This window comes from Leptolyngbya sp. FACHB-60 (genome assembly GCF_014695775.1).
Lineage (GTDB): Bacteria > Cyanobacteriota > Cyanobacteriia > Phormidesmidales > Phormidesmidaceae > Nodosilinea.
In genome coordinates this window covers 1-56,021 of the sequence record NZ_JACJOX010000023.1, presented here as the reverse complement: position 1 = coordinate 56,021, position 56,021 = coordinate 1, and the positions used below count along the sequence as shown (strand labels likewise).

59 protein-coding genes, 1 tRNA gene and 1 pseudogene (1 of these 61 running past the window's edge) are annotated in these 56,021 nt (G+C 55.3%); 34 read left to right on the top strand and 27 right to left on the bottom strand.

Annotated elements, in window-relative coordinates; all coding sequences use genetic code 11:
• The 5 genes from H6F57_RS09280 to H6F57_RS09260 all read right to left on the bottom strand — a co-directional run.
• Window positions 1-158 carry the beginning of an SDR family oxidoreductase gene (locus H6F57_RS09280; protein ID WP_190625327.1) on the bottom strand. It extends 787 nt beyond the left edge of the window, so only the first 158 of its 945 coding nucleotides appear in the window; the start codon lies at window positions 156-158; the stop codon falls past the left edge of the window.
• A 173-nt stretch (window positions 159-331) separates the two neighbouring features.
• Complete coding sequence (locus tag H6F57_RS09275; protein ID WP_190625326.1) at window positions 332-892, bottom strand: DUF2231 domain-containing protein; 561 nt, start codon at window positions 890-892, stop codon at window positions 332-334.
• 537 nt (window positions 893-1,429) lie between these two features.
• A complete protein-coding gene (locus H6F57_RS09270; protein ID WP_190625325.1) occupies window positions 1,430-3,073 on the bottom strand; it encodes an alpha-amylase family glycosyl hydrolase in 1,644 nt (547 codons plus the stop codon).
• 212 nt (window positions 3,074-3,285) lie between these two features.
• A complete protein-coding gene (locus H6F57_RS09265) occupies window positions 3,286-3,792 on the bottom strand; it encodes a vitamin K epoxide reductase family protein (RefSeq protein ID WP_190625324.1) in 507 nt (168 codons plus the stop codon).
• Between the two features lie 199 nt (window positions 3,793-3,991).
• Window positions 3,992-4,546, bottom strand: a complete 555-nt coding sequence (locus H6F57_RS09260) for a hypothetical protein (protein WP_190625323.1) — start codon at window positions 4,544-4,546, stop codon at window positions 3,992-3,994.
• A gap of 440 nt (window positions 4,547-4,986) precedes the next feature.
• Here H6F57_RS09260 and H6F57_RS09255 point away from each other — a divergent pair, with 440 nt between their 5' ends.
• Window positions 4,987-5,205 (top strand): hypothetical protein, encoded by a 219-nt coding sequence (locus H6F57_RS09255; protein WP_190625322.1) that lies wholly within the window; start codon window positions 4,987-4,989, stop codon window positions 5,203-5,205.
• A gap of 382 nt (window positions 5,206-5,587) precedes the next feature.
• Here H6F57_RS09255 and H6F57_RS09250 read toward each other — a convergent pair whose 3' ends face one another.
• A complete protein-coding gene (locus H6F57_RS09250) occupies window positions 5,588-5,725 on the bottom strand; it encodes a hypothetical protein (RefSeq protein WP_190625321.1) in 138 nt (45 codons plus the stop codon).
• A 496-nt stretch (window positions 5,726-6,221) separates the two neighbouring features.
• Here H6F57_RS09250 and H6F57_RS09245 point away from each other — a divergent pair, with 496 nt between their 5' ends.
• The 3 genes from H6F57_RS09245 (at window position 6,222) to H6F57_RS09235 (ending at window position 8,184) form a co-directional block, all read left to right on the top strand.
• The gene (locus tag H6F57_RS09245; RefSeq protein ID WP_190625320.1) at window positions 6,222-6,959 is read left to right on the top strand and encodes a general stress protein; all 738 of its coding nucleotides are present in this window, start codon (window positions 6,222-6,224) and stop codon (window positions 6,957-6,959) included.
• 97 nt (window positions 6,960-7,056) lie between these two features.
• Window positions 7,057-7,482 (top strand): hypothetical protein, encoded by a 426-nt coding sequence (locus H6F57_RS09240; RefSeq protein ID WP_190625319.1) that lies wholly within the window; start codon window positions 7,057-7,059, stop codon window positions 7,480-7,482.
• A gap of 183 nt (window positions 7,483-7,665) precedes the next feature.
• On the top strand, window positions 7,666-8,184 hold the full coding sequence (locus H6F57_RS09235) for a hypothetical protein (protein WP_190625318.1): 519 nt from the start codon (window positions 7,666-7,668) through the stop codon (window positions 8,182-8,184).
• Window positions 8,185-8,626: 442 nt separating this feature from the next.
• On the opposite strand, the gene H6F57_RS09230 is transcribed toward H6F57_RS09235, so the two are convergent.
• Together H6F57_RS09230 and H6F57_RS09225 are read right to left on the bottom strand one after the other, a co-directional pair.
• Entirely contained in the window at window positions 8,627-9,340 is a 714-nt protein-coding gene (locus H6F57_RS09230) for a response regulator transcription factor (protein ID WP_190625317.1), read from the bottom strand.
• A gap of 284 nt (window positions 9,341-9,624) precedes the next feature.
• Window positions 9,625-9,696: transfer RNA gene (locus H6F57_RS09225), tRNA-Asn, on the bottom strand.
• A gap of 208 nt (window positions 9,697-9,904) precedes the next feature.
• On the opposite strand from H6F57_RS09225, the gene rpmI reads away from it, so the two are divergent.
• The 8 genes from rpmI (at window position 9,905) to H6F57_RS09185 (ending at window position 14,780) form a co-directional block, all read left to right on the top strand.
• On the top strand, window positions 9,905-10,102 hold the full coding sequence (gene rpmI, locus H6F57_RS09220) for a 50S ribosomal protein L35 (protein WP_073609358.1): 198 nt from the start codon (window positions 9,905-9,907) through the stop codon (window positions 10,100-10,102).
• 62 nt (window positions 10,103-10,164) lie between these two features.
• Window positions 10,165-10,515: a 50S ribosomal protein L20 gene (gene rplT, locus H6F57_RS09215; RefSeq protein ID WP_190625316.1), complete on the top strand. Its 351-nt coding sequence runs from the start codon at window positions 10,165-10,167 to the stop codon at window positions 10,513-10,515.
• A gap of 100 nt (window positions 10,516-10,615) precedes the next feature.
• Window positions 10,616-11,332: a transporter substrate-binding domain-containing protein gene (locus H6F57_RS09210; RefSeq protein ID WP_199289543.1), complete on the top strand. Its 717-nt coding sequence runs from the start codon at window positions 10,616-10,618 to the stop codon at window positions 11,330-11,332.
• A 43-nt stretch (window positions 11,333-11,375) separates the two neighbouring features.
• Window positions 11,376-11,915 carry a tetratricopeptide repeat protein gene (locus H6F57_RS09205; RefSeq protein ID WP_190625314.1) on the top strand — a complete coding sequence of 180 codons (540 nt, stop codon included), beginning with the start codon at window positions 11,376-11,378 and terminating at the stop codon, window positions 11,913-11,915.
• 162 nt (window positions 11,916-12,077) lie between these two features.
• Complete coding sequence (locus tag H6F57_RS09200; protein ID WP_190625313.1) at window positions 12,078-12,239, top strand: hypothetical protein; 162 nt, start codon at window positions 12,078-12,080, stop codon at window positions 12,237-12,239.
• Between the two features lie 58 nt (window positions 12,240-12,297).
• Complete coding sequence (locus H6F57_RS09195) at window positions 12,298-13,383, top strand: thiamine phosphate synthase (RefSeq protein WP_190625312.1); 1,086 nt, start codon at window positions 12,298-12,300, stop codon at window positions 13,381-13,383.
• A 124-nt stretch (window positions 13,384-13,507) separates the two neighbouring features.
• Window positions 13,508-13,732 (top strand): sulfur carrier protein ThiS, encoded by a 225-nt coding sequence (gene thiS / locus H6F57_RS09190; protein ID WP_190625311.1) that lies wholly within the window; start codon window positions 13,508-13,510, stop codon window positions 13,730-13,732.
• A gap of 103 nt (window positions 13,733-13,835) precedes the next feature.
• Window positions 13,836-14,780, top strand: a complete 945-nt coding sequence (locus H6F57_RS09185; protein ID WP_190625310.1) for a DUF1517 domain-containing protein — start codon at window positions 13,836-13,838, stop codon at window positions 14,778-14,780.
• Between the two features lie 240 nt (window positions 14,781-15,020).
• Here H6F57_RS09185 and H6F57_RS09180 read toward each other — a convergent pair whose 3' ends face one another.
• Both H6F57_RS09180 and H6F57_RS09175 read right to left on the bottom strand, forming a co-directional pair.
• Window positions 15,021-15,644 carry an exopolysaccharide biosynthesis protein gene (locus tag H6F57_RS09180; protein WP_190625309.1) on the bottom strand — a complete coding sequence of 208 codons (624 nt, stop codon included), beginning with the start codon at window positions 15,642-15,644 and terminating at the stop codon, window positions 15,021-15,023.
• Window positions 15,645-15,667: 23 nt separating this feature from the next.
• On the bottom strand, window positions 15,668-18,484 hold the full coding sequence (locus tag H6F57_RS09175) for an HAD-IC family P-type ATPase (protein ID WP_190625380.1): 2,817 nt from the start codon (window positions 18,482-18,484) through the stop codon (window positions 15,668-15,670).
• Between the two features lie 124 nt (window positions 18,485-18,608).
• Here H6F57_RS09175 and H6F57_RS09170 point away from each other — a divergent pair, with 124 nt between their 5' ends.
• Window positions 18,609-19,700, top strand: coding sequence for an ATP-binding protein (locus H6F57_RS09170; RefSeq protein ID WP_190625308.1), 1,092 nt, complete (start codon window positions 18,609-18,611; stop codon window positions 19,698-19,700).
• Window positions 19,701-19,714: 14 nt separating this feature from the next.
• On the opposite strand, the gene H6F57_RS09165 is transcribed toward H6F57_RS09170, so the two are convergent.
• Together H6F57_RS09165 and H6F57_RS09160 are read right to left on the bottom strand one after the other, a co-directional pair.
• Entirely contained in the window at window positions 19,715-20,137 is a 423-nt protein-coding gene (locus H6F57_RS09165) for a thioesterase family protein (protein WP_190625307.1), read from the bottom strand.
• A gap of 142 nt (window positions 20,138-20,279) precedes the next feature.
• Entirely contained in the window at window positions 20,280-20,741 is a 462-nt protein-coding gene (locus H6F57_RS09160; RefSeq protein ID WP_190625306.1) for a hypothetical protein, read from the bottom strand.
• A 136-nt stretch (window positions 20,742-20,877) separates the two neighbouring features.
• Between H6F57_RS09160 and cbiT the strand changes: the two genes are divergently transcribed.
• Window positions 20,878-21,477 carry a precorrin-6Y C5,15-methyltransferase subunit CbiT gene (cbiT, locus tag H6F57_RS09155; protein ID WP_190625305.1) on the top strand — a complete coding sequence of 200 codons (600 nt, stop codon included), beginning with the start codon at window positions 20,878-20,880 and terminating at the stop codon, window positions 21,475-21,477.
• Window positions 21,478-21,505: 28 nt separating this feature from the next.
• Entirely contained in the window at window positions 21,506-22,405 is a 900-nt protein-coding gene (locus H6F57_RS09150; RefSeq protein ID WP_190625379.1) for an ADP-ribosylglycohydrolase family protein, read from the top strand.
• 95 nt (window positions 22,406-22,500) lie between these two features.
• Here H6F57_RS09150 and H6F57_RS09145 read toward each other — a convergent pair whose 3' ends face one another.
• Entirely contained in the window at window positions 22,501-22,857 is a 357-nt protein-coding gene (locus H6F57_RS09145; protein ID WP_073609269.1) for a hypothetical protein, read from the bottom strand.
• Window positions 22,858-22,987: 130 nt separating this feature from the next.
• Between H6F57_RS09145 and H6F57_RS09140 the strand changes: the two genes are divergently transcribed.
• The 10 genes from H6F57_RS09140 to H6F57_RS09095 all read left to right on the top strand — a co-directional run bounded on the left by H6F57_RS09140 (window position 22,988) and on the right by H6F57_RS09095 (window position 32,917).
• Window positions 22,988-24,022, top strand: a complete 1,035-nt coding sequence (locus H6F57_RS09140) for a beta-fructosidase (protein ID WP_190625304.1) — start codon at window positions 22,988-22,990, stop codon at window positions 24,020-24,022.
• Window positions 24,023-24,157: 135 nt separating this feature from the next.
• Window positions 24,158-25,543 carry a proton extrusion protein PcxA gene (locus H6F57_RS09135; RefSeq protein ID WP_190625303.1) on the top strand — a complete coding sequence of 462 codons (1,386 nt, stop codon included), beginning with the start codon at window positions 24,158-24,160 and terminating at the stop codon, window positions 25,541-25,543.
• 591 nt (window positions 25,544-26,134) lie between these two features.
• The gene (locus H6F57_RS09130; RefSeq protein WP_190625302.1) at window positions 26,135-26,632 is read left to right on the top strand and encodes a DUF2231 domain-containing protein; all 498 of its coding nucleotides are present in this window, start codon (window positions 26,135-26,137) and stop codon (window positions 26,630-26,632) included.
• Window positions 26,629-27,219 (top strand): DUF2231 domain-containing protein, encoded by a 591-nt coding sequence (locus tag H6F57_RS09125; protein ID WP_190625301.1) that lies wholly within the window; start codon window positions 26,629-26,631, stop codon window positions 27,217-27,219. The genes H6F57_RS09130 and H6F57_RS09125 overlap by 4 nt, the downstream gene beginning before the upstream one ends.
• A gap of 15 nt (window positions 27,220-27,234) precedes the next feature.
• Entirely contained in the window at window positions 27,235-28,197 is a 963-nt protein-coding gene (locus H6F57_RS09120; protein WP_190625300.1) for a cytochrome c oxidase subunit II, read from the top strand.
• Complete coding sequence (gene ctaD, locus H6F57_RS09115) at window positions 28,190-29,875, top strand: cytochrome c oxidase subunit I (RefSeq protein WP_190625299.1); 1,686 nt, start codon at window positions 28,190-28,192, stop codon at window positions 29,873-29,875. The genes H6F57_RS09120 and ctaD overlap by 8 nt, the downstream gene beginning before the upstream one ends.
• Window positions 29,862-30,467: a cytochrome c oxidase subunit 3 gene (locus H6F57_RS09110; protein WP_190625298.1), complete on the top strand. Its 606-nt coding sequence runs from the start codon at window positions 29,862-29,864 to the stop codon at window positions 30,465-30,467. The genes ctaD and H6F57_RS09110 overlap by 14 nt, the downstream gene beginning before the upstream one ends.
• 109 nt (window positions 30,468-30,576) lie before the next feature.
• Complete coding sequence (locus H6F57_RS09105) at window positions 30,577-30,993, top strand: XisH family protein (protein WP_190625297.1); 417 nt, start codon at window positions 30,577-30,579, stop codon at window positions 30,991-30,993.
• On the top strand, window positions 30,981-31,316 hold the full coding sequence (locus H6F57_RS09100; RefSeq protein ID WP_190625296.1) for a XisI protein: 336 nt from the start codon (window positions 30,981-30,983) through the stop codon (window positions 31,314-31,316). The genes H6F57_RS09105 and H6F57_RS09100 overlap by 13 nt, the downstream gene beginning before the upstream one ends.
• An 89-nt stretch (window positions 31,317-31,405) precedes the next feature.
• Window positions 31,406-32,917 carry a GMC family oxidoreductase gene (locus H6F57_RS09095; RefSeq protein ID WP_190625295.1) on the top strand — a complete coding sequence of 504 codons (1,512 nt, stop codon included), beginning with the start codon at window positions 31,406-31,408 and terminating at the stop codon, window positions 32,915-32,917.
• A 5-nt stretch (window positions 32,918-32,922) separates the two neighbouring features.
• Here the strand turns inward: H6F57_RS09095 and H6F57_RS09090 are convergent, their stop codons facing one another.
• The 9 genes and pseudogenes from H6F57_RS09090 to H6F57_RS09050 form a co-directional block, all read right to left on the bottom strand.
• Window positions 32,923-33,630 carry a carbonic anhydrase gene (locus tag H6F57_RS09090; RefSeq protein ID WP_190625294.1) on the bottom strand — a complete coding sequence of 236 codons (708 nt, stop codon included), beginning with the start codon at window positions 33,628-33,630 and terminating at the stop codon, window positions 32,923-32,925.
• 11 nt (window positions 33,631-33,641) lie between these two features.
• Entirely contained in the window at window positions 33,642-33,953 is a 312-nt protein-coding gene (locus H6F57_RS09085) for a P-II family nitrogen regulator (protein WP_190625293.1), read from the bottom strand.
• A 4-nt stretch (window positions 33,954-33,957) separates the two neighbouring features.
• Window positions 33,958-34,926 (bottom strand): sodium-dependent bicarbonate transport family permease, encoded by a 969-nt coding sequence (locus H6F57_RS09080; protein ID WP_190625292.1) that lies wholly within the window; start codon window positions 34,924-34,926, stop codon window positions 33,958-33,960.
• Between the two features lie 678 nt (window positions 34,927-35,604).
• On the bottom strand, window positions 35,605-36,057 hold the full coding sequence (locus H6F57_RS09075; protein WP_190625291.1) for an orange carotenoid protein N-terminal domain-containing protein: 453 nt from the start codon (window positions 36,055-36,057) through the stop codon (window positions 35,605-35,607).
• A gap of 207 nt (window positions 36,058-36,264) precedes the next feature.
• Window positions 36,265-36,996, bottom strand: coding sequence for an isochorismatase family cysteine hydrolase (locus H6F57_RS09070; protein WP_190625290.1), 732 nt, complete (start codon window positions 36,994-36,996; stop codon window positions 36,265-36,267).
• Window positions 36,997-37,083: 87 nt separating this feature from the next.
• On the bottom strand, window positions 37,084-37,437 hold the full coding sequence (locus H6F57_RS09065) for a cupin domain-containing protein (RefSeq protein ID WP_190625289.1): 354 nt from the start codon (window positions 37,435-37,437) through the stop codon (window positions 37,084-37,086).
• A gap of 4 nt (window positions 37,438-37,441) precedes the next feature.
• Entirely contained in the window at window positions 37,442-38,956 is a 1,515-nt protein-coding gene (locus H6F57_RS09060; protein WP_190625288.1) for an ABC transporter ATP-binding protein, read from the bottom strand.
• A 25-nt stretch (window positions 38,957-38,981) separates the two neighbouring features.
• A complete protein-coding gene (locus H6F57_RS09055) occupies window positions 38,982-39,737 on the bottom strand; it encodes an isochorismatase family cysteine hydrolase (protein WP_199289541.1) in 756 nt (251 codons plus the stop codon).
• A 156-nt stretch (window positions 39,738-39,893) separates the two neighbouring features.
• Window positions 39,894-40,246 (bottom strand): annotated as a pseudogene (locus tag H6F57_RS09050) (ABC transporter permease); the annotation flags it as partial.
• Window positions 40,247-40,336: 90 nt separating this feature from the next.
• Between H6F57_RS09050 and H6F57_RS09045 the strand changes: the two are divergent.
• Entirely contained in the window at window positions 40,337-40,537 is a 201-nt protein-coding gene (locus H6F57_RS09045; RefSeq protein ID WP_190625287.1) for a hypothetical protein, read from the top strand.
• A 113-nt stretch (window positions 40,538-40,650) separates the two neighbouring features.
• A complete protein-coding gene (gene sipA, locus H6F57_RS09040) occupies window positions 40,651-40,881 on the top strand; it encodes a regulatory protein SipA (protein ID WP_073609289.1) in 231 nt (76 codons plus the stop codon).
• A 35-nt stretch (window positions 40,882-40,916) separates the two neighbouring features.
• On the opposite strand, the gene H6F57_RS09035 is transcribed toward sipA, so the two are convergent.
• Window positions 40,917-41,285, bottom strand: coding sequence for a hypothetical protein (locus H6F57_RS09035; RefSeq protein ID WP_190625286.1), 369 nt, complete (start codon window positions 41,283-41,285; stop codon window positions 40,917-40,919).
• A 275-nt stretch (window positions 41,286-41,560) separates the two neighbouring features.
• The gene (locus tag H6F57_RS09030) at window positions 41,561-41,737 is read right to left on the bottom strand and encodes a hypothetical protein (protein ID WP_190625285.1); all 177 of its coding nucleotides are present in this window, start codon (window positions 41,735-41,737) and stop codon (window positions 41,561-41,563) included.
• A 299-nt stretch (window positions 41,738-42,036) separates the two neighbouring features.
• Between H6F57_RS09030 and H6F57_RS09025 the strand changes: the two genes are divergently transcribed.
• The 4 genes from H6F57_RS09025 to guaD all read left to right on the top strand — a co-directional run bounded on the left by H6F57_RS09025 (window position 42,037) and on the right by guaD (window position 46,616).
• Entirely contained in the window at window positions 42,037-42,507 is a 471-nt protein-coding gene (locus H6F57_RS09025) for a hypothetical protein (protein ID WP_190625284.1), read from the top strand.
• Window positions 42,508-42,675: 168 nt separating this feature from the next.
• A complete protein-coding gene (glgA, locus tag H6F57_RS09020; RefSeq protein WP_190625378.1) occupies window positions 42,676-44,151 on the top strand; it encodes a glycogen synthase GlgA in 1,476 nt (491 codons plus the stop codon).
• 166 nt (window positions 44,152-44,317) lie between these two features.
• Window positions 44,318-45,160, top strand: coding sequence for a tetratricopeptide repeat protein (locus H6F57_RS09015; protein WP_190625283.1), 843 nt, complete (start codon window positions 44,318-44,320; stop codon window positions 45,158-45,160).
• Window positions 45,161-45,260: 100 nt separating this feature from the next.
• Complete coding sequence (gene guaD, locus H6F57_RS09010) at window positions 45,261-46,616, top strand: guanine deaminase (protein WP_190625282.1); 1,356 nt, start codon at window positions 45,261-45,263, stop codon at window positions 46,614-46,616.
• Here the strand turns inward: guaD and kaiC are convergent.
• The 3 genes from kaiC to H6F57_RS08995 all read right to left on the bottom strand — a co-directional run bounded on the left by kaiC (window position 46,595) and on the right by H6F57_RS08995 (window position 49,588).
• On the bottom strand, window positions 46,595-48,151 hold the full coding sequence (kaiC, locus tag H6F57_RS09005) for a circadian clock protein KaiC (RefSeq protein ID WP_190625281.1): 1,557 nt from the start codon (window positions 48,149-48,151) through the stop codon (window positions 46,595-46,597). The genes guaD and kaiC overlap by 22 nt on opposite strands.
• Window positions 48,152-48,319: 168 nt before the next feature.
• A complete protein-coding gene (gene kaiB, locus H6F57_RS09000; RefSeq protein ID WP_073609295.1) occupies window positions 48,320-48,634 on the bottom strand; it encodes a circadian clock protein KaiB in 315 nt (104 codons plus the stop codon).
• Between the two features lie 72 nt (window positions 48,635-48,706).
• Window positions 48,707-49,588, bottom strand: a complete 882-nt coding sequence (locus tag H6F57_RS08995) for a circadian clock protein KaiA (protein ID WP_242024774.1) — start codon at window positions 49,586-49,588, stop codon at window positions 48,707-48,709.
• A 177-nt stretch (window positions 49,589-49,765) separates the two neighbouring features.
• Here H6F57_RS08995 and H6F57_RS08990 point away from each other — a divergent pair, with 177 nt between their 5' ends.
• From H6F57_RS08990 to H6F57_RS08980, 3 genes are all read left to right on the top strand, one after another.
• On the top strand, window positions 49,766-51,736 hold the full coding sequence (locus tag H6F57_RS08990) for a HAMP domain-containing sensor histidine kinase (RefSeq protein ID WP_190625280.1): 1,971 nt from the start codon (window positions 49,766-49,768) through the stop codon (window positions 51,734-51,736).
• A gap of 137 nt (window positions 51,737-51,873) precedes the next feature.
• Window positions 51,874-55,605: an EAL domain-containing protein gene (locus tag H6F57_RS08985; protein WP_190625279.1), complete on the top strand. Its 3,732-nt coding sequence runs from the start codon at window positions 51,874-51,876 to the stop codon at window positions 55,603-55,605.
• 93 nt (window positions 55,606-55,698) lie between these two features.
• Entirely contained in the window at window positions 55,699-55,986 is a 288-nt protein-coding gene (locus tag H6F57_RS08980; protein ID WP_199289540.1) for an IS1 family transposase, read from the top strand.
• Window positions 55,987-56,021 lie beyond the last annotated feature (35 nt).

The window sequence follows — 56,021 nt, the reverse complement described above, 5'->3', positions numbered from 1 at the left end:
CGAATTTCTTCTACCAACGACGCTAATCCGCTCTCGTTGCGTGCTGCCACGACAACTTTAGCGCCCCGCTGGGTCAACTTCAAAGCAGCGTCGCGACCAATACCGCTAGAGGCCCCTACTACAACGACAACCTGCTGGTTAAGTGGTTTAAGCTCCATGCAAAATCTCTATAAATTCCTTAAATTCGGGCCTTAGACTAAATCACGAAGTCAACCACTTCAGTGCCACAAGAGGCAATGCTACGGAGCAAACGGCGACTGTCCCACCCAAGTGGGGCAGTCAGACCAAGCTCGGGATCAAAACGATTTTTCGAATCGCTTTGACGACTTTGCTAGGGCACGTGGGTCTCACCCGGCCCTACAATCCCCACCTTGTGGCGAAACATTAGCTCGCCGCCAAACCAACCGCTGGCCAGCAGCAACACCGCCACTATCCAAGACAAAATTAATCCGGTGGGTAAGATAGCCGTCTCTGCGTTGCCCAACCGCAGCGCAAAGTTGCCAATGCTCAATACCAGCACCGCCACGTTTAGCCCCATGTGCAACCAGCCGGCCTGACGTTTGCGCGCCCTGGGAATGCGGACGAAGTCAAACATCCCAATTACAGCAGCGGCGACCCCAGACAGCAGCCCTACCCCCAACAGCCAAAGCGATCCCTGGGCCCAAAATTCACCTTTGGTTAGCCAATAGCCCAAGTCAGTACCGGCCACGCCGCTGAGAAATGCGATCGGAAAAATTACAATAATCGGATGAATGGGGTGGCCCAAAATAGCTACGGTGCTGGTAATGCCGGTGCCATGATATTCGGTAGCACGGCTATCAATCAGTGGTGGAATATTTGGATAGGGAACAGCACCACGCTGCTGATCTGGTTGAGTTTCTTGTGTTTCCATACTGCCTCTTAGGTAAAAATCTACATCGTCGACAACTCAGCGAGCTAGCAAACCCACACGTCGACAACACTCAGAACTGCTAGCGCGTTAGCCATTTCGCTTTTCATAGGAAAAACGGACAACCTGCGGATTGATCGAATTCAGGGACTACGTTTTCCAGCATTACGGCAATACGCTGCCGCGGCTGATCCAGGACATCCCATTCGTCCGGATCCGCCCCTACACAAGCGCAGTGCTTAGCCTCCAGAATTTTGCGGGTGGGAGCAATTTCTTAGTCGGAGACTGCCAGCTATAGCTATTTTCATTCCGAGCGAGGTCTGACTAGGGCATCTAGCACAAAATGTTGAAGCTGTCGAATAGCCGAAAGGAGAAACCCTGGGCTATCAGGAGTCTAATCACTGGCTCAGACTGTTTCGTCTTCCTTAAGAAGGATCTGTCTATTCCTCAGGGAAGAATTAGCAGCAGCATTATTTCCAAAAGGGTCGAGGGAATTCAGCTGACCCCTCCGGCTACAACAGTTTTTTTGTGAACGGGATCTTAAACCAGTACCTTTGCTTCGTATTCGGGTAAGTCTGTTACCCAAACGCCGTTGTGGACTTCAACATCGTAATTACTGATCCATTCGTGCCAGGTGCTACCTTGAGGGAAGTTTTGAACTTCGTAGTCGGCTAAATATTGATCTGAAAAATTGACGACGACAACAACACGCGATCCCTCGTCATTCCAGCGAACATAGGCTAACACTTTGGAGTCTGGATCCTCGTAGAAAAACTCTACATTTTCGGTGCGCAGGGCGTGGTTGCCTTTACGCAGGTTGATCAGACTTCGATAGTGCTGCATCAACTCATGGTTGCGATCGTTCTTCAAAAGTGACCAATCAATTTTGGCTGGTTCTAAAGTTTTAGTGTTGTAAGCCCCAAACTCTTCTCCCATCCAGATTAGGGGCACGCCCATAGCGGTTATCACCAAAACGGCCCCCAGTTTTGCTCGCTTAAAGGCAGTTTCGTCAAAGATTTCGTGATTGGCCAACTGCACCATTAAGCGATCGTGGTCGTGGTTGCTGAGGTAGTTAATAGCGTTAACCGCCCCCAAATAACCCGATCGCTTGGCATCAATTAGTTCTTTGACAGTTTCTATGTCGGTCTCATCTCCCCACAACAGGGGCAATAGCTGATGCAAAAAACCATCGCGCCAGCAAGCATCGAGAGGGCCTTCAAAATTGGTGGCATCAGGAGACTCGGGAATGAGTTCTCCAATGTTATAAAACGGTTTGGGCTGAGCCTGCTTGCTGGTTTGATCGGTTAGCTGCCCCAGGAACTCAAAGTGGCCCATCTGGCTGACGGCGTCGAATCGAAAGCCGTCGATGTGGTACTCCGTAATCCAGAAGTGCAGGACATCTTTGACGAATTCCTGAGCGGGGCATAGGTTCAGATGTTCGTCGTAATGATCGTAGTCAAACTCTGGTCCCCAATTTTGCTCAGGATCTTTGGGTTCGCTTCGATACCAATAGCTGTAGTCAATTTTTGTCAGCGGAGCCTCAGAACCCGAATGGTTGAGAATAATATCTAAAATGACTCGAATGCCCCGGGCATGGCACTCATCTACCAAATGTTTGAAGTCTTTGCTGGTGCCGTAGGCCGACTCTACGGCAAAATAATGGTGGGTATTGTAACCCCAGCCTTGTTCACCAGGGAATTCTTGAATTGGCATTAGCTCAATGGCATTGATCCCTAATTCACAGAGGTAGTCGAGCTTTTCGGTGATGTGTTTTATCCGTCCACGCGGATTGGGATCATCTTCGCCGCCAGAAAAGTCGCTAACTAAAATTTCGTAGATAATCAGCTCTTCATTTTGTGGTAGCGCTTTGTCGTCGTGACACCAAACATAATCGTCGACTATAGGCTCGCCATCTTTAATATGCAAAATAGCAGTTTGATGGCTTTCATCTACATGCCTAGCTCTCGGGTCAATAACCTCAATCCACTGATCGGGTTCTAAAAAAAAGCTTTTAGATTGAACCTGAAACTTGTAGTCGTAGTGACCATCGTCTAGGTCGACTCGAGCACGAAAATAGCCGTCTTCTCCTTTCTCCATAGGGATGTCTTTCCCATCGGTGAAGGAACCAGTCAAAACTGCGCCCTTGTTATAGGGAGCGAACAGCTTAAACTCGACAGAGGCCATAACCACACCTTTTTTTCTTAATATATCTTAGTGTGATCCTAAGGCTTCTGTTTTTTACCTGTCTCTGGGCAAAAATTAATTAGTCTCTCAATTTTCCTGAGATTAGAATAGGGAACTGGTACCAACTACCGTAGATACGGTGTTAGGCTGGAGCCGTGCTCACACTGTTGGTTAGTATGGCACGGCATGATGAGGCCATTCAACAGATTGAGTTAATCAGTCTTGCCCATTAGGGTTTGAACGGCGGTGGTTATTTCTGGGATTGCGATCGCAAGTGACGCAAACGTTGCCAGCGTCGCTACTTGGCAATATTCACACAGGGCCTCATTCTCTGCCCATTCTTCCCGCGCTAGTTCCGTAGTCAGCAAGGCGTCAAACAAAAGCTTAGCCCCCATCGCCACGGGAATCAGCGGTTGCTCTCGCCCTCGGTTTTCGCCACCCATTGAGGCTAGCCAAGCGGTAATGCCGTAGTTGATCGTCATTAAGGGTCCGTCGGGGCTGTTGAACCGGCTATAGGCGTATTCGGAAGCATCGACCTTGTTGGCATCAAAAAACGAGCCGGGTAGGCTGGGGAGCTCTTTAACTACCCCGGTTTGGTATAGGGTGATGACTTCTCCAATTGCCGCCCCCAGCATGGACAAGCCGATGATCTGACGGCGTCTCTCTAGATCGGGGCTGCTGCCGTTGCGGAGTTCATTGCTCAATTGTGTTGGGTTCATGGGTTTATTAGGGTTTAGGATCTAAAGTTTAGGGTTCGAGTGGAAGGAGAAAGTTTTGACTTTTAAGTGCTCAGTCTTGAGTTTTTGGTTCAAAACCTAGATTCAAAACTCAAAGCTTTGATATTTCCAAGATGAGAAAATTTGGGGTGATATCAAAGTTTAGAGAAGGCAGCTTGATTCCTCAAAGCAACTTTTCAGCTTAAGTTTGAGGCTTAGGATAGACGCCCCAGACTTGGATATTGTGTTTTGTCAGGAGTGGCTCGACCTGGTTGATTTGGTCCTGGGTGCCATCTATTACCACCATGAAATCTTCGTTAAGGAGGCGATCGCAAGCAGTTCCAATCTGATCTTCAGGAAGGCCTAAAGACTTCAATCCCTCTTTTAAGTTCATGGTTGCAACAGCCCCTACCCCTTGTCCGGCCATAACAGTTAGAAAAGCCGTTCCAAGGGCACCGACAGCAATCACAGTCCCCGCGCCTGGTATCGCCAGGCTGCTCAACCCACCCAGCAACCCGCCCCAGAGAGCACCCGTCAAAGCGTCCTCTGACCAGCGCTGGGAGGCATTGATATCTTGACCTTTGATCCGGTGACCCGTGGTTGCCCCTCCTGCTACCACATCTTTTTTTAGCTGCTTGGCTAAAATTGACACCTGATGCATGGCAAAGCCAGTCGATTCTAGGGCCTTAACCGCTTGCTCTGCCTGGTCCTCCTGATCGAAAAAACCGATGCCTCTATGGGTAAGTTGTGCTGCCATTGAGTCTCCTAACCAACCAGGTGCATCACGTTATGTGTCTGCTTAGCTCCATCCTTTGCCTTTTGCTAGCGATCCTCATCAGCCTACAGATACAGTATTTTTTGGTTTATAGAGTGGTTTTTAAAACCTTTGGCGATCGCTCAACTACTGTTGTCTAACTAGTTACCTTAACTCCCCAACTAAGCCCCTTAAACGTTAATTTCAGCCCCTTCTAAGACGGTAAAATCTCTTTTTTCTAACTAAAGGAAGAGCCGCAGTCACGGCCATCTGCCCCACCTGTCAGAGGCCAAGATTAGCTCCGGTGCTTACATTAGAGGTATTACCCTTTACAGATTGCCTTGCTGTGGAGAGCAACTACGATCGCAACGTCAGCCTTCTCGGAACTCAGCCTTCTCGGAACATTTAATCTTAAATCTCCTACGTTTTACCTAGGAATAACCATGCTTACTAATCAACCCTCCTTTCACGATGAGCAAAGTTTGGCAGATGCTGCAGAGGAAATTGGCCACCAGGCTTTACAGCAGGGGTTGATCCATAGCTTTGTCGTACGCCACTTTGCCGACAGCCGCCAATTTTATATTCCCGACGAGCACCACGAGCCGCTCACCCCGGAGCAAGCTTATTTGCAGTTGAAGGCACTGGTGAAATCATCAAATTAACCCTACTAACGGCTTGCCAAAAACTACCTAGATTTAATCTAGGTAGTTTTCAATAAAAAGCACGGCTAGTTTTTCAAGCCGCGCTTTTTTTCATGCCAAATTTTACAATTTATAGCAATTTTACATGGGAAAGGCTGAAGTGAGCCTGAGCTAATGACAATCAAAAGACCAAAGTGACCCAGGGGTTCCAGGCTTTTTCATTGGGAGCATTACATCATTTTTAAAGGCAACTTACAGCCTTTTCCTACCTAAACTTTCCGCGTGGGGGCGATCGCTGCTGCCATAGTATCCAGCATAGATGTCAATACAGATAGCGCTGCTGAATCAGATTTATTCAGCAGCGCTTACTTGTAGTTGTTGTTGTCGACTACACCATTGCCAATTACTCAGCGACTTCAGACTCAGCTTCCTTCTTCTTTTCTTCCTGCTTTTCTTCTCCTTTTTCGATGATTTTGTCAACAAATTCTGTGATGCGCTCTTCGTTCTTCTCGGCGTAAGACTTATGCTGCTTATCAGTCATAGGATTAACCTCAGTAATCAAATCATTCCAGATACAGCTTAGCGGCAGCCCTAAGCACTACCCTCTACTCAATGAGTGATTTACGTTAAGCAATGTTCTATCACAGGGCTTAACGCCTTATCAAAACGGCAGGATGGCCCAAATAGTCAGTCTTATTTGCTTTTGTCAGGTGGCTAGACTCTGCATCCCTTAGGCCGTAAGTTAGTTGACCACAAAGCGTTGAGGCGTTGCTCGAGCCTCTAGGAAGCATTGCTCGGTTAATCTGAGCAACTGAGAAGGTGCAGACTACCTGCGATCGCCAACTTGACCAAGCTTTCGAAGGCAATACCCATGAACGACATCTCACCTATATGATCTCCTCCTTTCTATAATTTTTGATCCCTCTAATGAGCGATGAGGCTAACCGATCGCAACCTTTAAGCTATTGATCAACCAACGCAGCGATCGCCAGCTTTGCAATAGCTGCTGGCTTTGCACAACAAGGAGGAAGCGCAATATGGCTTCACAACACAGACGAGCGGTAGGTATTTTTTCCAATCGCCCTCAGGTAGCATCAGCTCTACAATCCCTCAGCGACTCGGGCTTTGCCATGAGCCATGTGTCGGTAATTGCCAAAGACTCCGAGCGGCAAAGCGCGATCGCAGGGGTTGAAGTAACAGATGAGGCTGGCACCAAGGCTAATAAGGCTGGTACTGTCGGCGCGGTAACAGGTGGCGTGTTAGGGGGAGTCACTGGTCTACTCGTGGGTCTTGGCACCTTGGTGATTCCTGGCATTGGCCCTGCCATCCTGGCGGGAGAAGCTGCCGCACTGGCATCTACGCTGATAGGTGGGGCGGCTGGGGCAGCGGCTGGGGGTTTAGCGGGTGCACTAATTGGTTTAGGCATTCCTGAGCACCGGGCTAAGCACTACCGCGATCGCGTGGCCCAAGGCGAATACCTCGTCATGCTCAAGGATACTGAGCCTGAAATTGCTCGTGCGGAACGCACCCTCAAGGCGGCAGGAATTGAAGACTGGGAAGTTTACGAAACTCCAGCCGATGCAACCTACGTCCGAAGTGGTTCTCCTAACGCCACATTCAACGGGACTGCTGATGTTGCCTCCGGGCGAGATAATACCTACAACCGAGTCGATCATTCGATGGATGAGGCTTATCCCTACGATGATTCTCATCGAGGAAGAGAGATCCCGCGGCCCACTGGATTGCCCCGCGCTTCTAACCCGTTGGAGCCCTAAAACGTTGGAACTTAGCAGCAAGGCCGGGGGCGTGTGCCGGGCGGCCGCACTCGCGGCTAATGCTGTTAAACGCGCTGTAGTTATTGAGGAAAAAACCGTGAATTTTTTGAAATCTATTCGTCTTGGGGTCATTGCCCTGTGTTTGGGAGTCATTTTGCTGACCACGAGTGCCTGTGGTAGCGCTACTCAAACCAGTACTGCCCCTAGACTGTCGCCCAGTACTGCCTACAGCCAGCTCGAACGGGGTGACACTGCTAGCGGCGAAAGCTATGGGCGATGGGTCATGCAGACCGCAAAAGGGTTGGTTAGTGATGCATTTGTGCGTGACAACAACAAGCTAGGCGTTGTAATCTCGCCTGACGTACAGCCCCGAGAGGTTAAAACTTTGGCCCAATCGCTTGTGCAAGGGTTCCATAAAAAGTTCCCTAACCGCGATTTGAGCGTCTTGGTCTACGCACCTGACAAAGAGCTAATTTTGACCGCTAAATACGACGATACGACTCGGCAAGTTGAGTATCAATAGGTCACAACACCCCATAAGGGTTCGACTAGTTTGAGGCACCAGTCTCGAAAACACCACCCCTACGACGCTCTTAATTTTCTTGAGGATAGGGTGCTTTGAAAGCAATAGCTTCCTTCAGGTCTAAAAAGCTGTAGGGATCAATCAACTTAAAGCAAGAAAAACAAAATTTTGGAGAGTTACGCAATGTCTAGCAGCAAAGATTATAAACGTCAGATCATGAACGACCTGGCTGGTGGTAATGTCGAAGGCATTGACGCCAAGGCCACCCAACCTGAGAAAGAGTATGCTAACTTTGACGACTTCGCCAATCGTTCGTCTCGCAATGAGCGCCGCGAGCTGTTTGGGCGCGGGTTTCACCCCGATCGCATCCCCACCAGCGAAATGGAGCCTGAGCTGCGCAAGGCGATTACTCAGATCAAGCCCCAAGAGCGGGATGATGTGGCTCGCGACCTGTTTAAGCATCTCAAAGGGCGTGGTCTCAGCGATCGCGATCTAGAGCAGCAACTGGGGCTATCGACCCACCACGCCAGCCGCATGAATGAAGACGACGTCACTAAGCTGGCCGCTTTCGCTTATCACAACCACCCTGATATCTTTCAGGAAGTGCTGGCTGACCAGCCCACGATTCTCAAGTTTTTGAGCAATCCGATGGTGGGCGCGGCCGTGGGTGCGATCGCCGCCAAGTGGCTAGGCAAGCGCTAAAAGCCTTTCTGCTTCTGGCAATTCTTCACTAGGGTCAATGCTCCGATGGAAGCCCGTCTGCTTAAGCAGATGGGCTATTTTTTTAGGTATTAAACTCAACGCAATGAACCAAGATTTCAATGTATAAGTAAACGCTTTAACCGACAGATTTACCTAAACCCCAAAACAGCATTGCCAAGATCGCAGTAGGGCCGCCTGCCTGAGGGGTCGATTTGCCAACTAGAGCTTAACGCCAGTCAAAAGCCCACTGTAGGGGTAAGTGTTGTTTACCCACAGAACTAGAACGAGTCAACTGGGATAGGCATCATTAAATTCAGCCTAAAAATTAGGAGGTTGCTGGAACCCTATGCTTTTAAGCATGCACTTAATATAGGAGCCTTTCACCCCATTAAGAGCCTGGAGAGTAGACAAGTCCTGGGCGGAGAACCGCGCATCCCAAGCCCTATTCTACGACGACAGCAGGCAGTTCTAGGCAGTAGCCAGCGCCATAAACAGTCTTAATAAACTTAGGATGCCGGGGATCGGGTTCTAACTTGGTGCGCAGGTGCCGCACGTGCACGCGAATAGTTTCAATGTCGTCGTTGGGCTCGTAGCCCCATACCTCTTGCAAAATCTGGCTAGGGGATACAGTCTGACCATGGCGCTGAAGTAAGCAGTGCAGTAGCTCAAATTCCAGATGGGTCAGTTTAACGGTGCCGTCAAACCAAATTGCCTCGTAACGCTCCGGAATCAGGGTTAGGGGACCGTAGTTAAGAATTTCGCTGTGCTTGGCCGCCTGAGGGATGCGATCGGTGCGGCGTAGCAGGGCGCGTACCCGAGCCAGCATTTCGTCTAGCTCAAAGGGTTTGGTGAGGTAGTCATCAGCCCCAGCGTTAAAGCCATCAACCTTATCTTGGGTCTGTGATAGGGCCGTGAGCATTAGCACCGGGATATCGGCGGTGCGGCGATCGCGGCGAAGGCGCTGACACACGGTCAGCCCATCCACCTTGGGCAGCATCAGGTCGAGCATGATCAGGTCTGGCAGCAGCTGCACGGCTAGGGCCTGGCCCTTGATCCCATCCCCAGCCTGATTGACGTCGTAGCCTGCCATTTCCAAATTGACGGAAACAAGCTCCGCGATCGCAGCATCATCATCAATGACAAGAATACGAGGCATTACCAACTAGACCTGACAACCCTAAAACAACACTGACTCAGCTAGAGGCAAGCCACAAAGCTTTGAGTAGCCTAGCATCACAACGTAAAGAGCCGTGTCGGAATAATACAATTCCTTGATAAATTATAAGCAGAACCCTTAATTTTCCTTAAGGAAATTGGGTCGCAGCTCGTTGAGCTTAAGCTTTTCTTTAGATTTTAGCGTGTTCTAACTGCTGCCCGCCAGATCTTTGAAGATTCACTGACACAGACAAATCACTGCCTATACAACTATTAATTGAGAAACTCCCCAGGTAGGATTCGAACCTACGACCAATCGGTTAACAGCCGACCGCTCTACCACTGAGCTACTGAGGATTAATTGCGAACCCGCGAAGCTTATATTAACGATAAGTGTGCAATCTTGACAACCCTCCAGTGAAAATTTCTAGAGTGACCCTGGCTTAGAACGCTCAGCAGTCATCTCAGGCGCTGGCCTGATGTTTCAACGTCATGCCAGATTTTCATGCCGCTATTGCGGGCCACTCATGATATAGTTAAAGACTGTGTCGAAATTGTGGTAACCATGCCCAAGCTTAAGTCTCGCAAAGCTGCCGCTAAGCGCTTTCGTCGCAGTGGCAGCGGCAAAATCATGCGTCGCAAGGCGTTCAAGAATCACATGTTGCAGCACAAAAATGCTGAACGTCGCTCTCGGCTGTCTAAGATTGCCTTAGTGTCGGAAGAAGACGCTCCCAACGTGGAGCTAATGCTGCCCTACCTCTAGGTAAAGGGCTTTGAGTCTGCTAGTGATCATCAAACTTTAATAGTTCCAAGGGTTAAACAGTCATGGCACGTGTCAAGCGCGGCAACGTAGCACGCAAGCGCCGCAACAAAATTCTCAAGCTAGCCAAAGGGTTTAGAGGGTCGCACTCTAAGCTATTTCGCACAGCCAACCAGCAGGTAATGAAGGCGTTGCGGTACGCCTACCGCGATCGCCGCAACCGGAAACGCGATTTTCGCCGCCTGTGGATTACCCGCATTAACGCGGCTTCTCGCATGCACGGTCTGAGCTATAGCCAGCTAATTGGCCAGCTCAAAAAGTCTAATATCGATATCAACCGCAAGATGCTGGCCCAAATGGCTGTGCTCGACCCTGATGGGTTTGCCAAGGTGGTTGAAGTTGCCAACCAATCTTAAGGATTGGCCCAGACAGTAGGGGCAGTCGTAGTATAGACACGGCCGCACCATGGCATGGAACTGGCTTGGGTTTGGTTTAGCACTGGGGGCACAGTTAGCTGTGCTCCCAGTTTTTGCTGCAGATCTCGACACCATTCGCGCCCGTGGGCACCTAGTGGTGGCAGTGCGCGATGGCTGGCAGCCTTTAAGCTTTCGCGATCGCGAGGGCGACCTGCTAGGACTAGAGGTTGATCTAGCCCACGGACTGGCGACGGCAATTTTTGCGGATCCGGCGGCGGTTGAGTTTGTGGTGGTACCCAATGGCGATCGCATTCCAGCGGTGCTAGAAGATCGGGCTGATGTGGCGATCGCCGGCCTCACCCTGACTTCTGGTCGCCAGCGGCTAGTGAGCTTTAGCCCACCCTATTACCTTGATGGAACTGCCGTGCTAGTGCGCGATCCCCAGATGCAGAGCCTGAGCGATCTCCAGCGCCAGCGGCTAGGGGTGCTTCAGGGAGCAAGTACTGTGGCAATAGTGCGCTATCTGCTGCCACTAGCCATTCTCACTCCTCTAAGCAGCTATCAAGATGCTTTTAATCGCCTCAGCACGGGCCAAATCGACGGCTTTGCCGGTGACGTAACAGTGCTGAGCGGGTGGCAGCAGGCTCATAGCGGCTATTACTTGGTGCCCAGCCTGCTCTCCGCCGAACCTTTGGCGATCGCGCTGCCCAAAGGTACGCAGTACACCGAGTTACGTACCTTGATTAATCAGACCGTCATTGATTGGCATCAAAGCGGTTGGCTAGAAGAACGGACTACCTTCTGGGGGTTGCCCTAGCCATGGCAAGATAGGTTAGTTCTCAAGTGCAGATCAAGACCGCATGGAAAACAGCAACCTGCTCCTTATTTATCTGGGTATTCTGCTGGCGTTGCTGAGCGTTGCCGCCTTTTTTGTGGTGCGCCAGGTAATCAAGACCCGCCGCATCGAAAGCACTCTGGGGCGACTTCAGTCACGGTTAACCAAAGAAAAGGGCACCGCTCAGGAATATTACGAGCTGGGTAGTCTCTTGCTCGACAAAAAGCTCTATACCCAGGCCGCCCTCTACCTCCAGCAGGCTATCAAGCAGCTGGGCAACGACGAAGCCGAAAACGCCGCCGTGGTCTATAACGCCTTGGGCTACTCTTACTTTGCCCAAGACCAGTACGACCTGGCCATTCGCAACTACAAAGAAGCGCTCAAGATTTCGCCTGAGTATGTCACCGCCCTCAATAACCTAGGCCACAGCTACGAGCGCAAGCAGCTCACCACCCAGGCCCTAGAGATGTACGAAACTGCATTGGCCCTAGAACCCAAAAATTCCACCGCTCGCCGCCGCTTCGACTCGCTCAAAAAGCGCGTTTCTCCCGCCGAAAAACCTTAAGTTGTGGGGCTAAACTTCCCTGGGCTGAGCTTTTTTCTAGGCAGGCGTTATGAAAATGCAATCTACAGGGTATATAAGTAGGTATAGGGATCCTGCTAGGGCAGGATATTGCACCGATACTCTACCTCTTTCTGCTCTTCGTTGTTTTTCAGGGAGTGGTTTATGCGCCTCGATACTAGTACTCCGATTACTCGGCTTTTCTCAGCGTTAGTAACTATTTTGGCGCTGCTTACCTTTGGATTTGTGGCCTGGAAGGCTTTCGACGTCTGGCGTTCTGACCCGGCGGTGGAAGGTATTCACGATATTTTTCAGCCCCAGAAGTAGCGCCTTCGCCCGGCCCTTCCCTGGTAGGATGTGGAGGTTCTTTGCCCCCAGTGTTTCCATGCCGGAGTTGACCGGGCTGCCAGTGCTATCCACCCATGCTGATACCGCCGTTTACCGCATTCTCGATGCCAATCTCGATCGCGCCCGCGAAGGGCTGCGCATCATCGAAGAATGGTGTCGTTTTGGGTTAAACAACTCAGCTCAAACTGAGCAGCTTAAGCATCTGCGGCAAACCCTGGCCCAGTGGCACGCCCCTGAGCTACGCCTGTGTCGCGATACCCCCGGCGACCCCGGCACTGCCCTCACCCACCCCCAGGAGGCCGAGCGCACTAGCGTCACAGCGGTGCTCCAAGCCAACTTTTGCCGAGTGCAAGAGGCTCTGCGGGCGTTAGAAGAATACGGCAAGCTTTACCGTGATGACCTGGCAGCAGGGTCTAAGGCTATGCGCTATCAGGTTTACACGCTAGAGAGCGAAATTCTTGGTGGGCATCGGCTTCAGCGACTGCGCCAGGGGTTGACTTACCTAGTGACATCACCTTGCGATCGTCTGCTGCCCATCGTCGAAGCCGCCCTGCAAGGCGGCGTTGCTCTGGTGCAGTACCGCGACAAACACACCGACGACTACCTGCGGCTCGGTTTGGCCCAACAGCTTAAAGATCTGTGCCACCGCTACGGCGCGCTGTTTTTAGTCAACGATCGCATTGACCTGGCCCTGGCTGTTGACGCCGATGGCGTGCACCTGGGCCAGACCGACTTGCCCGTCGTCACGGCCCGCCAGCTGTTGGGCAGTCAGCGCATTATTGGTCGCTCGACCACCAACCCCGACGAAATGCAGCGCGCGATCGCTGAAGGAGCCGACTACATCGGCGTTGGCCCCGTATATAGCACCCCAACAAAGCCCGACAAAGCCGCCGCTGGCCTCGACTACGTGCGCTACGCCGCCGAGCACGCCACCGTGCCCTGGTATGCGATCGGCGGCATCAATACCGAAAACTTGAGCGACGTGTTGCAAGCTGGAGCTGAACGCGTGGCGATCGTACGAGCCATTATCGAAGCCGAAAACCCCACGCTGATTGCCCAATACTTTGCGGCCCAAACTAACCACCGCCACACCTTTCACACCGTCGCCGCCCCCGTCAGTTAACCCGCTACCAAGCTGATTGGCCGTTCTAGATAATGGGGTTGAGGTGCAAGGTATAGGGTCTAAGGTTGCTACAAGTCCTTAAACCCTACACCCTGAACCCTACACCCGATACCCAACTTTCACGATGCCCGACCCCACCACCGACAACTTCTATCTCCTCGTTAACGGCGAATCTCAGCCCTGCGCGCCTGGTACGCTGCTGCCCAATTTTTTAGAGTCATTAGGTATGAATCCTCGCCTGGTAGCGGTGGAGTATAACGGCGAGATTCTCCATCGTCAGCTGTGGGAAACTACTCACCTGCACCCTAACGACAGGCTAGAAATCGTCACCATTGTTGGGGGCGGTTAGGGGCTTTAGGTACGGGTTTCCGCCGTTAGTTTGCCCTGTTTTTAACAGGCAGCAGTAGCAGTTCGCGTTACATTAAAGACATAAAGCACTCCGGTTTTACGCGATGGTTAAACAACTTTTTCAACGCCTTAAGCCATTTTTGAAGCCGCTGATGGCCGTGGTCTTGGCCGTGGTTTTGGTGTTTGGCACCGCCGATGGTGCCTGGGCCGCAGCGGGCGGGCGCATGGGAGGCGGAAGCTTCCGCGCTCCGGCTCCGCGCATGAGCCCCAGCCCACGTAGCTATGCCCCTGGTGGTGGCGGCGGCTACTACCCTGGCGGTGGTTTTGGCATGCCCTTCTTGTTTCCCTTCATTGGCATTGGCGGCGGATTTGGAGGGTTGTTTACTCTGCTGATCTTCATTTCGATCGCTAATGTGGTGGTACGCGGCCTGCGGGGTGCGACCTCTGAGGACGACTACGACGCTCCTGTTGGCGGCAACAACCCGCCGGTAGCCATAGCAAAACTCCAGGTCGGCCTACTTGCCCAAGCTCGTGAATTGCAGGATGACCTTAACCGCCTGGCGGCTACTGCTGACACTGGCTCGTCTCAAGGGCTAGCTAAGCTGTTGCAAGAAACTACTCTGGCCCTGCTGCGCCACCCCGACTATTGGGCCTACGCCACTAGCGAAGACAAGCAGACTCGCCTGCTCAATGCTGAGCAAGAGTTTAACCGCTATACCCTCTCGGCCCGCAGCCGGTTTAGCGCCGAAACTCTGTCTAACGTTAACAACCAGCTCACTCAAGCCGAGCCTAAGGCTCTGCTGACGGGCGATACCGACCAGGCTCCTGGCGAATACATTCTCGCTACGGTGGTTGTGGCAACCCAAGGTAAGCTCGATCTGCCTGATATTTACTCCTCTGCTGACCTACGCCAGGCTCTTAGCCAGATTGGTGCGGTCTCCGGCGAAAACCTACTGGCTGTGGAAGTCCTCTGGACACCTCAGCAGTCGGGGGAAACCCTCAGCGGCGATGAGCTGATTGCCCAGTACCCTGATTTGAAGCTGATTTAGACTGCTTTTTGACCCACACACGCTGTAAAAAAGCCCTTTGGTTACCAAAGGGCTTTTTTGTGTGATACCAAATCCGAATTACATAATCCTGATTCCCAAAAGGCCAAACCGTAGGGACGTAGGCATAGCCGAGCCAGAGGCTCTATCGCATTCGCCCTTCTGAATCGGGCGTACCCAAGAAGGATTTAGCATGAGGCCTATGGCAGTCGGCAGCTAAACGAAGTTAAAGCCACCGCTATCCTATCGTTGGAACCAGTTTTGAAGCAGTTCGGGCGATCGCCACAGCAAATAGCCCGCCAGACCAAACGTACTGGTGATCAACCCTGTGGCCACGTAACCCAAAATCATCATCACCCCATCGGCTTCGAGGGTGGCCACCACAAAGATCAAAATGCCAACCGTGGGGATGGGATTGGTCATGGGGATCGGGCTCATCAGCAGCAGCGTCAGCCAGCTGATGCAGACACCGTTAATGTGCCAGACCGAAGGGTTGTTTGCTAGCCCCGGCAGGCGGGGCCGCACAAACCGCTCGGTGAGGCGGGTCACCCGCTTGAGGTTGCTCAGCACCGTTTTGGCCAGCACCGACGGAAACTGAAACTTGGCCACTCGCCGGGGTAGCCAGGGCGATCGCCGCCCCACTGCCATCTGCAGCGACAGCAGCAGACAGGCCGACCCCAAAATGGTAGTGAACCCCGGTGGCATCGGGAACAAAAACGGTAGCACCAGTAGCCCAATGACCAGAGAAAAGCCCCGCTCAGCGGTTTCGTTGAGCACGTGGGAGAGGGTCAGCGGCTGCTCGGCTATGCGCTCTAGCAAGGCCTTGATTTCCTGAGAAAAGCGGGGTTGAGGAGAGTCAGAATCCATAGGGGTGAGGAAATTGGGTGGGATTAAAGCACATGTTTAGACCCATTGGGCAGACCCGGCCGCTTGCGCCGTAGCGCCAGTTGAATCACCAGTTTCTCGATTTCTAGCCAGGCAAACATCAGGGCACTAAATCCAAAGCAAATCGCCAGTTCTGCGGCTGACAAGGGATGAAGTCCAAAAAATTGCGCCAGGACTGGAACGTACAGTAACAACACTTGCAGGCCGGTGGTGAGTAAAACCGCACCCCAGATGTAAGGATTCGACAAAGGATTGAGCTGAACTGTTAAGCGTGTGTCTGAGCGGGCCGCGAGGGCATGACCCATTTGGGCTAGGCAGAGGGTGGTGAAGACCATCGTCTTCCAGGTGTCAGGATGACCGGGATAACCAGGGGCCGTGGTATAGCGGTAGGCCCAGCCCATCAGACCAATCGTCAGCACCGCTAGCACGATGCCCACCCGCACCATGTATGACCCAAGGCCGCGAGCAAAGATGCTTTCTCGCGGATTGTGGGGCGGCCGTTCCATCACGTCGGGTTCGGCAGGTTCCATGGCCAGGGCCAGGGCAGGCACGCCGTCGGTGACTAGGTTCATCCACAGAATTTGCAGGGGCGAGAGCGGCACGCCACCCAGGCCCATGATGGGGGCAGCGGCAATAGTGAGCACTTCGCCAATGTTGCTGCCCAGAATGTATTTAATAAAGCGGCGAATGTTGTCGTAGACCACGCGGCCTTCTTCGGTGGCGGCGACAATCGTGGCAAAGTTGTCGTCGAGCAGCACCATGTCGCTGGCTTCTTTGCTGACGTCGGTGCCGGTAATGCCCATGGCAATGCCGATGTCGGCCTGCTTGAGGGCAGGGGCATCGTTGACGCCGTCGCCCGTCATAGCGACAAATTCGCCCTGTTTTTGCAGCGCCTGCACGATGCGAAGCTTGTGCTCGGGGGCCACGCGGGCGTAGACGCTGACGTGGGGAACGGTGCGCTCCAGTTCCTCTGGGGAAAGGTGGCTCAGCTCGCGCCCGGTCATAATGGTGTCGCCGGGTTGGGCAATGCCGAGGGTTTCAGCGATCGCCTTAGCGGTCAGCGGGTGATCACCCGTAATCATCACCGGTCGAATGCCGGCCCGCCGACAGTCGACCACGGCGGCACGCACTTCAGGCCGTGGGGCATCTAGCATGCCCACGAGGCCCAGCCAGATCAGGTTTTGCTCCTCGGGCTCTAGGTTGGCGTTGGGATTAGCTACGACGTTTGTCGGCTTCATGGCAAAGCCCAGCACCCGCAAGCCACTGGAGGCCATAGCGTCGTTGTGGGCCAAAATAGCCTGCCGCTGAGCCTCGGTGAGCAGCACAGGCTGCCCCTCGCCTTGGCTAGTGCCACAGCGCTCTAGCACCAGTTCGGCGGAGCCTTTGGTGAACATCACCTGGGGAGGCAGGGGCCAGACGGCATCGCTATGGGCCTGCACCACGACGCTCATGCGCTTGCGCTCTGAGGTAAAGGACACTTCGCCAATGCGATCACTCTGTTGACCCAGTTTCGCTTGATCAAAGCCCCCTTTGCCTGCCACGGCCAACAGGGCTCCCTCGGTGGGATCGCCCAGCAGGGTCCAAATGCTGCCGGACTGGTTGAGGGTAGCGTCGTTGCACAGGGCGCAGGCCATTAGCAATGCCTGGAGAGCGGAGTCGGACTGGGGGGCGATCGCTGCCCCATTCTCTAAAAGGTTGCCTACCGGAGCGTAGCCTTCGCCTGTGACCTCGTACTGGTGAGCCACGGTCTTGACCTGCTGCACCACCATTTTGTTTTGGGTCAGGGTGCCGGTTTTGTCAGAGCAGATGGTGGTGACCGAGCCCAGGGTTTCTACCGCCGGTAGTTTGCGAATTAGGGCGTGGCGGCGCACCATGCGCTGGGTACCCAAGGCCAAGGTAACGGTGATGACGGCGGGTAGACCTTCTGGCACTACGGCGACCGCCATGCTGAGGGAGACTTCTAGCAGCTCATCGAACAGGCTGAGGTCGCCCGTGCGCAGCAACCCGGCCACCACCACTAGGGCAACCAGCACCAGTGACCCCGTCACTAGCACATTGCCCAATTGCGCCATGCGCTGCTGGAGGGGCGTAGGCTCAGTTTCCACCGACTGAATCAGGGTGGCGATGCGGCCCAGCTCGGTGGTCATCCCTGTTTGGGTGACCAGCACGGTGCCGCGTCCTTGGAGAACCTCGGTGCCTTGGTAGACCAGGTTGAGGCGATCGCCCAGGGCAGACTCTTCCTCTAAAAGCAGCTCAGGCTGCTTGATCACCGCCTCGGCTTCGCCAGTCAGGGCGGCTTCGCGCACCTGCAAATTGGCGGCACTGAGCAGACGACCATCGGCGGGCACCTGCACCCCCGCCTCTAGCAGCACCACATCGCCCGGCACCAGGGCTTTGGCGTCAATTTCTTGTTCCTGGCCCTGGCGAACGGTGCGCACCCGGGGGGAGGTCATGTTCTTGAGGGCAGCCAGGGCTTTTTCGGCTTTACTCTCTTGCAGGTAGCCCAAAACGCCGTTGAGTATCACAATGGCAAAAATCGCGATCGCATCTTTAGGAAAGCCGCCCTCGCGCAGATCGAGCACCAGCGACACCAGGGCCACGGCGATCAACATCAGCAGCATGATGTTTTTGAACTGATCCCACAAAATTTCCCAGGGGCTGCGGGTGGCCCCCTCCTGAAGCTCGTTGGGGCCGTAGACCTGCTGGCGGTGCTCGGCTTCGCTGGGGCTAAGCCCCTCGAGGCTGCTCTCTAACAGCGCGATCGCCCGCTCGGGGCTGAGGGTGTGCCATTGGTTAGACGCGGGGCGCGGCAGATCGCCCACATCAGAGCTAGAACGTGTACTGTGAACCACAGGTGCTATTTAACCTCCAGAGCGTGGATGCCACTATTAAATAGTGCATAGATAAACTTTATAGCACCAAAAAATAGTGCAGACGCAAAATTTAATGCTTAGTCCCGTTGTGCCCCAGTCGCTAATTTTTCGTGAAAACGAGATGCAGCAGGTCTGCACCCTGCTCCGCCAGGATAGTGATTTTGTCATTACCGGTGTGCCGGGCATTGGGCGGCGCACGCTGATTTGGAATGCAGCCCAGCAGGTCGGTGCTCGCTGTCTAGAAATTGACTTTCTGCGCTGCCGCAATGCGGGCCAGTTTCTCCGCTTTTTAGCTGATGGCTTGATCAACACCTTTGGGGCACCGGAAGAAATCGCCAAAATTCAGCAGTGGAGCCTAGAGCAGCCGCTGACCCTTGATCAGAGCCTGGCCCCCCAGGCGCAGCTGGTCTGGCCTAAAACTCCTGGTAAAGAGTGGTCTCTGTTTGAAGGGTTGCTGGCGCTACCGCAGCACCTGGCAGAGTGGCTAAACTGCCAGGTGGTCATTGTGTTTCACAACTTTCCGCACATTCGCTCATGGGATCGTCAGGGTAAGTGGGAAAGTCATCTGCGCCGGGAGATTGAGTGCCAGAGCCGGGTGAGCTACGCCCTGGTGGCCACGGTGGCCGAACCCTGGATGACCGCTAGCCAGCTGCCGGTGATATCGCTAACGCCCCTCAGCGATCGCGACCTGCAACCCTGGGTGATTAGTACTATGGCCACGGCAGGCCTCAAGTTTGATCCTGACAGCCAGGCCCTAGAGCTATTTCTCAGCTACGCGCAGGGCCACATGAAAGATGCCATTACCCTGGCCCAGCGCCTGTGGCTAAACTGCAATGCGATCGCCTCACCTACCCCAGAGCTAATTCAGTCGCACCAGGTGCACAGCACCATGCTGGGCCTGGCGCAGGATATGGCGGTTGTCTTTGAAGCCCTGCTGCTGCTGCTGCCCCCCACCCAGGCCCGTGTGCTCGAAAGCCTGGCCCTCGACCCCACCGACAGTCCCCAGTCCAACGCCTATATCAAGAAACATCAGCTCTCGCGGGGTGGCGGCTTGCAGGGAGCACTCACCAGCCTGGAGCAAAAGGGCTTGATCTATGGCCCTCAGTTTGGCTACCGAATTGCGCTACCGCTGCTCGATTTTTGGCTCAAACAGCGGCTACGGTAGTCATACGTTTAGATTTAGAGATCTTCTGTTGCGGGCACTAGTTCAAAGCAGCCTGATACCGAGGCGGGAATGGTGCGGGGGCGATGGCTCACGGCATCGACAAACACCCATTCGGTCGCGCCGGTGGCCAGCACGGTGTCGTCGCTGAGGCGCAAAAATTTGTACTGGCGGGTGCTGCGGGCTTTGCGCAGGGTAGTGATCCAGGTGGTGAGGCGCAGGCGATCGCCCCCAAAGGCCGGGCGCAGGTAGGTGATTTGGTGCGACCTTGCTACCCAGGTGGCCCCCAGAACTTGAGTCTCAGCGGTGCAACCGACGCTGGTGGCGTGGGCGATCGCGATGTCCTGCATCCACTGCACGTAGGCGACGTTGTTGACATGGCCGTTGCCGTCCACAACCTCCATCGGCACAACAAATTCGTGGTGGTAGAAGCGTTTCATGCAGTAGCCAAATCGGTGAGAGAGCCGGGGTGGGGTGGGTGAACCGAAGTGTTAACCATACGGCTCTGGCATTGAGTTACGGTTCGGCTAGCACATCGATAAACCTCTGTATGGCTATGTGAAATGCTTGGTCGGGGCAACCCTACAAATTGGGGGAATCTGCTAAGTGATGGCGATCGCCTTCGTCATCTAAGTGAGAGTCGGGGCAGGCAAAGAGGATGGAGAGGGCTTCGCTACCGCGCTTTTGGAGCTGATGGGCGTAGCCTTCTGGGATGACAAAGCGATCGCCAGTAGAAACGTTGAACGGAGGCTCCCAGTTGACGCTGTGTACGCCATTGGTAGAGGTTACTTCGCCAAAATGCAAGGTGCCCATGCCTTGAACAATTTCGTAGGTTTCATCGCCAATTTTGTGGAAGTGGCAGCCAACGTGATGAGGAATGGCGGCCACATGAATACGACAGGCGGCATCGCCAGATAATGCAGCGTGGCGAATCCCTACGGCAGCATCGGATTCTGCGTTTTCTAAGGCGGTCTGCCAATCAAAATGACTATTGTTTAGTCGAAGAGCAGATTCGTTCAATCGCAGTATTTCTGAATCTTTCATGGTGAAGAACTGATTATGATGATATTGACCAAAATCATGATGCTGGAGCAGCCCTTCGCAGTCGGGAAGGTTGGAGTACATCGTCCGCTCTGGGCACTCAACCTAGAATAGAACCAGCCCTACTCCCGGCAATTCTATGGCGAAACTCTGGCCCTACGCCACCCCCGGCATTCCTGACCACCTGTTCGAGCAGCTGCCCGGCATTCCCCTCAGCTGTCGGGAGGTGCGGCTGCTGCTGCTGGGCTACCTGCGGCTTAAGCCCAAGGATGTACTGTGGGATATTGGCGCAGGCACCGGTACCCTGGCGATCGAAGCGGCACTGATGATTCCCGGCGGCAAGGTGGTGGCGGTTGAGCGCGATGAGGATGTGGCCGATTTGATTCGGCACAACTGCGATCGCTTCGGCCTCTCCAACATTCAAGTCATTCAGGGCAGCGCCCCCGGCTGCCTGAGCGAGCTGCCCCACCACCCCGACTGCATTTTTGTCGAAGGCGGGCGCAACCTCAAAGAGATTCTGCTGACCGCCTGGGACTACCTGCCGTCGCTGGGGCGAGTAGTGGTGACAGCGGGCAACCTCGAAACTCTGTACGTGGTGTCTGAGACCTTTGCCCACCTGCGGGTACGCAATATTGAAGCCGCCCAACCCGCCGTCAACCGGCTAGAGACCAAGGGCAACTACCAGGTGTTTACGGCGGTAGACCCGATCTTCATTCTCAGCGGCGAAAAATATGAGTGACAGCCAGGCCCGCTGGGTTACCCCACAATTGAGTTCATCAGAGCGATTTCGAGGCTGTCTGTTAGGGCTAGCTATCGGTGACGCCGTCGGCACCACGGTCGAATTTCAGCGTCGCGGGTCATTTCCGCCTGTAACAGACATGGTTGGCGGTGGCCCTTTCAACCTCAAGCCCGGTCAGTGGACCGACGATACCTCTATGGCCCTGTGCCTGGCCACCAGCCTGGTCGAGGTCGGTGCCTTCGATGCCACAGATCAAATGAACCGCTACTGTGATTGGCGCGACGACGGTTATCTCAGCAGCACCGGCGACTGTTTTGATATTGGCAACACCGTCAATCAAGCGCTGTCTCAATACAAAACTTCCGGCAATCCGTTCAGCGGTTCTACCCATGCACGCTCTGCTGGCAATGGTTGCCTAATGAGACTTGCCCCTATCCCCATGTTTTATTTTCCCGATCGCGATCGCGCCATCCAGTTTTCAGGCGAGAGTTCTCGCACAACCCATGGGGCACCAGAATGTATTGATGCCAGTCGGCTGTTTGGAAATGTGCTGTTCCGAGCGCTCTCAGGCGCTAACAAAACCGAAATCCTCTTGGACAACCTAGAGACAATTCCATCTCCCGCCATTCAATCCATTGCCGATGGAACGTATCAAAACAAGCGAATCGATGAGATTCGGGGCACAGGATATGTCGTGAATAGCCTAGAAGCAGCACTGTGGTGTTTTTGGACAACGGAAAATTACGAACAGGCCATTCTTGCGGCGATCAATCTTGGCGATGATGCCGACACAACAGCCGCTATTTGTGGTCAAGTAGCAGGAGCCTATTACGGAGAATCGGGCATACCCACGTCTTGGCTTAAACAGCTCGCCATGGGCGACCAAATTGCCAAGCTTGCTGATCAATTACATACGGCCACGGCATAACGACCTATTCGTAACAAACTACACTCTACCAGCCCTCCTAAAAGAGGGCTGGGGAGGATCACTGAGCCTATCTGACAAACATGAAATCGCTATAGCTACGCTTCCAACACGCGGTGGATGCGGCGCTCTAGCTGATCGAGATCTAGACCGCCTTCGTCGCGGCTGATGCGGCGCACCGTCGAGTTAACCTTCGACAAATCCTCCAACAGGTCAGTCAAAATTTCCTGCTGCTGCCGCGACTGAATAACCTCACGTGGCTCCTGCACTAAATCGCGCACAATCGTATCTTCCGCCCGCGAGGCTACAACGGGGTCAGTGTGCCCTTCTAAATACACAAACGTTCGCCGCCCTGGGCCGCGCTCCTCCTCAACCGGCTGTAGCGATGTCACCTGATCCGATCGCACATATTTACCAAAACCTAAGTGTACCAATACCGATGATTGAATCTTCATACTGCGTATTACGTCTATTACCGCTATATCCCTATCATAAAGATTTTTCAGAATCGCTGAAAGCAAAGCTAGGAGAGGATTCTACGGTATTTTAGGTAGGGGTTTACGCGACGTTTCCACAGGTGGCAAAATGCCCTTTTCAATGCAGCATCCCAGTCGCCATGTGTGGGATTTTTGGTATCACTTTGACCCAGCAGCAAAACTCTTTCATGTTTTTTACTTGAATGCCGATCGCGCCTTAGTCTCATCGGAGCAGCACCACTACGCCACCTGCGTTGGCCATGCCACCACTCCAGATTTTGTCGCAATTGACTGGGGTGATGAGAGTAGTTTCGACGTGCTCAAACCTCTCCCAAGGCACTGGGCAAATACGTGCATCTGGAGCGGCGATATTATCAAAGCTCAAAACAGCTATCTCATGTTTTTCACATCGCGAGATCGCCATCAAGACGACGGCATGACCCAAAGCATAGGCGTGGCCTACACTAGCGATTTGTTCTCTAATCGGTGGCATTTCTTTGACAGCCAGCTAAAGCCGAAACATTTTTATCAAACCCGAGGTGTTGTCGACGATCTAACCATTCACGCCTGGCGAGATCCATTTTTGTTTCGGCACCGAGCCAGCTACCAAATCTTTATGCTGGCGTCAGCTAAGGCGTTAAATGGTCCGGCCGGCAAGCGTGGCGTCATTGCCTTGTTGCAAGTTGCCGACGACAACTTTGCCCAAGCCGTGCGTGGCGACAGCGAATGGCAATATCGATCGCCCCTATTAGAACCTGGCGACTACTCTGAAATGGAAGTTCCACAGCTCTATCAACAGGCTGAAGGTAATTATGAGCTGGTGTTCTCGTGCTGGGCAAAATACGATTTTTCACCTGTGACCGGTGGAGTAGGGGGCTTCCAGGGCATTACGATTCCCCAACTTTGGACGCAGGGGCGCGATGGTCAAAGACCGGCCCAAGGCCATCGCATCCCGCTGCCCCTAGCCAGCCAAACCATCCGGGTGCTGGCCCCAGAAACCCAGGGGCTTTACGCTTGTCGGGTTGTGCCTGAACTCGGTGGCGAAATCGTCGGGTTTGATATTCAAACGGGCGGCATTCGCCGCAGCGGTATTCACACTAATCTGACCGCAGTAGATCGTGATTTTTCTGACTTGGCGATTTGAAATCAACTAGCGCCCTGGGTCGCGCTAACGGCACGAATTAATCAATCTGTAGGCCGCCCCGTCTACCATCACTCGCCCCCTGGTCCCAACCGACTGTAGTAGGATCTGGACATCTCAGCGCCAGCACCCAACCCAATGCAGAACTCAGGCTTTTTTCGCAGCGCCCAGCGGTGGGTTTCTCGCACCCCCGAGCGTGCTCTCAACCAGTCCTATGAAGCCGCTCAGATGATTGAGGCGATCGAGCGCGAGTACTTTGGCGGCAACCCCATCTCTCCCCGCTACGGCAGCTACGGCGACAGCGCGATCGCCTACTTTCAAAGCGAGCTAAAAAAATACCTGAATCTGATCAAAATGCGCATGGCCGTGTTTCGAGCTAGCCGCTCGATTGTGCAGGTCACCGACCCCAGGGTGACAGAGATACAGCTGCCTGCAGCTGGGGGCGATGACCTGGCCGTCAGCGTGGTTGACCAACAGGCTATGGTTTTTCGCAAGCTCCAGCTAATTGACGAGGTGCTGGTCCGCTACGCCAACCTCGACACTAACCCCGAGCGGGTAATCACCCTCACTAACGGAGGCAGCGGCAGCCTAGAGCCTGCTCCTTCGAGTCAGGTGCTGCGATCGCGAACTGACCAGGCGCGGGAAGGGCAGCCGTTAACCGGCCAAAACGGGGCGGCTGCCGTCAACCTGCCTCTCCAAGACGGCACTAGGGCGGCGGGCCTCTCCGACCGGGTCAACGTGCTGCCCCGATCCATTCTCCGCACCGTCGATCGCATTCGCCAAGACCTCAACCCCAACGCCGAGCAAGAAGTAGTCAAGGAGTTCCGCAACTCTAAAGCCAAAACCACTGCCGCCATTCGGTTTGTGCTGCTGCTGGTGATTGTGCCGCTGCTGACCCAGCAGTTTACCAAAGCCTTTATCGTTGGGCCGATCGTCGATCGGGTGCGGGCCGGAGGCGAAGAAATCGAAGTCTTTCTCAATCTTGAAATGGAAGAAGAAGCCCTCCACGAGCTTCAGCAGTTTGAGGAGCGTCTACGCTTTGAGGTGCTAATTGGCAAAGTCCCAGCCCTGTCTGAGCTAAATATTGAAGAGCGAGTCCGCGCCAAAGCCGCCGAAGTCGAGGAAGATTACCGCGATCGCAGCGCCAGCGCCGTCAAAAACGTGTTTTCTGACATCTTGGCCGCGATCGCCTTTGCCCTCCTGCTGATTTACCGCCAGCAGGACGTAGCTAACATCAAATCCTTCATGGATGAGATCGTCTACGGCCTCAGCGACAGCGCCAAAGCATTCATCATCATTCTCTTTACCGACACCTTTGTCGGATTCCACTCGCCCCACGGCTGGGAAATTATCCTAGAAGGGCTCTCGCGCCACCTCGGCCTACCCGCCAACCGCGACTTCATCTTCCTATTTATTGCCACCTTCCCAGTCATCCTCGACACCATCTTCAAATACTGGATCTTCCGTTACCTAAACCGCATTTCACCCTCGGCAGTGGCAACTTATAAGACCATGAATGAGTAGGGACGTGGGGAAGGTGAGGATGTGATGTGAGGCCGATCGCAGTCAACCTACAGACTCATTCGCAAAACAGAAGTTTAAACCGATGCTCGGCTAATCCTTTCCGTGAGGTGCAGGACGACGGAACGTCCTGCTCGACGGGGGTCTGGGGCCTGCGAAATGGCCCCAGCGGTAGATCTGGCTTTTGACCAAAATTGTGCGCCGCGCAGCCCCGTCTCGCAGTGAGTCCCTCATTTAGTACAACAGATGTTCCACTGGGCAAATGCCGTTTGCCCCTACAGAAGGGCGATCGCACCTACCCCACCTCCTCCCCAAGTAACATTTCGCCCTCTCCCCTGCTCTACCAACAAGCAGAACAAAATTCTCTCGACAGAAACTAACATTTCATAAAAATACAGCTGATTCCTGCCTCACCAGTGAGAGAATCTGCCCACATCTAACATGCCCCTAGCTATTGATAGCTCTGATACCTACCCTGTAGAGAGCAGCTTGTTATGCTCAACCTGCGGCCAGCACAAAAGTTGCCCAGACGCTAAACTCTAACCGTGTTGTTCCCCTCGTTGCTCAGGCCCCCTACCCCCCAAGGAAAGCCCAGTGTTTGAGTACCTGCCCCCTCTCAACGACCACAACCTGCCCTACCCCGACACCATTCACCCAATCGTGGTGCACTTCGTGATTGCGATGGTGCTGTTTGCTGTCCTCTGCGATCTGGTGGGCTACTTAACCAAAAACACCCGCCTATTTGAAGTGGGCTGGTGGAATATGGTATTTGCCACCGTGTCTATCTTTATCGCCATTATTTTTGGCCAAATCGAAGCCGGTCTAGCAGAACCCTACGCCGCCGCCGTCAACGACCTAAACCTACACACCCTGATCGGCTGGTCACTTTCGGGCATCATTGCGGTCCTGACCGGCTGGCGCTACATTATTCGCATTCGCACTCCCGACCAGCTACCCATACCCTACCTAGGCTTGAACGTCATACTGACGGGGATTGTGCTCTTTCAGGTCTATTTGGGTGACAAGCTGGTTTGGGTTTATGGGCTGCACAGCGCGCCCTTAGTAGAAGCCACCCGGGGAGGTCTACTGTGATTGTTTGGTCTTTAGTGGCTAAGTCAGGAGCTAACAACCTGCCGTACGCCATCCCTATTCACCCCAACCTGGTGCATTTGACGCTGGGTCTGTTTATTGTGGCGATTGGCTTTGATATTGTGGGGGCGCTGTTTCCTCTAGAAAAGCGGGTGTTTAAGTTTTTGGCAATTCCGGCCACCCGTTCTAATTTGTTTGATGTGGGCTGGTACAACATGGTGGCCGCCGCCATCATCACGTTTTTTACCGTTGCCGCCGGCTTTTACGAAATTTTGCTGGCCGACATGTCGGTGCCTGGGGTGAGCGCCTGGGGGCTGGGGATTAAAGACACCATGGTTTGGCATGGTTTGGGGGGCGTGCTCATCCTGACGCTGATTGTAGCTATGACCATATGGCGAGGGTTTCAGCGCTATCTGTGGCGGCAAGACCGAGCTCGGCAGGTGCAGTGGAGCTACCTATTGGTAGGGCTAGTTGTCTTTGCGCTGATGTTTGCCCAAGGCACCCTGGGCGCTCACCTAGGAGGTGACTTTGGGGTGCATGTCACGGCCGATCAACTGCTGCGATCGGGGGGCAACCCCAACCAGATCTAAAGGAACCACAGCGATATGACGACACCTACGACACCTACAAAACCCCGTAGCCTTTCCTTTCGCACCGTTGCCCAGCTGGTCGCCTTGGTGATCGCCGATGCCGCAGTCAGCCTTTGGGTTGGTCGCCAGGCCTATCTCTGGATGCCGCCCCAGGCCTCAGCTGAGGCCTTGCTGGTCGACGACCTGTTTGGCTTTTTGACCACCATTGGCAGCTTCATTTTTCTGGGGGTCACCGCCGTGCTGTTGTACTCGGTGCTGTTTCAGCGGGCGGACAAGTACGACATCAGCGACGGCCCCCCAGTCGAAGGCAACCTGCTAGTCGAAATTCTCTGGACAACGATTCCCCTGGGGTTAGTGATTTGGATTGCCACCTACAGCTACCAGATCTACAACCAAATGGCCATTCTCGGCCCGATGGAGCACATGAACCACGTGCCCAGCCTGAGCCTGATGCCCTCCGCCGAGGCCGCAACCCTGCCTGCTGTGCCCGAGAAAACCCCGATCGAAGTCCACGTGCGCCAGTGGGCTTGGGAGTTTCACTACCCCGACCAAAACATCGTCAGCACCGAGCTGCACCTGCCGGTAAACGAGCGGGCCAGGCTAAAGCTAATCTCCGAAGACGTGCTGCACGGATTCTACGTGCCCGCCTTTCGCGTCAAGCAGGATGTGATTCCCGGCAGCACCATCGACTTTGGTTTTATGCCCATCCGCGAGGGGCGCTACCGACTGCGCGACTCTGACTACAGCGGCACCTATTTTGCCGCCAACCAGGGCATCGTGGTGGTTGAGTCGGCCGAGGCCTATCAGCAGTGGCTGGCTACCACCGCCCAGCAGCCCCTCACCGAGGCTGACAATCGCGCCTTTCGCGAATTCACTAAATTGGGCGATCGCCCCATCAGTGCGGGCTGGAAAACCGTCGAACCGGCTCCGCCCCCCCGTGTAAATTTTGCTAGCTCTGAGGAAGATAGCTATGAGTAATGCGTCGCTCGATGCGATCGCCGCCAAGAGCGATCAGCCGTTTCCCGGTGCTCCCAACAACTGGCGACGGTTTTTCAGCTTTAGCACCGACCACAAGGTGATCGGCATTCAGTACATGGTCACAGCCTTTGTGTTCTTCCTGATTGGCGGGCTGCTGGCCATGGTCATGCGGGGGGAGCTAATTACCCCTGAAGCCGACCTGGTCGATCGCACCGTCTACAACGCCCTGTTCACCATGCACGGCACCATCATGCTGTTCATGTGGACCTTCCCGATGCTCAACGGGTTGTCCAACTACCTGGTGCCCTTAATGATTGGGGCGCGGGATATGGCCTTTCCCCGGCTCAACGCCGCCGCCTTCTGGCTGGTGCCGGTGTTTGGCACTCTGCTGATGGTCAGTTTCTTTATCCCCGGCGGGCCGTCGCAGTCGGGCTGGTGGGCCTACCCCCCGGTCAGCCTGCAAAATCCCACCGGCAATCTGATCAACGGCCAAGTACTTTGGCTGCTGGCGGTGGCTCTCTCGGGGGTGTCGTCGATTATGGGGGCGGTCAACATTGTCACCACCATCTTTCGCATGCGGGCCCCAGGCATGGGCTGGTTTAGAATGCCCGCCTTTTGCTGGTCGGTGCTGGCGGCCCAGATGATTCAGCTGTTTGGTCTGCCCTCCCTAACAGCGGGGGCCGTGATGCTGCTGCTAGATTTAACGGCGGGCACCAGCTTTTTTGACCCGGCCAAGGGCGGCGACCCGGTGCTCTATCAGCACTTCTTTTGGTTCTACTCCCACCCGGCAGTTTACGTCATTATTCTGCCGATCTTTGGCACATTTTCGGAGATTTTTCCGGTCTACGCCCGCAAGCCCCTGTTTGGCTATCGGTTTGTCGTGGTGTCGTCAGTGCTCATCACCATACTCAGCGCCATGGTGTGGGTGCACCACATGTTTGCCAGCGGCACCCCCAGCTGGATGCGGATGCTGTTTATGTTTTCCACCATGCTGATTTCGGTGCCCACGGGGGTGAAGGTGTTTGCCTGGGTGGCCACGGTGTGGGGCGGCAAGCTGCGGCTCGACACGCCCATGCTGTTTGCCTTGGGCGGCTTAGTCTGCTTTTTGTTTGCGGGCATTACCGGCGTCATGCTGGGGGCGGTGCCCTTCGACATTCACGTCAACAACACCTACTTTGTAGTGGGCCATTTCCACTACGTGATCTATGGCGCTACGGTGATGGGCATTTACGCTGCCATCTACCACTGGTTCCCTAAAATGACGGGCCACATGTATTACGAGGGGCTGGGCAAGCTGCACTTTGCCCTCACCTTTATTGGCGTCAACCTCAACTTTTTCCCCATGCACCCCCTAGGGCTGATGGGCATGCCCCGGCGGGTGGCCTCCTACGACCCCGAGTTTGCCTACTGGAACGTGATCGCCAGCCTGGGCGGCTTTTTGCTGGGGGTTTCGACCCTGCCCTTTATTCTCAATATCGTGAGTTCTTGGGTGCTGGGCAAGCGAGCCCCGGCTAACCCTTGGAATGCGATCGGTCTGGAATGGCTGGTTTCCTCGCCGCCGCCGGTCGAAAATTTTGAAGAAATTCCGATTGTCGTGTCTGGCCCCTACGGCTATGGCTCCGACGAATCTTTAGTTGCCAACAATCCCGCTGGAGAGTTGATCAGTGAGCACAGCTAACCTCGACCCCACCCTCAATACCCACAGTGCCCACGCCGCCGAGCATGAAGAAGAAGACCATCGCATGTTTGGCTTCATCGTCTTTCTGTTATCAGAAAGCGTGATTTTCTTGAGCTTTTTTGTGGGCTACATCGTCTACAAAACCAATCTCACCGACTGGCTGCCGGCTGGCGTTGAGGGGCTAGAGGTGCGCGAACCGCTGATCAATACCATCGTGCTGGTGTCGAGCAGTTTTGTGATTTACTTCGCCGAGCGGTTTTTGCGCAAAGAAAACCTCTGGGGCTTTCGCGCCTTTTGGCTGCTGACTATGGCTATGGGCAGCTTCTTTCTCTACGGCCAGGCGGTGGAGTGGATGGGGTTGTCCTTCGGCTTTACCGACGGTGTGTTTGGCGGCACCTTCTACCTGCTGACTGGCTTCCACGGCCTGCACGTGATGACCGGCGTGCTCTTGCAAGGGATTATGCTGGGGCGATCGTTTTTGCCCAATAACTATGCTGGGGGCGAGTTTGGCGTAGCGGCAACCTCGTTGTTCTGGCACTTCGTCGATGTGATCTGGATTATCCTGTTCATCTTGATCTATGTTTGGCAGTAGGTTGTTCTCTCAAATCCCAAGGTTCTTTTGGACCGCTTTAGTTTGCTTACAATTTCTCTAGAGAACCTCAGGATCGCTTCCAGCAAGATTTGCATTAGCAAAAGTTACTATGCCCGCCAAGGATATTTACCATGATGCTGTCAAAACTGCCTTAATTAAGGATGGATGGACAATTACCCAGGATCCTCTGAGTTTGCGCATAGGTAAAAAGGATCTGTTTATTGACTTAGGTGCCGAAAAATTGCTTGCGGCGGAGAAAGGTTTAGATAAAATCGCTGTTGAAGTCAAGAGCTTCGTTGGCCCTTCAGAAATCCGTGATTTAGAAAATGCCTTAGGTCAGTTCGTGCTTTACGAAAATGCTTTGAGCCTCATCGAACCAGACCGAACTCTGTACCTGGCGATTCGAGAAGCAGTGTATCTCGATTTGTTTGAAGCAGAAATTGGCAAAATGCTCTTAGAGCGAAACATTATAAAACTCGTATCGTTTAACCCTGAGCAAGAGGTAATCACTCGATGGATACCTTAGAGAGCTATCGCCAGATTATTCGCAGGGTTTTGAATCCATACACCCGTCTTGCCTACGCTAATGTCGATGTCCGCAATCTCGCTGCCTTTGACGCGGACACCGACCAATACATTATTCTCTCTGAAGGCTGGAACGGCCAACGCCACCACCACGGGTGCCTGATTCATATCGAAATTCGCAACGGCAAAGTTTGGGTACAACGCGATGGTACTGAAGACGGCATTGCCAATGAACTAGTGGCGACAGGAATACCTGAAACAGATATCGTTCTCGGATTTCAAGAACCTTCGGTCAGACCCTACACAGGATTTGCGGTAGCTTAGCAGCGATGTGCTGCACCCTCTCAACCTTCTCTAACCCCCAATCGGTTTAAGCCAGCCCATTTTCCTAGCCCCCTAGTGAGAATTCTTTTATGATTATCGACGACCAGCACTACGACGTGATCATTGTCGGTACCGGAGCGGGAGGCGGCACTCTGGCCCGTAAACTCGCAACCTCGGGTAAGCGGATTCTGCTGCTGGAACGGGGCGGCTCGATGCCTCTCGAAGAGCAAAACATCAGCGATGTGGATATCTTTCAGAAGCAGCGCTACCACGCCCCCGAGCAGTGGTATGACGGCGAAGGTGAACCCTTCACGCCGCAGATGAAGTATGCGATCGGCGGCAATACCAAGATCTACGGGGCTGCTCTGCAGCGCATGCGCGAAAAAGATTTTGAAACGGTGAACCATCAGGACGGCACTTCGCCCGAGTGGTGCTTTAAGTACAGCGACTTTGAGCCTTACTACAGTGAGGCTGAGGCGATGTATCAGGTGCATGGTCAGGGCGGGTTAGATCCGACAGAACCGCATCGCAGTGGGGATTTTGCCTATCCGGCGATCGCCCACGACCCCACCATTCAGCCCGTGGTAGAGGGCATTGCTAAACAGGGCTGCCACCCCTACCCGCTGCCAATATCGCTGTCGCTGCGGGAAGATGATCCGACCGGGGATGCCGAGGTGTTTGGGGTCAATCCAGCTTTAGATTTTGGTAACGTTACTCTCAAGACCTCAGCTAAAGTTACCGGCATTCTCACTAACCCGGCAGGGACAGCGGTCAAGGCGGTGCAGGCTGAGATCAACGGACAGCTCTATATCTTTATGGCCAACATCGTTGTGCTGGCCTGCGGGGCAGTGAATTCGGCGGCGCTGCTGCTGCAATCGGCCAACGAGAAGCACCCCAACGGGTTAGCAAACAGCTCTGATCAGGTGGGTCGCAATTTGATGAAGACTCAGCTGAGTTCGATTGTGCAGGTCACGGCCCAGTCCAACTCTGGAAAATTTCCGCGCTCTGTGGGCATTAACGACTATTACTGGGGCGACAGCCAAGTTGACTACCCCATGGGCCACATTCAAAATATGGGCGGGGTGCTGCAAGATGCGATTTTTGCCGAGTCGCCGCCAGTTCTTTCGCTGGTTACCAAGTTCTTGCCCAACTTTGGGCTCAAGCAGCTGGCGACGCGATCGATCGCCTGGTGGGCCATGACCGAGGTGCTACCCGACCCCAAAAACCGGGTGACGGTGAAGGACGGCAAGCTCTCGGTGGCGTTTACCGCCAACAATGCCGAGGCCCACGATCGCCTTGTCTACCGCTGGCTTGACGTGCTCAAGTCGGTCGAAAAAGACAGCAGCCTGTTCTCGCGATCGGGCCTGCACCCGCGCGGCGAAGTGCCCCAGTCGGTGATGGCCTACCAGTGTGGCACCTGCCGCATGGGCACTGACCCCACCAACTCCGTACTCGACATTAACTGCCGCGCCCACGAGCTAGATAACCTCTATGTGGTCGACAGCAGCTTTATGCCCTCCAGCGCTAGCGTGGGGGTAGCGCTGACGGTGATTGCCAATGCCCTGCGGGTGGGCGATCATCTGCTGGAGAGGCTGCGGTAAACGCCTTAGGTGACTAGGGTGACGGTGCCAGTATCGAGGTCGTAGCGGGCACCGACCACTTGAAGCTGGCCTGACCGCTGGCGATCGCGCACCAGCGACGACATCAGAACCTGCTCGACTTGGTAACGCACATTGGCCGTCACTGCGTTGTCCACCGCATCCCCAGGCTGCCCCTTCACCTGGTTCACCGCCGGCAAAATCGCCTGCACAAAGGTGCCGATATCTCCCGGTAGCGGTTCATTTTTCACGGCTGCCGTCACTGCACCACAGCGCTCGTGACCCAGCACCATCAGCAGCGGAGTTTCTAGCAGCTCCACAGCATACTCAATGCTGCCCACCACCTCAGGCGTGGCAATGTTGCCCGCTACTCGCACATCAAAGATATCGCCCAGGCCCTGGTCAAAGATGATCTCAGCTGCCACCCGCGAGTCGGCACAGCTGAGCACCGTGGCAAAGGGATGCTGGGACTGGGTCAGCTCGAGCACCCGCTCCTCCGACTGGTCGGGGTGTTCAAGGTGGTGCCCGGTAAACCGCTGGTTGCCGTCTATCAATCGCTGCAGCGCCTCTTCAGGGCTGAGGGATGACGGTGCTAAAGTTGCTGCCGCCGCTGATTTTGTCGGCCAGATTGCTGGCCCTAGCGTCGCTAACCCCAACAATCCACCGCCAAGAGTCAGTACCCGGCGGCGATCGATACCTCTATCGCTATGGTCCATAACTCAATTCCTTACAGCGACGCCACACATTTCACGGAGCGAATTTCCATCACATCGGAGATGTAACAGGTGCCGCCAAATTTGTTCAGCAGCGGCCGCACGTTCTCGGCTACGGTTTTGATTTCGTCAGGCATGCAAAACGCGACGATGTAGACGTTGTCGAGCATAGTCATGTCGAGGTCTTCGCTTCCGCCCCGCAGCCCCTCGCCTTCGACGTTGCGGATCACCGCATGACCATGAACTCCTGATTTTTTCAGGCTGTCTAAAATCTTGGCCAACTCAAAGGAGTTGGCAATAATCTCAATCTTTTTAACAGGATGCATGGGCTTAGCTCCACAACAGGTTAATGCCGTACAGATAAAGCGGAATTCCAACAATAATGTTGAACGGAAACGTGACCGCTAAAGCCGTAGAAACGTACAGGCTCGGGTTGGCCTCGGGCACCGTTAGCCGCATGGCCGCTGGAACCGCAATATAGGATGCGCTGGCACACAGCACCGCAAATAGGAGGGCATTACCTTGGGACATATCGATCGCCCTGGCGATTAGCAATCCAACGCCTGCATTCAGTATTGGGATCAGTATGGCAAAGGAAATTAGGAACAAGCCGGTTTTTTGCAAGTCTTTAATGCGCCGGGCCGCGACTAAGCCCATGTCGAGCAAGAAGAAGGTCAGCACACCGTAGAACATCTGCTGGGTAAAGGGCGACAAGACTTCCCAACCGTGCTCTCCGGTGAGCACACCGATGATTAAGCTGCCGACCAACAAAAAGACTGAGCTGTTTAGAAAGGCATCCCGCAGGACCTCAGACCAGACAAATTCTCGCTCTTCGTCCCTGGCGAAGAAGTTCACTAGAATCAGCCCGACAATGATGGCGGGGGATTCCATTAGGGCTAGGGCGGCCACCATAAACCCGTCGAAGGGCATGCCCAACTCGGTGAGGAAGGAGCTGGCCGTAATGAACGTAACGGCGCTGATCGAGCCGTAGGTGGCGGCGATCGCTGCTGAGTCGTAGGTGTCGAGCTTCAGCCGTAGAATAAAAAATGTGTATAGCGGCACGACGCAGGCCATCACGATCGCCGCCAAAATCGTCAGAACTACCTGCTGGTTGATACCACTCTTAGTTAGCTCAACCCCACCTTTAAACCCAATCGACAACAGCAAATACAGAGAAAACAGCTTTGGAATTGGCGGCGGAATTTCTAAATCAGATTTAACTAAAACAGCTATCATTCCCAAAAAGAAAAATAGCACTGGAGGATTCAGAATGTTGGACACGATCAAGTTGGCATTCATGTCCACCTCTTCTGATGCAGATATCGCCGAAACTTAAACAAACTTTGCATGCTGTCAACTATTATTGCCCTATGCCCCCATGGTGTATCGCGTCGAATCCCCCCCTGTCAATGGTTTCGTTAAAATCTTTGCCGTTCTGCCTATGGACAGAATGGTCGTTTTTCGAACTGTTCGAAACCTTTTTAGAAAGACTGGGAAAGCGTAGCTACTGGGGAATTAATGGAGAATTTTGATTACTCACCACTTGATCCCTGTCAAAACGATCATGATAGACGGGTGATGCTGAATCTTACTTAAACCCTATTCAAAACAGGATGCTCGGTAGGGACAACCGGTCGAACCTCTCGTCAAATTCGGGGCTAACAAATAGGCGATCCGTAGTGCTTAACTCTAGAGCATTGTCTGACAACTTTTCACATCAATAGCTAAACTGCTCAATAAAAAAGGAGCCAACCACTAGCGGGCTAACTCCTAGAGTTTATTGTTCTGTCAAATTCAAACGTACAGATCGGCCAATAGTGGAACCTCGCAAAGCTAATTGCTGCTTGGTCAAAACCTATTTAACCCGTCTACAAGCATCTCAATTTTTGATGCTCATCAGACTAGTAATAACTAGCCCCAAAGGGTTCATTAGCCGGTGCCCATTGAGGGCATCTGCTGCTACCCGAGAGTGACTTTTTACGCGCCCATACCGGTGACCGCGTCGCGGGTAAAGGTAATCCGCTGTTCAAAGTCCAAGGCTTTAATTTGGTCAACAAACCCCTGGGTGTTCTCAGGCAAGGAGTAGTCGCTGGGGACGTTAATGATCTCGCCCGACTCCATACCCTGGGCTAGTAGTAGCCAAGTCTCTAGCTTCGACGAGGGGCTGAGGGCACCATACAGTTTGCTGATGTCGGTATCAGCTCGGTTGGCGATATCGCGCTGAGCCTGAAGTTGGTCATCTTTGGACAGAACGACTATGTGGTCGTAGAGGGTTTGGCCCATTCCTTCTACCTTGCTATCGGGGTTAGGATTGAGCTGATCTTTGATGTCTAAATAGCCGTACCACAACAGCGCTAGCTGGGTGTCAGCATCGAAGTTTGCAAACTGTTGTAGAGGCTCTTTAATCGCGTCTAGAGTTGAGTTAGTCATGGGGACTTCCTGTGTAAGGTTCTGCACTGTGCTTTTCCGACAAAACCTGAGTTCAAGCTGAACTGAAGTTTTGAAAAGGTTAGGCTAACAACGCTTTCGTTACAGACCTTAACGATTAAAGGCAAGTGATGTTGTCTGCCAGAAGGGATAACCCAAAAACCCTCGATTTGACAGAGTGACAAGGTCGCACAGGACAATTAAAGGGGTTTAAGAGGCGGCGATCGCCTCAGAAAACTCTGCGGCGGTCGAACCCTGGACTATTACCGGAGCCTCATACTGAGCCGCAAGGGCACCGAGCAGCGCGTTGGTGTGCCCCGTCCAGCCGATGATGCCATCTTGGGCGCGCACCATTTCGAGGGTGGACTGCTTAAATTCGGGAAAGTAGCTCTCGGTGGCATCTTCGACCAGCAGGCATTCGTAACCGCGATCGTTGGCCTCGCGCATGGTGGTCTGCACGCAGACTTCGGTAGTAACGCCGGTAATAATCAGGTGGGTAATGCCTTGGGCTTTGAGGTGAGCCTCTAGTTCAGTGGCATAGAAGGCTCCCTTGCCGGGTTTAGGAATAATGACCTCGTTGGGCAACGGCGCGAGTTCGGGAATGATGCTGTTGCCCGGTTCGCCCAGCACCAAAACTCGCCCCATGGGGCCGCGATCGCCGATTTTGAGCGAGCCATTGCCGCGATCACGCTTCGATGGGGGACAGTCTGAGAGATCTGGCAAATGCCCTTCTACGGTCTGAAAAATCGGCAGATGGTAGCGCCGAAACGCCTCCTGCAACGCCTTGACGTTGGGAATGATCGATCGCAGCAGGGTGACATCGTTGCCCAGGGCATCGCCAAAGCCGCCGGGCTCGATGAAGTCGCGTTGCATGTCGATGATGAGCAGCGCCAGGCCGGTGGGGGGGAGGGGGTAGAGGTAGGGTAGGGCGGGCAGGGGCATGGTGAATGGGTAAGGGTGGATGGGTTAGGGGCGGACGGCGTCTGCCCAATGCTTCGCCATAAAACGGGAAGATGGGTGAGATCAGCCCTATTCTTCGATTTGGACGGGTTTGGCCCAGATGGCGAGAACGATGCAGCCGTCAAGGCTGCTGACAGTGTGGCGGGTGCCGGGAGGGTTGATCACCAGGGTGCCCGCTGTGTAGGTGCCGTTAGTGTCGGTTTGCGAGCCGGAGAGCACCAAAACATGCTCAAAGCCGGTGTGGCGATGGTAGGGAACGCTGGCCCCAGGCTGATAGCGCAGCAGGGCAGCGGCGGACCCGTTAGGCTCTGGTGAATAGAGCCGGTGGATCTCAACGCCGGGGCGAAAGGGTTCCCAGAGTAAATTGTTGGCCTGGGCCAACTGCCAAAGCTCAGGCAAAATCGTGGATTGGATCGTTTCCATAGGGTTAGTGTCCGGCCATTTTGTGGCCCAGGGTTTTGATGTCGGCGGTGGCGGTGGGGCTTTCGTAGACTAGCTCGCCGGTGCTGATCACAAAAATGCGATCGCTCAGCTTCAGCAGCTCATCTAGATCTTCGCTCACCAGCAGCACCGCCACGCCGCGATTGCGGGCAGCCAGTATCTGGCTGTGAATGTAGTCAACGGCAGAAAAGTCGAGGCCAAAGCAGGGGTTCGCGGCAATCAGCAGGTTGATGTTAGTAGACGACAGTTCGCGGGCCAGCACGGTGCGCTGCACGTTGCCACCGGAGAGATGACCCACCGGGGTATCAACCGACGGGGTTTTAACCGAAAACCTCTGGACTAAGCCCTCAGCCATGCGCCGAATGTTGCTGAGGCTGAGCAGCCAGCCGTGTCTGGCCTGGGGTGGGCAGTCGAAGGTACGCAGGGCCATGTTTTCGGCCACGCTCATGTGGGGCACGCAGGCGTTGCGCAGTGGTTCTTCGGGCAGGGTGTAGACCTGGTGGCGGGCCATTTCTCTGCGGGTCGGCTGGTAGGGCTCGCCGTTGACGAGAATGTCGCCGCTGTGGCGGGGGCGCTGGCCGTTGCCTGAGACGCCCGCAATGCCGACGATTTCGCCGCTGTTGACAATGAGGCTGGCGCTGCACACGGCGGGCAGGCCGTTATCGCGATCGGCGCAGAGATCTTTGAGCTCTAAAACAGGCCGCGAATCGGCGATCGCGACCTTTGCGACCGGGGTGGCCTCTTTCTTTTCGCCCAGCATCATGTGGGCCATGTCATCGACGGTTAAATCGCGCACGTAGCCGTGGCCCGCCAGTTTCCCCTTGCGCAGCACCGTCACCTCGTCGGTAAAGGCCATCACCTCGCGAAACTTGTGGGAAATCATCAGCACGCTAAGGTGGCCAGCGGTAACTTCTTCCCGCAGCAGGCCCAGCACTTCGTCGGCTTCGTCGGGGGTGAGCACCGAGGTGGGCTCATCGAGAATCAGCACCCGGCTGTTCAGGTACAGCTGCTTGAGAATTTCAAGCTTTTGCTTTTGGCCCGCCGCCAGCTGAGAGATGGGGGTGCGCAGATCGATCTGAAAGGGCGAGGTGGCCATGAAGGCGTCGAGGCGATCGTACTCGGTCTTCCAGTTGATCCACTGGGGGCTGTCGTAGCGCGACAGCACTAGGTTTTCGGCCACGGTCATCGCGGGCACCGAGGTGAAGTGCTGGTAGACCATGCCAATGCCGAAGTGGTGGGCATCCTTGGGACTGGCAATGGTGCGCGACTGCTTGGCTACTAGTACATCGCCCGAGGTGGGGGTATAAAACCCCATGATGCATTTCACTAGGGTGCTTTTGCCGGCCCCGTTTTCGCCCAGCAGGGCGTGAAAGCTGCCAGGGGTGACTTTGATCGAGACCTGATCGAGGGCGGTGAAGGTGCCAAAGCGTTTGGTGAGGTTGATCACCTCTAGCTCGGGCGGGGCGGTTTTGGTCTGCGGTGCAGCAACTGCGGTTTTCATAGGGGAGTAGGGAGTGATGGGAAGATTAGGAGAAAGTAGAGTGCGCTTGCGGAACAGCCGTAGGGCGGGCAGTGCCCAACTCCCCAAAACTCGTTTCGGAATGGGCCAAAGCTTCGATCAGGGCTTCGGAATGGGCCACCGCGCCGAAGACACCGCCCTGCATTTTGACCATCTTCAGCGCGGCCAGGTGGTTGCTGTAGTCGGTAGCGCCCGTGCAGTCAGAGAGCAATAGGCACTCGTAGCCGCGATCGTTGGCGTCGCGCATGGTGGTGTGAACGCACACATCGGTGGTGATGCCCGCCAGAATAAGGTTGCGAATGCCTTTGCGGGTGAGAATTAAATCCAGATCGGTGGCGTAGAAGCAGCCTTTGCCGGGTTTGTCGATCACCACTTCGCCGGGCAGGGGTTGCAGCTCGGGGATGAGTTCCCAGCCGGGTTCGCCGCGCACCAAAATGCGCCCGCAGGGGCCGGGGTCGCCAATGCCCGCGCCGATCTGCCGCGATCGCCACTGTTTGTTCTCCGGCAGGTCTGACAGATCGGGACGATGGCCCTCGCGGGTGTGGATGATGGTGAAGTGGCGATCGCGCATCACCTCCAGCAGCTTGGCGATTGGCTGAATGGGGGCACGGGTGAGCGACAGGTCGTAGCCCATCTTGTCTACATAGCCGCCGATGCCGCAGAAATCGGTCTGCATATCGATCACAATCAGCGCCGTATTTTCGGGCCGCAACTCCCCATCGTAGGGGTATGGATACGGCTCGGCTTCAACGAAAATTCCCATGGGTTCTCTCCAGTTGAGTAGCTGATGGCGCCCTGTAGATTGGGTTAGAGCAAAGCGGCATCCAACAAATCTGCTGCTGTTGGGTTGCACTACGTTTTACCCAATCTACAGGGCGAAACATTCCTCCAAAATGCTTTAAAAGACGGCGGCAAACTGTTACTCCTGAGCTTGTCCCAATGCTCCTGGTGCGCGGGTCAACTACGCTTGGGCGAGCAGGTAATCACAATCAACAGGGTCAAAATGTACGGCGAGGCGTTGAACGAATAGTAGTAGGCGTCAATGCCCACCGATTGCAGGGCCGGGCCGATTGCCTGGGCACTGCCAAACAGCAGCGAGGCGTAGAGACACTGCACCGGGTTCCAGCGGGCAAAAATCACCAGGGCCACAGCCATTAAGCCCTGAGCGCTAGAGATCCGCTCTGACCAACTGCCGGGGTAAAAGAGCGATAGGGATGCGTCGCCAATGCGGGTCAAAAAACTGTCCGCCACAATGCTGGCCATCTGCACCCTCTGCGGCCACAACAAGTGGGCGGGATACGTTACCTTTAGCGCCGACGGCGATCGCCTGATTAGCTGTAGCCAAAACGAAACTATTCAGGTTTGGCAGAAACTGCTGACCCCGACGGCTTTATCTACTGTCATGCCCAAAGGCTGCGGGTGCTCCGTCCCTACAAAGGCATGGCGATCGCCGGGGTAACCGGCCTGACCGAAGCTCAAAAAGCGGCCTTAGTGACCTTAGTGGCCAGCGAAACCTCAGCCATCAGCCTAACGCCTTCGATCGCGCCTCTGTATTACCCCTAGAGTAGACTACACTCCAGATATCACACTGCCTCTAACCACTAGCCCTTAGCTCAGCCAGAGCTCCCCAACCCTAGGTTTGAGGCATTTAACCCCATGTTGACCCAGAGGTGGCCATGACATCTGAATTTGCCGTCGGCGATCGCGTCCGCCTCGCCGCTCTGCCCCCCTATTTCAAAACCGCCGACCCCATGCCCATGCTGCGGCCCGCCGATACGATTCCCTTAGGGGCCGAAGGGGTCATTCTCAACCGTCGCCCCGGTGGCTATTGGGGCATCAAATTCGACAAAGGGTCTTTTCTAGTCGATAGCCAGTTTTTAGAGCTAGCAGAAACCCCGGCAGACTAAACTACCGGGGTCTGCAAGTCATTCCTTGTCGCCAATTAGGCCGGTGATACTTCAGTGTCGGTTTCAGCGGCGGCGGGGCTATCTGCCGTAGTTTCAGCAGCATCACCTTCAGCAGCGGCAACAGTGTCTGCCGCAACGTCATCTGCTACCGTTTCTTCTGGCGCTGCTTCGGGCTCCTCGACAGCCTCAACCTTAGGCTTGGGTTTGGGGCCGCGCATGAGAGCGGGTGGGACCGAGGGCTTGCGATCGCGATCGTCGCGATCGCGACCTCTACCGCCGCCGCCCTCGCGCTTACCCTTACCCCTAGGGCGTTCCTCACCGCCACCGCCGCCGTCTTCTTTCACTCCCACGGTAATAATTTTTTTCTTGGGCTTCTCAGGGGAAGCATCCGGCGTGTCTGACATGACTTTACAGTAGTTAACGTCGTGGAGATCTTACCCCGAATCTGGCCCTGGCCCAATCTCAATTCAGCAGCAGCTTTGGCCGCTTCGCCAATTCCAATGCGTCACTAAGCCCTCTCTAAACTGAGAGAACTTGGGGTTTAACGGCTTACTCGCCGAGAGGGCTAAGGCAGAATTTATAAGGCCTTCTGTATCAGCGCCAATTGTAGGCTAGCTGGCATTAGCGAGACCTGAGTCCAGAAGAATCAGGTCTCGCTAATGCCCCAATCGCTAGAAAGTCAGTCGACGACCCGCAGTCTGCCCTGGCTGAGCGCTTCATAAACCCGATCGATCAAGGCAGCATCATTGGGGCTTAGATCACGCTGAGAAAACATGGCCATCAACTGCTGTTGGTCGTTACGAGTTAGGCGACGGGCCGCAAACATTCGTTCGATGGTCTGCTCAAGGTTTGACATGGTAACGCACTCTGATTGGTCGAACCGTGGCTGTGCTGGGGAGTGTATAACACAAATTAAGTGTTACCCCCGTAAACTATAACGCTTTGTATAGTACCTCGATTTTAATAAGCGACTATAGCAGCCACATCGGCGGGATGACTTAGCTATTGACCTAAAGTTGCACGTCCGAAAAGTCATACCCCCGTATTTTCACGGATAGCGATAAGCCGTCGCCGGCTGGCCCCGTCGCGACAATACTCTGAAATCAATAGCTCACCGGGTATACTCGTGCCATAGGGGTATAGAGTCGACAGCTAATGCAATACCTGGCAAAGGTTCAAAAAAAGGCATTCCTGGGCGGTGCAGAACTGCTGCTGCTGGCCGAACAGACCTCTGAATCGACCTGGACGCTACTGCTCTCAGAACGGATTGTCGAAACCACCCGTCTCCTGGCCTTTCAGGAAGGAAATCTGGTGCTGGTTGACCTTGACAATTTGAATCAGATCGTTGCGGTGCAAGACGCTACTCCCTGGGTGCTGGGCTTAGTCGAGCACTATCTGGCCTATGGGGTCACTCCTGAAGCTTTAGAGCAAGAAATTGAGCGGGCCGAACGGTGGCGGCAGTCGCTAACCCTCAAAAGCCAGGAGGTCGATCGCCGCGCCCTCGAAACCGCCGCCCGCCGCGACGAAATTCAAGAGCTAGAGCGCAGCCTGAAGCAGGAACGCGAAGAATTAGAAATCCGCTGGCAGGCTTTACAGCAGATGAAGTCGGAAGGGGAAGATGGATGAGTGATGGGTAATGGAGGCAGTAAAGCTATCTCCTTCATTCCTATCTCCCCCATCCCCTCACCTACTCCATTACCCTACCTGGCATCTCTCCCCAGACGCTTGCCTATGCCCCAACATCCTGGTTGAATAGGGGCAATAAAAATGAAGTTTTATGACGGGGAAGGCCCTATGTATATCGTGCAGATTGCTTCGGAATGTGCCCCAGTTATTAAAGCTGGGGGACTGGGCGACGTAGTTTACGGCCTCAGCCGTGAGCTAGAAAACCGAGGCCACTGCGTCGAGATCATTCTGCCTAAGTACGACTGCATGCGGTACGACCACATCTGGGGGCTGCACGAAGCTTACAGCGATCTGGTGGTGCCCTGGTTTGGTACCGACATTCGCTGTGATGTGCTGTGCGGCTGGGTGCACGGTCGGCTGTGCTTTTTTATTGAGCCCAAGTCGTGGGAAATGTTCTTTAACCGGGGCTGCTACTACGGCTGCGATGATGACCCTATGCGGTTTGCCTTCTTTAGCAAGGCGGCAATGGAGTTTTTGCTGCGCAGCAACAAGCGCCCCGATGTGATTCACTGCCACGATTGGCAGACCGGGCTGATTCCGGTGATGCTGTTTGAGATCTACAAGTACAACGGTATGGAGTTTCAGCGCACGCTGTACACCATTCACAATTTCAAGCATCAGGGCTTTGGCGGCGGCGAAATTTTGGCGGCAACCGGCCTCAACCGGCCAGAGTATTACTTTCAGCCCTACCGACTGCGCGACGACTTTAACCCTTTTGCCATCAACTTGATGAAGGGGGGCATTACCTACGCCAACCACGTCAACACGGTGTCGCCCTACCACGCGTGGGAGGCCCAGCACACCGATCAGGGCTTTGGCCTAGGGCACACTCTGCACACCAATCAGCACAAGTTCTCGGGCATCCTCAACGGTATTGACCCAGAGGTGTGGAATCCGAAGAGCGATCGCTACATTCCCCATCACTACGGCCTGACGACCTTCGAAGATAAGGTGCTAAATAAAAAGGAACTGCGCGATCGCCTACTGCTGGGCCAGAGCGACAAACCCCTGGTGGCCTTTATTGGCCGTCTGGACGATCAAAAGGGCGTCCATCTCGTTCACCACGCTATGTACTACGCCCTGGAGCGAGGGGCGCAGTTTGTGCTGCTGGGCTCGGCCACTGAAAAGAGCATCAACGACTGGTTCTGGCACGAAAAACTCTTTCTCAACGACAACCCCGACGTGCACCTCGAACTGAGCTTTAACGAGGAATTGGCACACCTGATTTATGCCGGGGCCGACATGATTGTGGTACCCAGCAACTTTGAGCCCTGCGGCCTCACCCAGATGATTGGCCTACGGTACGGTGCCGTGCCCATTGTGCGTGGCGTGGGCGGTTTGGTGAACACTGTGTTTGACTGGGACTACGACACCCTACACGGGCAGGAAGAGCGCAACGGCTTTGTCTTCTTTCAAAATGACACGGTGGGTCTTGAGTCGGCGATGAACCGCGCCTTTGACGTTTGGAACCAGGAACCCACGATTTTCAAGCAAATTGCTCAGCAGGGCATGGCCTACGACTTTTCCTGGAATCATCCGGGGCAGGCTTACATTGACCTGTATGAGTATGTGCGCCATAAGTAGCACAAGATACAAAATATTTCTTTAAGCGGCACTGGATTGACGGTTTCTTGATGGATGTAAAGCTGATGTAGAGCCGCTCTGCTGACCTTAGCGATCGCCTTCAGGAAATGGGCAAGCTTGGGGATAGGCCTACCACTCAGCGCCCTAAACGGCGTCTGTTAAATGAATGTCTGCCGGATCCGACGCCACCCTGCCTAAACTCACTCGCGCGAAGCTGCTCCGGGGTCAGGGGGATGCCCTCTATGCCATCGGTCGCTATAGCGAGGCCCTGTCACGGTTTCAGACCGTGCTCACTCTTGACGCCGCCGACTACGAGGTGTGGACCCTGCACGGTTTTTGTCTGGCAGCCCTAAAGCAGTTTGAGGCCTCGATCGAAAGCTTTAACCAGGCGATCGCCTGCTGCCCTGACTACGGCCTAGCCTGGCACGGCAAGGGGCACGCCCTGGCCAAGCTCAGCCACTTTGAAGAAGCCGTCACCCATCTAGAGCGGGCCGTCAAGCTCAGCTCCGACGATAACAAAGCCTGGTATAACCTCGGGACTGCCCAAAACCAGCTGCGTCGCTACCGCGATGCCGTCGCCAGCTTTGAGCACAGCCTCAAACTTAGCCCCCAAGACCATCGGGCTCGCTATAACCTGGGAGTTGCTCTCTGCGGCCTGCACCGCTACGAAGACGCTCTTCAGGTGTTGCACCAGGCCCTGGGCCAAAAGCCCGATGCCCACTATATTTGGAACCAGCAAGGTACGGTGCTGATTCAAATGGGGCGCTATGGCGAGGCCATTCAGAGTTTTGACATCTCCCTCAATCACCAGACCCACAACCCCAACGCCTGGTATGGCAAGGCCCGCGCCTATGCCATGGCCGGTGACCTAGAGCAAACTCTCAAAAACCTCTACCGCACCTTTGTCCTTAGCCCCTACATGTATCGGGTGATGGTGCAGATTGATGCCCATTTCGACACTATGCGCCACCATCCCCGCTTTAAACAGCTCGTAGATGGAGCCCAATAGGCTGCGCAGAATAGTTAGCCGTGGCAGTAACCCTGTACGCTTAGCGCCTTAGATCGGGGTGCTATAGTGACCTGCGAACAACTACAGGACAGTCAAGGCGATGGTGCAAACACCGGCAACACCAGCTACCGGCGGTACGGTGGCCCTGCGGGGGGCGCTATTAGACTGCGTAGACGATCCCTTTTATGCCCCCGAGGCTCAGGCCATGCGGTATATCCCCGATGGGCTGCTAGTGGTGCAGAACGGTCACATTGCAGCTCTAGGCTCCTACGAGGAGATAGCTCCCACCCTAGGCGATATCCCTGTCAAGAATTACGCTGGCAAGCTGATTACCTCTGGCTTTATTGATACCCACATCCATTATCCTCAAACGGGTATGATGGCCGCCTACGGCGAGCAGCTGCTGGAGTGGTTAAATCGCTACACCTTTCCAACTGAGGGTAAGTTTGCGGATGCCGACTATGCGCGATCGGTGGCCGAGTTGTTTCTCGATGAGCTGTTGAAAAATGGCACTACCACGGCCCTAGTGTTTGCGGCGGTGTTTCCCCAATCGGTGGATGCCTTTTTTGAGGCCGCTGAGGCTCGCCACCTGCGTATGATCAGCGGCAAGGTGATGATGGATTGCAACGCCCCTGACTACCTCAGCGACACGGCCCAGTCCTCCTACGACGAGTCGAAGGCGCTGATTGAGAAGTGGCATAACCGGGGGCGGCTGCTTTACGCCGTCACCCCTCGGTTTGCGGGCACCTCTAGCGAAGCCCAGCTGAAGCTGGCGGCCCAGTTACTAGATGAATTCCCCGATGTCTATTTACATACCCACCTATCTGAAAACGTCAGCGAAGTGGCCTGGATCAAAGAGCTGTTCCCCCAGTATCAGGGGTATTTAGATGTGTACGACCAGACCGGGTTGGTAAGAGAGCGATCGCTGTTTGCCCATGGAGTGCAGCTCACCGATGCCGAGTTTCAGCGGCTCTCCGAGGCCAAGGCGGCAATTTCCTTCTGCCCCACCTCTAACCTGTTCCTCGGCAGCGGCCTGTTTCGCATCGAGCAGGCCAAAAACCCCGAGCACCCGGTCAAAGTGGGCTTGGGTACCGACGTGGGCGCGGGTACCAGCTTTTCTATGCTGCAAACCACCAACGAAGCCTATAAGGTGGCTCAGCTGCGGGGGCAAAAGCTTTCGGCTTTTAAAGCGCTCTTTCTCGCTACCCTAGGCGGGGCCAGGGCGCTGTGTCTGGAAGACAAACTGGGCAGCTTTGATCTCGGCAAGGAGGCCGACGTTGTGGTGCTCGACCCGCAGGCTACGCCGCTGCTGGCGCTGCGTAATGAAAAAGGAATTCCTGGAACTCTGGAGGAGCTAGCGGATGTGCTGTTTTCGCTGGTGATTATGGGGGGCGATCGCGCCGTTACGGCCACCTATATCTTCGGTGAGTTGGCTTACAGCTCCGAATCGCCCTGAACCCCCTCGATGATTCGCGATAGCTCACTCTTCTCATCCACCGCAATCCGGGTAGGCGAGCCGCTGATGATCCGCTCCAGGTTGCGGAAGGAGTCTTTAATATCTGGCCCCTGGCTGTTGATCGTGTATTCACGAATGCCCTTATCGTGCCACGAGCCACGCATTTTAAACACGTTGATCGCCCGCGACAGCTCACCCCGCACCTCAACGTACTGCAGCATTAAAATCGTGTCGGTAATGGTCGAAATGTGGGACTCAGTAATTGAGTGCAGCCCCATAAACTGCTCGGTAGTGTTGGTAAAGAAGCCCGTGATCTCCTCCTGCTTGGCAAAGCCCGTCACCCCAATCACAAACTGCCGGAAGGAGTTGTTACTAACGCCGCGATCGAGGGCCGATAGCGAATCGATCGCCACCCGCGACGGCTTGAACTGCGAAATCTCGGTCTTGATGATTTGCAGATGGTCTTCTAAACCCGCCGACTCGGGGTAGGCGCAGATAATTTTCAGCAGCCCCTGCTCCTCCATGGCCTCAAAGTCGACACCCCAGGAGTAGGCGTTGCGAGAGAGCTGAGCGCGCGACTCTTCGTAGGCAAACAAGATCGCCCGCTCGCCGCTCTTGCAGCCATCCACCAAGAACTTGCTGACCAGCAGGGTCTTGCCCGTGCCGGTGGCCCCGGTGGCGAGAATGATCGAATCTTTGAAAAAGCCGCCGCCGCACATTTCGTCTAGGGTGGGCACCCCCGACGACACCCGCGTGTTGGACGATCGCTGGGTCAGCTGCATCGCCCCCAGCGGGAAGATATTGATGCCGCCGTTGGTAATGGTAAACGGGTACTCCCCCTTCATGTGGGTGGTGCCCCGTAGCTTGAGAATCTCCATGGTGCGGCGGCGGCGCTCCCCCTCCAGGGCATTGCGCACAATCACCACGTTGTCTGAGACAAACTCCTCCACGCCAAAGCGGGCTACCGGCCCGTACTCATCCAGACGCTCGGTGGTCATCACCGTAGTCACGCCCATCAGCTTCAGACGGGCCACCATGCGAAAGATCTCCCGCCGCACCACCGAGGCGGCATCGTACTGCTGAAACACCGCTGTCACCGAGTCGATGGAGACCCGCCGCGCCTTGTACTTACGGATGGCGTACTGAATGCGCTCAATTAGCGCCGACAGGTCAAAGTTGCCCACCACGTCCTGGCCTTCGGGGTCGGGGGAGGCGTCGAGAATAAACAGCTTGCCGTCGTCCACTAGGCGCTGCAAGTCCCAGCCAAAGCTGTAGGCGTTTTGAATGATGTCTTCGGGGGATTCTTCGAAGGTGACAAACACCCCCGGCTCGTCAAACTCCGTAATGCCGTTGTAGATAAACTGCACCGCAAACAGCGTCTTACCGGTACCCGAGGTGCCGCTTACCAGGGTCGATCGCCCCGCCGGCATGCCCCCGTGGCTGATGTCATCGAAGCCTTCAATCAGGGTGCGAATTTTACGCACGCCCGGTGGGTGGGGGGATGGCTGCAAATCGGTTTGGTCAGAATCTGTCATGGGAGATCGCTAAGGTCATGGGCAGCGTGCCGCCCTTAATAAACTACAGGAAATCTTGAGGATTAAGCATACCCGAACCGGCTGCTCTACCGGATTTAAGCCCGCTGTCCCCAGACGTTAGGCGTCCCTTGCCAGCCATCGGGGACTTGCTCACTGGAGCCGAAGCTGCTAGCCGTAAATGTCGTCTTCGCGCAGCTCATCGTAGAGCAGGTCGAGGCCAATCAGCACGCGCTCGCGGTCCGACAGGTCGCCAATAATTTTGCGCACTGGCGGTGGCAGAATCTTGGCTAGGGTGGGGGTCGCCAAGATTTTGTCTTCCTCGGCTAGCTGAGGATTTTTCAGCACGTCGATCACCTTGAGGGCATAGACGCCCTGAAACTCTTCTTCGAGAATATTGTTGAGGGTCTTGAGAGCGCGAATGGAGTTGGGGGTATTGCCCGCGACGTAAAGCTTAAGGATGTAGGTCTTTTTGATGGAGCTCATAGAACCCTCTGGGCTAAGCAGGAACAAGCATGATTGTATCGAGAGTTTTTGCGGTCAAAGACCGCGATCGCTCTAGGGTTCGCGGGGGACTGATCGCCGGTACATTTCGCACAGGTGGGCAATGACGTCGATCAGGGTGAGGCGGTAGTCCAGCAAGATCTCTTCACTGCGCCCCTCTAGCTTGAGCTGTTTTGAGAAGTGATCCATCAGCTCCATATGAATTTCAACAATCTGAGCCACAGAAATATCGGCCATGAACGCCTGATCAACAAAGTCGTCGATCAGTTGATTGAGGTTGATTTTGGCATTCTTGGCAAAATAGCCCAAAACAATAGTGCGGTAGTCGGTCTTGAGCTGACCCAAAAACGCCGCGCGGTCTTCGGGGCTCATGTGGCGCAAAAAAGAGCTGGGGCTGCGTTTGTAATAGACCCCCAGGTATCCTAACCGGGCTTTAAGTTTTTCTGTCAGGCGATGCTGCTGGGCGCTGAGACTATTGGAGAGGCCACTAGCTTTAGCGGCGGCGGTTGGCGACGAAGCCTTGGGATTGGGTAGCCGTAAAAAACCTTGAATGGCATTTTGAATCACCTGGTCAAGCTGGGGCAGGGCATCGACAGCGCGGTGCAATAAGGCTCCGGGGTAGGGCTCAGTTCCGGTAATGGGTACTGCGTTAGTCTCAAGCGACGAGTCAGCGAGGGAGTCTGGCAGGTCGATTAGCACCACCACCGGCAGCATCAGTCCTAGCTGCATCAGCGCCGGACGCAGAGCCTGTCGCCAAACCTCGTCATCGACCACCAAGCAATCGGGTAGATCTGGGCGACTCTGTAGCCAGTCGAGGGCGTCACCGAGCACAGCTGTTTGATGCACTACGTAGCGGCTAGGATCCAGATTTAACTCGGGACCTTGCTTGACCTGATCACCGTGGGTCAGGATACAAATTTGAAGAGGAGCAACCAAGGGGCGACAGGGGTAAGCGGGATAGGAAAAACGCCTGGAACGACGTTCAAAGCAGAATAGCCAGAACCCGTCTGGGCCAGAACGTACTACACCGGCCTAGGAGATATCAGGATATTGTCAATTGTAAAGGGTGGTTGTCAGAATACAGCCTGCCCCCTAAACCTGGAAGCAAACCCCTTGGGGGATGAACCCATGGCGCTGCCGCCCCTCGACCACGTTTTGAGCCCTATTCCGGCCTACGGTTTGACGACTCCCCTGGGCAAAATTGCCTATGACCTAGGGCAGCTGGGGGGAGTAACCCCTAGCCATATTGTTGTGGTCAACGACGAGCATCAGCCCTTGGGGGCGATCGCCGTCGGGCGACTGTGGGCGCTCAGCCAGGGCACTTCGCCGCTAGATGGGTTGAGCGAGACCGCTATCCTACAGCTAGCCGACTGCCAACCTTGGCTAAAACCCGTTGTTGAAATAATGGATAGTGAGTGGGGTGATCGCGCCACCAGCACCCGGCTTAGAGCCCTGGCCCTGGAAGCGACCGCTGCTGTTTGGGTGAGCACCAGCACCGCCGGTCAGTATTTGGGGGTGCTCGACCCCGTTAAGCTCATGCCCTGGCTGGCCGAATCCGGCTCGGAGATTGGCTCAGAGAGCGGCGATCGCGCCGCGCCACCGCTGGGGCTGGGACAGCAGGCCTGGGTGCTGGAGCTCAGCCATGCCTTAAAGACCCCGATGACAACCTTGCTAGGGCTATCGACCCTGCTGCTCGACAGCCGGGTGGGGTTGCTCAGCGATCGCCAGTTTCGCTATGTCAGCCTGATGCGGCAGGCAATTCGCAAGCTAACGGGCCTGATTAACCTGCTGCTCGACTGGATGCGGCTAGAGTCTGGCCAGCTTAGTCTGAGCACTCAGCGCGTATATCTCCAGCCCCTGGCCAATGAGCTGCTGCCCAGCTTTGTTACTGCCCAGCCCGAGGGCGGCGGAGCAGCGGTCGCTTGGGCCGATGACTTTACGGTGTGTCTGGCGATCGCAGAGGGCTGGGTGCAGGCCGATCCCCTGCGCTTGCGCCAGAGTCTTCACTATGGCTTAAGCTACCTAATTGCCTACGGCGCTACTCCTGGCGGGGTGACAATTGAGTCCTGGGGGCCATGGCTGGGAATCACCCTATGGAGTTCAACCTTCATCGTTGACCCTGGCCCACCTTTGGGAACAACGGTCGCCCCAGGCCTCACTCAGCCTGCCCCTCAGGCACTCGAGGGATTAGGTCTCGCCCTGGCCCGTCGCTTTACTCAGCTCCAGGGTGGTGAACTCAGCGGCCTGAGTGCCCCTAGCTGGGGTAGTCGCATTACGCTGCTGCTGCCCCAGCTAAGGACACCCCATGGGGGCGAAACCACGCTAGTGCTGCTGGCCAGCGACAGCCAATCCGTAGTTGACCAGGTCTACGGCAGTCTGCAGGGCAGCCCCTATCGCCTAGCGGTGGCCCCCTGCTGCCAAACCCTGGCGGCTATGCAAGGTCGCCTTGCCCCCCGCTGTACGCTGATTCATTGGGAAGGGCTGGCCGATGCCCCGGTTGATCCGGCGTCTCAAATGGCTCTGCTGCAGCGCCTAGAGATCCCTGGGGCAGTGGCCCTGCGGTCATCTTCAGAGGCGATCGCCGCCACCTCTGAAACTACGATGCCAAAGACGCTATATCTTGAAACCTTGACTCAGACGTTGCGGTCTACCCTAGATCACATTTGCCTGGTGCCATCGGTGTCGCCGCCCCTCCCCGACGGGCTGACTATGCTCCTGCTGCGCCCGTCGGGGGGAGGCAGCGCGTTGCCTCCCCTGGTGCACACCTGGTTACAGCGCTACCACTGTCGCCTGTTGCAGGTAGACGATCTGCACCAGGCCAGCCTGCTCAGCCGGGTCTGGCAACCCAAAGCAGTCATTTTAGACGGGGAGGGGCCGATCGCTACCTCCTACCTCCAGGCTTTGGCCCGCTATCCAGACCTGGCCCACCTGCCCCTGATTGCCCTGATGCCTCTGGCCGAGCAGGACGCCGTGGGCCTGGGGTTATCCCTAGTGTTTTGCCCAGAGGCGCTAACCCAGCCGCCTGCCCAAGCGGTGGTAAGTCTTATGCGGGCGATCGCCCAGCCCGGCCCGACCCCCGATTGAGCAAAAGCCATTCATTCTGACCTGCGGTGGCCAAACTGGCGTGTGCAGTATAGTTGAGCAGCATTCCTAAGCGCGACTTTGGGCATATTGAGACCACTGCCACGGGCACTAAAACCGCCAAGCCAAGCCAATGACCTATGCACGACCCCGAGATCCATCGCGTTAACTCCGGAGTTTCTCCTCCATCGGTCGGCTTTTTTGTCTCTAACCCTGCCCTCTACTGGCTTGCCCTAGCACTGCTGAATTACCCTCACAAGGATGGGAAAACCGCTTTTCTGGCGCTGCCTTCAAGCACAGCGACCCCTCAGCGGCTGATTGATGTGATGCCAGGCATTGTGTTTCAGGCCGATGGCGATGCTGGCTGGTCAATGCGCTACCTCAGCGCTGGCTGTCATGCCCTGACCGGCTACCAGCCTGAAGAGCTGCTCAGCCCAGACTACCCAACGTCGTACAACACTATTACCCACGCCGCCGATCTTCCCCGAGTATTGGCGAAAATTCAGCAGGCGGTCAATTCAGATCAGGCCTATGAGGTGAAGTACCGCATCCACACCCGCTGCGGCGAGGAGAAATGGGTTTGGGAGAAGGGATCGCTCATCGTCGATGACCATGGCCAAGTCAACGGCATTGAGGGATTTATTACCGACATCACCCCGCTGAAACAGTCGGAAGCGGCCCTGCGCCAGGTAGAGCAGGCTCTAAAAGCGCGGGAAGATCTACTAGAGCTGGTGTTAGACAGCATTCCTCAGCCCCTGTTTTGGAAGGACAGCCAGGGGCGCTATCTGGGCTGCAACCAGGCCTTTGCCACCGCCATGGGGCTGTCGTCGCCGACCGATATCGTGGGGAGCACCGACACCGCTCTGCCCCACCTAAACGTAGAGGAAACCGCCTACCGAGCTGCTCGCGATCGCCTAGTGATGGTCGAGGGCGTCGCCGATCTCCGGGCCATTGAGCCCCAAACTTACCCCGATGGTCGCCAGGGCTGGGTCGACTTTAGCCGCCTGCCCATGCGCGATGCCGACGGCACCGTGATGGGGGTGCTTTGCACCTTCGAGGATGTAACGGCGCAGCTTGCCTCCCAGCAAGCTCTCAAACGGCGAGAACAGACCCTGGCGACTCTGGCTGAGATTCAGCGCCTGCTGCTGGCCTGGCAGTGGGATTGGCAAGAGCCCTCTATTTTGGCGATTTTTGCGGCCTTAGGAGAGCTAGCTGGCGCTAGCCGGGTCTACTACTACGAGCTGCAAGGGGGCCAGGGCGGCCCCCTTTTCCTACGCCAGCGGGTAGAGTGGTCAGCTCCGGGTATTGGGTCTATGGCTGGCGACCCCCGGTTTCAAACCCTGCCTTTAGACCCATTCTTTAGCGATTGGCACACCCAGCTGCGACAGCAGCAGCCTATCAACCAGCTGGAATCAGACTTTTCTGACCTACAGCGCCAGCTGCTTAGCAGCCCGCCGAGCAATGTGAAGTCGATCCTGCTGCTGCCCCTGACCCTGCAAAACCGGCTTCAAGGGGTGATGGGGCTTAGCAACTGCCTTGCCCCTCACCCCTGGGCCGAGGCCGATGTTGACCTTCTCCAGGTGGTGACCGCTGACTTGGCCCTGGCTTTGGAGCGTCGCCAAGCCGAGCTGTCGCTGAAGCAGGCCGAGCTGAAATATCGCAGCATGTTTGAAAATGCCGTTGAGGGCATGTTTCAAAGCACTCCCGAGGGGCAGTATCTAACCGTAAACCGGATGCTGGCCAGGCTTTACGGCTACGAATCGCCCCAGGATTTGATGCAAACCCTGACCAATATTAACCAGCAACTCTACGTGCAGCCTGGCCGCCGCCAGGAGTTTACTGAGCTGATCCAGGCCGGTGGAGCGGTGTTGGGGTTTGAGTCTGAGGTCTACCGCAAAGATGGGGCCGTCATCTGGATCGCAGAGTCGGCGCGGGCGATCTATGACGATCGCAGCGCGCTGATTGGCTACGAGGGCACCGTCGAAGATATTACCGATCGCAAGCGGGGGGAGGCGGCTATTTTGCGCCGCGATCGCCTGCTGCAAGGGGTGGCCGAGGCCAGCCAGTGTCTGCTCACTACCACCGATATGCACCAGGCCATTCCCCAGGTGTTGGCCCGCCTGGGGGATGCAGCCACCGCCGATCGCGCCTATGTCTATACCCACCACCCCCAATCGCTCACTGGGGAACCGGCCACGACCTTGCGCTACGAGTGGACCACCCCAACAACGGCCCCAGGCATTGACCAGCCTCACTGGCAAGACCAGAGCTACCGCGCCCTGGGACTAGAGCGCTGGCTCACCCTTTTGCAGCAGGGCCAATCGATCTGCGCCCTAACCCGCCACATGCCCGCCGCTGAGCAGAAGGTGTTGCTTAGAGACGGCATTTTGTCGATTTTGATGGTGCCTATTTTCATCGATGCTGATCTGTGGGGCTACATTGGCTTTGATGCCTGTCAGCAGGAGTGGGAGTGGAGCGCCAGCGACGAGTCAATTTTGGTGACGGTGGCGGCCAGCCTAGGGGCTGCTCTCAAGCGTCAGCAGACCGAAGCTCAGATGTGCTATCAGGTCTACCACGACGCCCTCACCGGGCTGCCCAACCGAGCCTTTTTTGACCAGCATCTGCCCCAGGCGATCGCTCGCACCAGCCAGAACGAGCAGATGTTAGCCGTCATCTTTCTCGATCTCGATCACTTCAAAACCATCAATGACACCCTCAGCCACGCTGTCGGCGATCTGCTGTTGCAGCAGGTAACCCAGCGGATCAGCGTCGCCCTGCGGGCAGAAGATATTGTGGCCCGCTGGGGGGGCGACGAATTTACGCTAATTTTGCCCAACCTGACTACCGCCAGCGATGCCGCTAAAGTGGCCCAGCGCATTGCCGACCAGCTAACGAGCCCCTTTCTGCTGCAAAACCACGAGCTGCATGTCACTGCCAGCCTTGGCATCGCCCTATTTCCCCAAGACGGCCAGGATATGACCACTCTGCTGCAAAACGCCGACGCCGCTATGTATCGGGCCAAGCAGCAGGGTCGCAACAACTACCAGTTCTATACTCAGAGTCTCAGCACCGAGGCCGCCCAGCGCCTCAAGCTAGAGACCTATCTACACCACGCCCTAGGCCGCGACGAATTTGTGCTCTACTACCAGCCCCAGGTGAATGTCGTCACTGGGGTAGTAGTGCAGATGGAGGCTCTGCTGCGGTGGCAGCACCCTACCCTGGGGCTGGTAGCTCCGAACCAATTTATTCCCCTGGCAGAGGAAAATGGGCTGATTGTGCCCATTGGCGAGTGGGTGCTGCGCACAGCCTGCACCCAAGTAATGGCCTGGCACCGGGCGGGGCTGCCTCTGGTCAACCTGGCGGTCAACCTGGCGGCCCGCCAGCTCCAGCACCCCAATCTGGTCAATGTGGTCACTGCCGTGCTCAACGAAACCGGTCTACCCCCCACCTATCTAGAGCTAGAAATTACTGAAACGTCGGCCATGGCCGACATGGCCGCCTCGATTGAGCGGCTACGCGACCTGCGTCAGCTCGGCGTCAAAATCTCGATGGATGACTTTGGCACCGGCTACTCCTGCCTCAGCCACCTGAAGCAGTTTCCCCTCGACGGCATCAAGATCGATCGCGCCTTTGTCAAAGATCTGCCCCATAGCCCGGTTGACCAAGCCATGGTCAATGCCATCATTGCCATGGCCAAAGGGCTTTCTCTCAGTCTGGTGGCCGAGGGAGTTGAAACTGCCGACCAAACCCTGTGCCTCTACGAACTGGGCTGTACCGAAATGCAGGGTTACCTGTTTGGTTACCCCCAACCCGCGGCAAAGGCTGTGCCCTACCTACAGGCCAGCCATGGCCGAAAGTGGCGGTTGGAGTAGGCATGGGTAAAGGGTATAAGGCCTAGGGTCGGTAGTGTTCTAGACCTGTGTATTGGGACAAAATACGAAGAGTCCCGAACCCGCTCTCCACTCATGGTTCTCGAACCCATTTACTGCCCCACGTGTCACACCCTAGATGTCGTCAAAAATGGCAAAAGCGATGAAGGCAAGCAGCGCTATCGCTGCCGCAACCCCGAGTGTTCGCGGGCCTCTTTCATCCTCGACTACACCTACCGAGGCTACTTGCCTGAGGTCAAACGTCAAATCAGTGATATGGCCATGAATGGCAGCGGCATTCAGGGTACCGCTCGGGTGCTGAAGGTGAGTCCGACGACCGTGATTGAGGAACTAAAAAAAACATCGGCATCTGGAGCCGGTTAACCGAGCCCTGTTAGAGCAGACGCCAACGCCTCCCA

Coding starts and splice junctions, on each gene's coding strand:
- H6F57_RS09180 (WP_190625309.1), bottom strand. CDS start 15,644: ATGGATTCTGACTCTCCTCAACCCCGCTTTTCTCAGGAAATCAAGGCC.
- H6F57_RS09165 (WP_190625307.1), bottom strand. CDS start 20,137: ATGAAACGCTTCTACCACCACGAATTTGTTGTGCCGATGGAGGTTGTG.
- H6F57_RS09030 (WP_190625285.1), bottom strand. CDS start 41,737: ATGTCAAACCTTGAGCAGACCATCGAACGAATGTTTGCGGCCCGTCGC.
- cbiT (WP_190625305.1), top strand. CDS start 20,878: ATGGCGAAACTCTGGCCCTACGCCACCCCCGGCATTCCTGACCACCTG.
- ctaD (WP_190625299.1), top strand. CDS start 28,190: ATGAGTAATGCGTCGCTCGATGCGATCGCCGCCAAGAGCGATCAGCCG.
- H6F57_RS09145 (WP_073609269.1), bottom strand. CDS start 22,857: ATGAAGATTCAATCATCGGTATTGGTACACTTAGGTTTTGGTAAATAT.
- H6F57_RS09065 (WP_190625289.1), bottom strand. CDS start 37,437: ATGGAAACGATCCAATCCACGATTTTGCCTGAGCTTTGGCAGTTGGCC.
- H6F57_RS09195 (WP_190625312.1), top strand. CDS start 12,298: ATGCCGGAGTTGACCGGGCTGCCAGTGCTATCCACCCATGCTGATACC.
- H6F57_RS09270 (WP_190625325.1), bottom strand. CDS start 3,073: ATGGCCTCTGTCGAGTTTAAGCTGTTCGCTCCCTATAACAAGGGCGCA.
- rplT (WP_190625316.1), top strand. CDS start 10,165: ATGGCACGTGTCAAGCGCGGCAACGTAGCACGCAAGCGCCGCAACAAA.
- rpmI (WP_073609358.1), top strand. CDS start 9,905: ATGCCCAAGCTTAAGTCTCGCAAAGCTGCCGCTAAGCGCTTTCGTCGC.
- glgA (WP_190625378.1), top strand. CDS start 42,676: ATGTATATCGTGCAGATTGCTTCGGAATGTGCCCCAGTTATTAAAGCT.
- kaiC (WP_190625281.1), bottom strand. CDS start 48,151: ATGACAGATTCTGACCAAACCGATTTGCAGCCATCCCCCCACCCACCG.
- H6F57_RS08985 (WP_190625279.1), top strand. CDS start 51,874: ATGCACGACCCCGAGATCCATCGCGTTAACTCCGGAGTTTCTCCTCCA.
- H6F57_RS09025 (WP_190625284.1), top strand. CDS start 42,037: ATGCAATACCTGGCAAAGGTTCAAAAAAAGGCATTCCTGGGCGGTGCA.
- H6F57_RS09255 (WP_190625322.1), top strand. CDS start 4,987: ATGCTTACTAATCAACCCTCCTTTCACGATGAGCAAAGTTTGGCAGAT.
- H6F57_RS09035 (WP_190625286.1), bottom strand. CDS start 41,285: ATGTCAGACACGCCGGATGCTTCCCCTGAGAAGCCCAAGAAAAAAATT.
- H6F57_RS09070 (WP_190625290.1), bottom strand. CDS start 36,996: ATGCCCCTGCCCGCCCTACCCTACCTCTACCCCCTCCCCCCCACCGGC.
- H6F57_RS09140 (WP_190625304.1), top strand. CDS start 22,988: ATGCCCTTTTCAATGCAGCATCCCAGTCGCCATGTGTGGGATTTTTGG.
- H6F57_RS09085 (WP_190625293.1), bottom strand. CDS start 33,953: ATGCATCCTGTTAAAAAGATTGAGATTATTGCCAACTCCTTTGAGTTG.
- H6F57_RS09055 (WP_199289541.1), bottom strand. CDS start 39,737: ATGGGAATTTTCGTTGAAGCCGAGCCGTATCCATACCCCTACGATGGG.
- H6F57_RS09060 (WP_190625288.1), bottom strand. CDS start 38,956: ATGAAAACCGCAGTTGCTGCACCGCAGACCAAAACCGCCCCGCCCGAG.
- H6F57_RS09080 (WP_190625292.1), bottom strand. CDS start 34,926: ATGAATGCCAACTTGATCGTGTCCAACATTCTGAATCCTCCAGTGCTA.
- H6F57_RS09245 (WP_190625320.1), top strand. CDS start 6,222: ATGGCTTCACAACACAGACGAGCGGTAGGTATTTTTTCCAATCGCCCT.
- kaiB (WP_073609295.1), bottom strand. CDS start 48,634: ATGAGCTCCATCAAAAAGACCTACATCCTTAAGCTTTACGTCGCGGGC.
- H6F57_RS09095 (WP_190625295.1), top strand. CDS start 31,406: ATGATTATCGACGACCAGCACTACGACGTGATCATTGTCGGTACCGGA.
- H6F57_RS09185 (WP_190625310.1), top strand. CDS start 13,836: ATGGTTAAACAACTTTTTCAACGCCTTAAGCCATTTTTGAAGCCGCTG.
- H6F57_RS09075 (WP_190625291.1), bottom strand. CDS start 36,057: ATGACTAACTCAACTCTAGACGCGATTAAAGAGCCTCTACAACAGTTT.
- H6F57_RS09250 (WP_190625321.1), bottom strand. CDS start 5,725: ATGACTGATAAGCAGCATAAGTCTTACGCCGAGAAGAACGAAGAGCGC.
- H6F57_RS09205 (WP_190625314.1), top strand. CDS start 11,376: ATGGAAAACAGCAACCTGCTCCTTATTTATCTGGGTATTCTGCTGGCG.
- H6F57_RS09015 (WP_190625283.1), top strand. CDS start 44,318: ATGTCTGCCGGATCCGACGCCACCCTGCCTAAACTCACTCGCGCGAAG.
- sipA (WP_073609289.1), top strand. CDS start 40,651: ATGACATCTGAATTTGCCGTCGGCGATCGCGTCCGCCTCGCCGCTCTG.
- H6F57_RS09135 (WP_190625303.1), top strand. CDS start 24,158: ATGCAGAACTCAGGCTTTTTTCGCAGCGCCCAGCGGTGGGTTTCTCGC.
- H6F57_RS08980 (WP_199289540.1), top strand. CDS start 55,699: ATGGTTCTCGAACCCATTTACTGCCCCACGTGTCACACCCTAGATGTC.
- H6F57_RS09090 (WP_190625294.1), bottom strand. CDS start 33,630: ATGGACCATAGCGATAGAGGTATCGATCGCCGCCGGGTACTGACTCTT.
- H6F57_RS09265 (WP_190625324.1), bottom strand. CDS start 3,792: ATGAACCCAACACAATTGAGCAATGAACTCCGCAACGGCAGCAGCCCC.
- H6F57_RS09160 (WP_190625306.1), bottom strand. CDS start 20,741: ATGAAAGATTCAGAAATACTGCGATTGAACGAATCTGCTCTTCGACTA.
- H6F57_RS09120 (WP_190625300.1), top strand. CDS start 27,235: ATGACGACACCTACGACACCTACAAAACCCCGTAGCCTTTCCTTTCGC.
- H6F57_RS09260 (WP_190625323.1), bottom strand. CDS start 4,546: ATGGCAGCACAACTTACCCATAGAGGCATCGGTTTTTTCGATCAGGAG.
- thiS (WP_190625311.1), top strand. CDS start 13,508: ATGCCCGACCCCACCACCGACAACTTCTATCTCCTCGTTAACGGCGAA.
- H6F57_RS09230 (WP_190625317.1), bottom strand. CDS start 9,340: ATGCCTCGTATTCTTGTCATTGATGATGATGCTGCGATCGCGGAGCTT.
- H6F57_RS09105 (WP_190625297.1), top strand. CDS start 30,577: ATGCCCGCCAAGGATATTTACCATGATGCTGTCAAAACTGCCTTAATT.
- H6F57_RS09275 (WP_190625326.1), bottom strand. CDS start 892: ATGGAAACACAAGAAACTCAACCAGATCAGCAGCGTGGTGCTGTTCCC.
- H6F57_RS09170 (WP_190625308.1), top strand. CDS start 18,609: ATGCTTAGTCCCGTTGTGCCCCAGTCGCTAATTTTTCGTGAAAACGAG.
- H6F57_RS09235 (WP_190625318.1), top strand. CDS start 7,666: ATGTCTAGCAGCAAAGATTATAAACGTCAGATCATGAACGACCTGGCT.
- H6F57_RS09100 (WP_190625296.1), top strand. CDS start 30,981: ATGGATACCTTAGAGAGCTATCGCCAGATTATTCGCAGGGTTTTGAAT.
- H6F57_RS09200 (WP_190625313.1), top strand. CDS start 12,078: ATGCGCCTCGATACTAGTACTCCGATTACTCGGCTTTTCTCAGCGTTA.
- guaD (WP_190625282.1), top strand. CDS start 45,261: ATGGTGCAAACACCGGCAACACCAGCTACCGGCGGTACGGTGGCCCTG.